Below are 56013 nucleotides of genomic sequence, written 5' to 3' on the forward strand. Positions count from 1 at the left end.
TTGACGGTCGGTGATGGTCACGATGGTGTTGTTAAAAGAAGCATGGATGTGGGCGATGCCATCAACCACTGTCTTTTTAACTTTTTTACGAGGACGAGCAGCAGGTTTTGCCATGATTAATTTCCTGTCGATTCGCGTGGGCGATTACTTGCGGATCGGCTTACGCGGACCTTTACGGGTACGCGCGTTAGTCTTGGTACGCTGACCGCGTACTGGAAGACCACGACGATGACGCAGACCACGGTAGCAACCGAGGTCCATCAAACGCTTGATTTTCATGTTGATTTCGCGACGCAGGTCACCTTCAGTGGTGAACTTCGCCACTTCGCCACGCAACTGCTCAATCTGCTCGTCGCTCAGATCTTTGATCTTTGCGGCTGGGTTTACCCCAGTCTCTGCGCAAATTTTCTGCGCAGTAGTGCGACCAACACCATAGATGTAGGTCAGCGAGATAACAGTATGCTTGTTATCTGGAATGTTAACGCCTGCAATACGGGCCATTCAGTGGGACTCCAATTGACAGCTACCTACGCCCCGGAAGCCAAGAAATAGGGCGCGAGATAATATCGCTGTAATAACAAATAATCAACCCGGTAGCGCACTAGCTACCGGGCTTGAAGCACAATCACACTCAGCCTTGGCGCTGTTTGTGACGCGGTTCCGCGCTGCAAATTACTCGAACAACACCTTCGCGGCGAATAATCTTGCAGTTACGGCACAGCTTTTTCACCGATGCACGAACTTTCATCACCAACTCCTCGAACCTTATGGGTACTCAGCGCAACATGCCGCTGCCGTAACCCTTCAGGTTGGCTTTCTTCATCAGGGATTCGTACTGGTGCGAAACGAGGTGCGATTGTACTTGGGACATGAAGTCCATCACAACCACGACCACGATCAGCAACGAGGTCCCGCCAAGGTAGAACGGAACGTTTGCTGCAACCACCAGGAACTGGGGCAACAAGCACACGGCCGTCATGTAAAGAGCACCGAACATGGTCAAGCGAGTCAGAACGCCATCAATGTAGCGCGCAGACTGCTCACCTGGACGGATGCCCGGAATAAAGGCACCGGACTTCTTCAGGTTTTCCGCTACGTCTTTCGGATTGAACATCAACGCCGTATAGAAGAAGCAGAAGAAAATAATCCCTGCACTAAACAGCAGAATATTCAACGGCTGACCAGGAGCGATCGACTGCGAGATGTCCTGCAACCAGCCCATACCTTCAGACTGACCGAACCAGGCACCCAACGAAGCCGGGAACAGCAAAATGCTGCTCGCGAAGATAGCCGGAATAACGCCGGCCATGTTCACCTTAAGCGGCAAGTGGCTTGTCTGTGCAGCAAAAACCTTACGGCCCTGCTGACGCTTGGCGTAGTGAACAGCAATACGACGCTGACCACGCTCAATGAACACCACGAAACCGATAATCGCTACTGCCAGCAAACCGATGGCAACCAAGGCGAAGATGTTGATATCACCCTGACGCGCAGACTCGAAAGACTGCCCGATTGCTCTCGGAAGACCGGCGACGATACCCGAAAAAATCAACATCGAGATACCGTTGCCTACACCACGCTCAGTAATCTGCTCACCCAGCCACATCATGAACATCGCACCAGCCACAAACGTGGATACCGCGACGAAATGGAAGCCAAAGTCACCAGTGAACGCAACGCCCTGCCCCGCCAGACCAATGGACATGCCAATAGCCTGAACGAGAGCAAGGACGACGGTGCCGTAGCGGGTGTACTGGCTAATCTTGCGACGGCCAGCTTCACCTTCCTTCTTCAACTGCTCCAACTGCGGGCTGACGGCGGTCATCAATTGCATGATGATCGATGCCGAAATGTACGGCATGATCCCCAGTGCAAAGATGCTCATCCGTTCCAGCGCGCCGCCGGAGAACATGTTGAACAAGCTAAGAATGGTCCCCTCATTCTGTCGAAACAGGTCTGCGAGTCGGTCCGGGTTGATACCTGGAACCGGGATGTGTGCGCCTATTCGGTAGACGATAATCGCCAGGAACAGAAAACGCAGACGAGCCCAGAGTTCAGACATACCGCCTTTGCCGAGCGCAGAGAGAGCACCTTGCTTAGCCATTTATTCCTCGAACTTGCCGCCAGCTGCTTCGATAGCCGCACGCGCACCTTTGGTGGCGCCGATTCCCTTGCCGATAGTGACAGCGCGAGTCACTTCACCGGACAGCATGATTTTCACACGCTGTACGTTGACGTTGATCACGTTGGCATCTTTCAGGGACTGCACGGTGACGATGTCGCCTTCCACTTTAGCCAGTTCGGAAAGACGCACTTCTGCGCGATCCATGGCTTTCAGGGAAACGAAACCGAACTTCGGCAGGCGACGATGCAGCGGCTGTTGACCGCCTTCAAAGCCTGGAGCAATGGTGCCACCGGAGCGGGAGGTCTGACCTTTGTGACCACGGCCACCAGTCTTACCCAAACCGCTACCGATACCACGGCCCGGACGATGCTTTTCGCGACGGGAACCCGGCGCTGGACTCAGATCATTGAGTTTCATCGATTAACCCTCGACACGCAGCATGTAGTAAGCCTTGTTGATCATCCCGCGATTCTCGGGAGTATCCTGGACTTCTACAGTGTGACCGATGCGACGCAGACCCAGACCCTTAACGCACAGTTTGTGGTTAGGGATGCGGCCGGTCATGCTTTTGATCAGCGTTACTTTAACGGTAGCCATGATCAGAAGATCTCCTTGACGCTTTTGCCACGCTTGGCGGCAATGGATTCAGGAGACTGCATAGCTTTCAAACCTTTGAAAGTGGCGTGAACCACGTTTACCGGGTTAGTCGAGCCGTAGCACTTGGCCAGAACGTTCTGAACGCCAGCAACTTCGAGGACAGCACGCATAGCGCCGCCAGCGATGATACCGGTACCTTCAGAAGCAGGCTGCATGTACACCTTCGAAGCGCCGTGAGCGGACTTCATTGCGTACTGCAGAGTGGTGCCGTTCAGATCAACTTGGATCATGTTGCGGCGAGCAGCTTCCATTGCCTTCTGGATCGCAGCAGGCACTTCACGCGACTTGCCACGGCCGAAGCCAACACGCCCTTTACCATCACCAACCACGGTCAACGCGGTGAAAGTGAAGATACGGCCGCCTTTAACGGTTTTGGCTACGCGGTTAACTTGAACCAGCTTCTCAATGTAGCCTTCGTCGCGCTTTTGGTCGTTATTTGACATAACTTAGAACTCCAGCCCAGCTTCACGAGCAGCATCAGCCAGCGCTTTAACGCGGCCGTGGTACTTGAAGCCAGAGCGGTCGAAAGCCACTTGCGAGACGCCCGCGGCCTTAGCACGCGTAGCGACCAGCTGGCCAACCTTTGTGGCCGCGTCGATGTTGCCAGTGGCGCCATCACGCAGTTCTTTATCCAAAGTCGAGGCGCTTGCCAGGACTTTGTTGCCGTCGGCCGAGATGACCTGGGCGTAGATGTGCTGCGACGAGCGGAACACGCAGAGACGCACGACTTCTAGTTCGTGCATTTTCAGGCGTGCTTTGCGAGCGCGACGCAGTCGAGTAACTTTTTTGTCGGTCATTTGCTATGCCCTACTTCTTCTTGGCTTCTTTACGACGGACGACTTCGTCCGCGTAGCGCACACCTTTGCCTTTGTACGGCTCTGGTGGACGGAAGTCGCGGATCTCAGCGGCCACTTGACCTACCAGCTGCTTGTCGATGCCCTTGATCAGGATATCGGTCTGGCTAGGAGTCTCAGCGGTGATGCCTTCCGGCAGTTCGTAATCCACTGGGTGCGAGAAGCCAAGGGCCAGGTTCAGAACCGTGCCTTTTGCTTGCGCCTTGTAACCAACACCGACCAGCTGGAGCTTGCGCTCGAAGCCTTGGCTTACGCCTTGGACCATGTTGTTTACCAACGCACGCGTGGTACCGGCCATTGCGCGAGTTTGTTGATCGCCATTGCGAGCAGCGAAACGCAGCTCACCAGCTTCTTCAACGATCTCAACGGACGAATGGATGTTCAGTTCAAGAGTACCCTTGGCACCCTTCACCGAAAGCTGTTGGCCTGCGAATTTTACTTCGACACCGGCTGGCAGCTTAACGGGGTTCTTAGCGACGCGAGACATGCTTATCCCCCCTTAGAACACAGTGCAAAGAACTTCGCCGCCGACACCGGCAGCGCGCGCAGCACGATCCGTCATCACACCTTTGTTGGTGGAGACGATAGACACGCCAAGACCGCCACGAACTTTCGGCAGATCTTCAACGGACTTGTACTGACGCAGGCCTGGACGACTAACGCGCTTCACTTCTTCGATAACCGGACGGCCTTCGAAGTACTTCAGCTCGATGGACAACGACGGCTTAGCGTCGGTGGTGATCTGAAAATCCGCGATGTAACCTTCGTCCTTCAGGACTTTTGCTACAGCCGCCTTCAACGTGGAAGATGGCATGCTTACGACAGACTTTTCAGCCATCTGGGCATTACGGATTCGAGTTAGCATGTCCGCTAACGGGTCCTGCATACTCATGGGCTAGACGCTCCTAATACAGAAAAATTAGCCTTGCGGCTACTACTTGTCGCCGAGAACTTCCGGGCATGAAAAACACGGGCTCAGGCGAGCCGGTCATTCTAGACATACCCCAGAAATGAATCAAGCCCCAAAAGGGGCTTGATTCAGATTCAAGGCCACCGATGGTCAGGTTCTCGCGAACCCGAACATCGAGACTTTGACAGCAATTACCAGCTGGCTTTAACCAGACCTGGTACGTCACCACGCATTGCAGCTTCACGCAACTTGTTACGGCCAAGGCCGAACTTGCGGTAAACGCCGTGCGGACGACCAGTCAGGCGGCAACGGTTACGCATGCGCGAAGCGCTTGCGTCACGTGGTTGCTTCTGCAGAGCTACGGTAGCTTCCCAACGTGCTTCTGGACTTGCGTTCAGATCAACGATGATAGCTTTCAGCGCTGCACGCTTGGTGGCGTACTTGGCAACGGTGAGCTGACGCTTCAGCTCACGGTTTTTCATGCTCTTCTTGGCCATTTTCCTACTCCAATCAGTTGCGGAACGGGAATTTGAAAGCACGCAGCAGAGCGCGGCCTTCATCATCGTTCTTGGCAGTGGTGGTCAGGGTAATGTCCAGACCGCGGAGAGCATCGATCTTGTCGTAGTCGATTTCCGGGAAAATGATCTGCTCTTTCACGCCCATGCTGTAGTTACCACGACCATCGAAGGACTTGGCATTCAGGCCGCGGAAGTCGCGAACCCGAGGCAGGGAGATCGACAGCAGACGATCCAGGAACTCATACATACGCTCACGGCGCAGAGTCACTTTGACGCCGATCGGCCATCCTTCACGGACTTTAAAGCCAGCGATGGATTTACGAGCGTAGGTCACAACGACTTTTTGGCCGGTGATCTTTTCCAGGTCAGCAACAGCATGCTCGATGACTTTCTTGTCACCAACAGCCTCGCCCAGACCCATGTTCAGGGTGATCTTTGTAACGCGTGGAACTTCCATCACGTTCGAAAGCTTAAGTTCTTCCTTAAGCTTCGGTGCGATTTCCTTCCAGTAAATCTCTTTTAGTCGTGCCATGGTCTTCTACCTAGCAGTGTTCAAGCATCAACCGCTTTTTGGGTCGACTTGAAGACACGAATTTTCTTGCCGTCTTCTACTTTGAAACCAACGCGGTCAGCCTTGTTGGTTTCGCCGTTGAAAATGGCGACGTTAGAAGCGTCCAGTGGAGCCTCTTTTTCGACGATACCGCCTTGTACGCCCGACATCGGGTTAGGCTTGGTATGACGCTTGACCAGGTTCAGACCGCTAATAACCAGACGGTTATTAGCAAGAACCTTAAGCACCTTACCGCGCTTACCTTTGTCTTTGCCGGCGATCACGATGATCTCGTCGTCACGACGAATCTTTTGCATGTCGGATCTCCTTACAGCACTTCTGGGGCGAGCGAGACGATCTTCATGAACTTCTCAGTACGAAGTTCACGGGTCACTGGCCCAAAGATACGGGTGCCGATCGGCTCTTGCTTGTTGTTCAGAAGAACAGCAGCGTTGCCATCAAAGCGGATAATGGAGCCATCAGCACGACGTACGCCGTGACGAGTGCGGACTACAACAGCAGTCATCACTTGGCCTTTTTTCACTTTACCGCGAGGAATTGCTTCCTTCACGGTAACTTTGATGATGTCACCGATACCAGCGTAACGACGATGGGAGCCACCCAGCACCTTGATGCACATAACACGGCGAGCGCCGCTGTTATCGGCCACATCGAGCATGGATTGAGTCTGAATCATATAATTTCTCCGACCCCTAGTCCTTAGACTTCCACAGCGCGTTCGAGAACATCAACCAGCGCCCAAGACTTGGTCTTGGCCATAGGACGAGTTTCACGAATAGTGACTTTGTCGCCGATGTGGCACTGGTTGGTTTCGTCGTGCGCGTGCAGCTTAGTCGAACGCTTAACGTATTTACCGTAGATCGGGTGCTTTACGCGACGCTCGATCAGTACGGTGATGGTTTTGTCCATCTTGTCGCTGACAACACGGCCAGTCAGCGTACGGACAGTTTTTTCGGCTTCAGCCATGATCACTTACCTGCCTGCTGGTTGAGCACAGTCTTCACGCGAGCGATGTCACGCTTAACTTGCGAGAGCAGATGAGACTGCCCCAACTGGCCAGTTGCTTTCTGCATGCGCAGATTGAACTGGTCGCGCAGCAAGCCGAGCAGTTGCTCGTTCAGCTGCTGTGCGGATTTTTCACGAAGTTCATTCGCTTTCATCACATCACCGTCCGTTTAACAAAGGCGGTGGCGAGCGGCAGCTTTGCAGCAGCCAGGGCAAAAGCCTCACGCGCCAGCTCTTCAGAAACACCCTCGATTTCATACAGGACTTTGCCTGGCTGAATCTGGGCAACCCAGTACTCCACACTACCCTTACCTTTACCCATACGAACTTCGAGGGGCTTTTTGGAAATAGGCTTGTCCGGGAATACACGGATCCAGATCTTGCCGCCACGTTTAACGTGACGGGTCAGAGCACGACGCGCTGACTCGATCTGACGAGCGGTGAGACGACCACGAGCTACAGACTTCAGCGCGAACTCGCCGAAGCTGACTTTGCTACCGCGCTGAGCCAGACCACGGTTGTGGCCTGTCATCTGCTTGCGGAACTTCGTACGCTTAGGTTGCAACATTTGGCGTACCCCTTACTTAGCAGCTTTTTTACGAGGCGCTGGTGCTTGTGGTTTCAGCTCTTCTTGGCGACCACCAATTACTTCGCCTTTGAAGATCCAAACCTTTACACCGATCACACCGTAAGTGGTGTGAGCTTCGTAGTTGGCATAGTCGATGTCGGCACGCAGGGTGTGCAATGGCACACGACCTTCGCGATACCATTCAGTACGTGCGATTTCAGCACCGCCGAGACGACCGCTCACTTGGATTTTGATGCCCTTGGCACCAATGCGCATGGCGTTCTGAACTGCGCGCTTCATAGCGCGACGGAACATTACACGGCGCTCCAGCTGCTGAGCTACGCTCTGCGCAACCAGCATACCGTCGAGCTCCGGCTTGCGGATCTCTTCGATATTGATGTGCACAGGCACACCCATTTGCTTGGTCAGGTCCTGACGCAGTTTCTCAACATCTTCACCTTTCTTCCCGATAACGATACCTGGACGAGCGGTGTGGATGGTGATACGTGCAGTTTGGGCCGGACGATGGATATCGATACGGCTTACGGACGCGCTTTTTAGTTTGTCTTGGAGATACTCACGCACTTTCAGATCTGCGAACAAGTAGTCCGCATAAGTCCGACCGTCTGCGTACCAGACGGAGGTGTGCTCCTTGACGATTCCCAGGCGAATGCCAATGGGATGTACTTTCTGACCCATCTCTTCGACTCCGTTACTTGTCAGCAACCTTGACAGTGATATGGCAAGACCGCTTGACGATGCGATCAGCACGGCCTTTGGCACGTGGCATGATGCGCTTCAGCGAACGCCCTTCGTTGACGAAAACGGTGCTGACCTTCAGGTCATCAACGTCTGCGCCTTCGTTATGCTCGGCGTTGGCTACGGCCGACTCCAGCACTTTCTTCATGATCTCGGCGGCTTTCTTACTGCTGAAAGCCAACAAGTTGAGCGCTTCGCCCACCTTCTTCCCGCGGATCTGGTCGGCGACCAAGCGGGCTTTCTGGGCGGAGATTCGAGCGCCCGACAACTTAGCGGCTACTTCCATTTCCTAACCCCTTAACGCTTGGCTTTCTTGTCAGCCACGTGCCCGCGATAGTTGCGGGTACCGGCGAACTCGCCCAGTTTGTGGCCGACCATGTCTTCGTTAACGAGAACTGGGACGTGCTGACGACCGTTGTGTACTGCGATGGTCAGACCGACCATTTGTGGCAGGATCATCGAACGACGCGACCAAGTCTTAATTGGTTTGCGATCGTTCTTTTCCGCCGCCACTTCGATCTTCTTCAGTAGGTGAAGATCAATAAAAGGACCTTTTTTCAGAGAACGTGGCACTGTCGTATCCCTCTATTTACTTGCGACGACGGACGATCATTTTGTCGGTACGCTTATTACCACGAGTCTTCGCGCCCTTAGTCGGGAAGCCCCATGGCGATACCGGATGACGACCACCAGAGGTACGACCTTCACCACCACCATGTGGGTGGTCAACCGGGTTCATGGCAACACCACGAACGGTTGGGCGAACGCCACGCCAGCGCTTGGCACCAGCTTTACCCAGCGAACGCAGGCTGTGCTCGGAGTTCGAGACTTCGCCCAGGGTCGCACGGCATTCAGCCAGGACTTTACGCATTTCACCGGAACGCAGACGCAGGGTAACGTAAACGCCTTCACGAGCGATCAGCTGAGCCGAAGCACCAGCGGAACGAGCGATCTGTGCGCCTTTACCTGGCTTCAGTTCGATGCCGTGTACGGTAGAACCGACTGGAATGTTGCGCAGTTGCAGAGCGTTGCCTGGCTTGATTGGAGCCAGAGCGCCTGCGATCAGCTGGTCGCCAGCACTCACGCCTTTAGGGGCGATGATGTAGCGGCGCTCGCCGTCTGCGTAGCAAAGCAGTGCGATGTGAGCAGTACGGTTTGGATCGTATTCGATACGCTCGACAGTGGCGACGATGCCATCTTTGTCGTTGCGACGGAAATCGACCATACGATAATGCTGCTTATGACCACCACCGATGTGACGCGTGGTAATACGGCCATTGTTGTTACGACCACCAGTCTTCGATTTTTTCTCGAGCAGCGGTGCGTGAGGAGCGCCTTTATGCAGCTCCTGGTTGACCACCTTGACCACAAAACGGCGGCCAGGGGAAGTCGGTTTGCATTTAACGATTGCCATGATGCACCCCTTCCTTACTCAGCACTGCTGCTGAAATCGAGATCTTGGCCTGGCTGAAGGGAGATAACTGCCTTCTTCCAGTCATTACGCTTGCCCAGACCGCGAGCAGTGCGCTTGCTCTTACCCAGAACATTCAGGGTAGTGACGCGCTCTACTTTCACGCTGAACAGGCTTTCGACGGCCTTCTTGATTTCCAGCTTGGTTGCGTCAGTAGCAACCTTGAAAACGAACTGGCCTTTCTTGTCTGCCAGAACCGTAGCCTTCTCGGAAACGTGCGGGCCAAGCAGAACTTTAAATACGCGTTCCTGGTTCATCCCAGCAGCTCCTCGAATTTCTTCACGGCCGACACGGTGATCAACACCTTGTCGTATGCGATCAGACTAACTGGATCGGAACCTTGAACGTCACGTACATCTACGTGCGGCAGGTTACGAGCAGCCAGGTACAGGTTCTGATCAACAGCGTCCGACACGATCAAAACGTCGGTCAGGCTCATGTTGTTCAGCTTGCCCAGCAGATCTTTGGTTTTCGGAGTTTCAACAGCGAAATCCTGAACCACGACCAGACGATCAGTACGCACCAGCTCAGCAAGGATGGAGCGCATTGCTGCGCGATACATCTTCTTGTTCAGCTTCTGGGAGTGATCCTGTGGACGTGCTGCAAAAGTGGTACCGCCGCCACGCCAGATTGGGCTACGGATAGTACCGGCACGAGCACGGCCAGTACCTTTCTGACGCCATGGGCGCTTACCGCCACCACGAACGTCGGAACGGGTCTTCTGCTGCTTGGTACCTTGACGGCCGCCAGCCATGTAGGCCACGACTGCTTGGTGAACCAGCGTCTCGTTGAATTCGCCGCCAAATGTCAGTTCGGAAACTTCGATCGCTTGAGCGTCATTTACATTTAATTGCATGTCAGCTTCCCCTTAACCGCGAGCCTTGGCTGCTGGACGTACAACCAGGTTGCCGCCAGTAGCGCCAGGAACAGCACCCTTGACCAACAACAGATTGCGTTCAGCGTCCACGCGCACTACTTCCAGGGACTGCACGGTCACGCGCTCAGCGCCCATATGACCGGACATTTTCTTGCCCTTGAATACACGACCAGGAGTCTGGCACTGGCCGATAGAGCCTGGGACGCGGTGGGATACGGAGTTACCGTGGGTGTTATCTTGCCCGCGGAAATTCCAACGCTTGATCGTACCCTGGAAGCCTTTACCCTTGGACTGACCGGTTACATCAACCAGTTGACCAGCGGCGAAGATTTCAGCGTTGATCAGATCGCCAGCCTGGTACTCGCCTTCTTCAAGGCGGAATTCCATGGTAGTGCGACCAGCGGCAACGTTCGCTTTAGCGAAGTGGCCAGCCTGAGCTGCTGTTACACGCGAAGCACGACGCTCGCCGACAGTGACTTGCACTGCACGATAGCCATCGGTCTCTTCAGTTTTGAACTGGGTGACGCGATTCGGCTCGATCTCAATGACCGTGACCGGAATGGAGACACCTTCTTCGGTGAAAATACGGGTCATACCGCATTTACGACCGACTACACCAATAGTCATGTTGTAAACCTCATGAGTGTACGGGGCTTTCACCCGCTATGGCCGCCCATTTCAGAGCGTTACACGACTAAGACCGAGTCTTAGCCGAGGCTGATCTGCACTTCCACACCGGCCGCAAGATCAAGCTTCATAAGTGCATCAACGGTTTTATCCGTTGGCTGGACGATGTCCAGAACGCGCTTATGAGTGCGGATCTCGTACTGGTCACGCGCGTCTTTGTTGACGTGCGGGGAAACCAGAACGGTGAACCGCTCTTTACGGGTAGGCAGTGGAATTGGACCACGCACTTGAGCACCAGTACGTTTCGCGGTTTCCACGATTTCCTGGGTTGATTGGTCGATCAGGCGATGGTCGAAAGCCTTCAACCTGATACGGATTTGCTGATTTTGCATTGGATTTCAGACTCCGGCTGCTATTCCCACCGAGCGCAATACGCCCGTTAAAAGGAGGCGCAATTCTATAGACGCCCCAGATAGGTGTCAACCCAATAAAAAAGCCCCCGCTGAGCGGGGGCTTTTTCAAATCATCAAGCAATCTCTACAAAAGAGAATTAAGCGATGATTTTGGCTACGACGCCAGCGCCGACGGTACGACCGCCTTCACGGATAGCGAAACGCAGACCGTCTTCCATTGCGATGGTTTTGATCAGGGTAACAGTCATCTGAATGTTGTCACCTGGCATTACCATTTCAACGCCTTCTGGCAGCTCGCAGTTACCAGTCACGTCAGTAGTACGGAAGTAGAACTGTGGACGGTAGCCTTTGAAGAACGGAGTATGACGGCCGCCTTCTTCCTTGCTCAGAACGTAAACTTCTGCGGTGAAAGTGGTGTGCGGCTTAACCGAACCCGGCTTAACCAGAACCTGACCACGCTCAACGTCGTCACGCTTGGTACCACGCAGCAGAACGCCGCAGTTCTCGCCAGCACGACCTTCGTCGAGCAGCTTGCGGAACATTTCAACACCGGTGCAAGTAGTAACGGTGGTGTCACGCAGACCAACGATTTCCAGCGGATCCTGAACGCGAACGATACCGCGCTCGATACGACCAGTCACAACAGTACCGCGACCGGAGATCGAGAATACGTCTTCGATTGGCATCAGGAACGGCTTGTCGGTCACACGAACTGGTTCTGGGATGTAGCTGTCCAGAGTCTCAACCAGTTTCTTGACGGCAGTGGTGCCCATCTCGTTGTCGTCTTTGCCTTCCAGCGCCATACGAGCCGAACCGATGATGATTGGAGTGTCATCGCCCGGGAAGTCGTAAGTCGACAGCAGGTCGCGAACTTCCATCTCAACCAGTTCCAGCAGCTCAGCGTCGTCTACCAGGTCAGCCTTGTTCAGGAAAACCACGATGTACGGAACGCCAACCTGACGGGACAGCAGGATGTGCTCACGGGTTTGTGGCATCGGACCATCAGCGGCCGAGCAAACCAGAATAGCGCCGTCCATTTGAGCAGCACCGGTGATCATGTTCTTCACATAGTCAGCGTGACCTGGGCAGTCAACGTGAGCGTAGTGACGGATCTTCGAGTTGTACTCAACGTGTGCGGTGTTGATGGTGATACCGCGAGCTTTCTCTTCCGGTGCGCTGTCGATCTTGTCGAAGTCAACGATTGCCGAACCGAAAACTTCGGAGCAAACGCGAGTCAGAGCAGCAGTCAGAGTGGTTTTACCGTGGTCAACGTGACCGATGGTGCCAACGTTGACGTGCGGTAGGGAACGATCAAATTTTTCTTTAGCCACGACAATTAACTCCTAGCCTAAAGGGGCTGAATCAGCCTTGTTTTTTGGTTACGGATTCGACGATGTGCGACGGAGCCGTATCGTATTTTTTGAATTCCATAGAGTAGCTTGCGCGACCCTGGGACATGGAACGAACGTCGGTCGCATAACCGAACATCTCACCCAGTGGAACCTCGGCACGGATAACCTTGCCGGACACTGTGTCTTCCATACCCTGGATCATGCCGCGACGACGGTTAAGGTCGCCCATCACATCACCCATATAGTCTTCAGGCGTAACAACCTCTACTGCCATGATCGGCTCAAGCAACTCACCACCGCCCTTCTGGGCCAGTTGCTTGGTCGCCATGGAGGCAGCCACTTTAAACGCCATCTCGTTGGAGTCGACGTCGTGGTAAGAACCATCGAACACGGTAGCCTTCAGGCCGATCAGCGGATAGCCGGCAACAACGCCGTTCTTCATCTGCTCTTCGATACCCTTCTGGATAGCCGGGATGTATTCCTTAGGAACCACACCACCTACAACTTCGTTCACGAATTGCAGACCTTCCTGACCTTCGTCAGCAGGAGCAAAACGAATCCAGCAGTGACCGAACTGGCCGCGACCACCGGACTGACGAACGAACTTGCCTTCGATTTCACAGTTCTTCGTGATGCGCTCACGATACGAAACCTGAGGCTTGCCGATGTTGGCTTCGACGTTGAACTCACGGCGCATCCGGTCAACCAGGATGTCCAGGTGCAGCTCGCCCATGCCGGAGATGATCGTTTGACCAGTCTCTTCATCAGTTTTAACGCGGAAAGACGGGTCTTCCTGAGCAAGCTTGCCCAGTGCGATACCCATTTTTTCCTGGTCATCCTTGGTCTTAGGCTCTACGGCAACCGAAATAACCGGCTCCGGGAAGTCCATGCGAACCAGGATGATTGGCTTGTCAGCGTTGCAGAGGGTTTCACCAGTGGTGACGTCCTTCATGCCGATCAGGGCCGCGATGTCACCAGCGCGCACTTCCTTGATCTCTTCACGGGCGTTTGCGTGCATTTGCACCATACGACCCACGCGCTCTTTTTTACCTTTAACCGAGTTGATCACGCCGTCGCCGGAGTTCAACACGCCCGAGTAAACGCGGACGAAGGTCAAGGTACCCACGAATGGGTCGGTAGCGATCTTGAACGCCAGAGCCGAGAACGGCTCCGCATCGTCTGCATGACGCTCCAGCTCGATTTCCTCGTTATCCGGGTCAGTACCCTTGATAGCAGGAATGTCGGTTGGCGCAGGCAGGAAGTCGATAACGGCGTCGAGAACCAGGGGAACGCCCTTGTTCTTGAACGAAGAACCGCAAACAGCCAGTACGATTTCGCCGGCGATAGTACGCTGACGCAAAGCAGCTTTGATCTCTACGATCGTCAGCTCTTCGCCTTCAAGGTACTTGTTCATCAGCTCTTCGTTGGCTTCGGCAGCAGCCTCAACCATGTTGTTGCGCCACTCTTCAGCCAGCTCTTGCAGCTCAGCAGGGATGTCCTTGCGAACAGGGACCATACCTTTGTCAGAGTCATTCCAGTAGACAGCTTGCATGTTGATCAGATCGATCTGACCCTGGAAGTTGTCTTCGGAACCGATGGCCAACTGGATTGGCACCGGAGTGTGACCCAGACGCTGCTTGATCTGACCGATCACGCGCAGGAAGTTGGCGCCAGCACGGTCCATCTTGTTTACGTAAACAAGACGTGGAACGCCGTACTTGTTGGCTTGACGCCATACGGTTTCCGACTGAGGCTCAACACCCGAAGTACCACAGAACACAACGACAGCGCCGTCGAGTACGCGCAGGGAGCGTTCAACTTCAATAGTGAAGTCAACGTGGCCCGGGGTATCGATTACGTTGAAGCGATGCTCGTCCTTGTACTGCTTCTCGGAACCTTTCCAGAAGGCGGTAATAGCAGCAGAAGTAATGGTAATACCACGCTCCTGCTCCTGAACCATCCAGTCTGTGGTCGCGGCGCCGTCATGCACCTCGCCCATTTTGTGACTTTTGCCGGTGTAAAAAAGGACGCGCTCGGTGGTGGTGGTTTTACCAGCATCCACGTGAGCGACGATACCGATGTTACGGTAGCGGCTAATCGGAGTAGTACGAGCCATAAAGCCCTCGCAAAATTAGTGAAGCTAAAATTAGAAGCGGTAGTGCGAGAAAGCTTTGTTAGCTTCAGCCATACGGTGCACGTCTTCACGCTTCTTAACAGCAGCACCTTTACCTTCAGCAGCATCCAGCAGTTCGCCAGCCAAACGCAGAGCCATAGACTTCTCGCCACGCTTACGGGCGAAGTCTACCAACCAGCGCATTGCCAGAGCGTTACGACGGGAAGGACGAACCTCGACCGGAACCTGGTAAGTAGCACCACCAACGCGGCGCGACTTCACTTCGACCAGCGGAGCGATGGCGTCGAGTGCTTTTTCGAAGAGTTCCAGGGGATCGGTGCCAGCCTTACGGGTCGCAACGGTTTCCAGGGCACCATAAACGATACGCTCGGCAACGGCTTTCTTGCCGCTTTCCATAACGTGGTTCATGAATTTGGCGAGGATCTGGCTTCCGTATTTCGGATCGTCCAGAATCTCACGCTTTGCTGCTACGCGACGTCTTGGCATGATAAGCCCTCAAGCGGTCTTCAGGTTAGCTCGGGACAGATCCAATGGATGCGTGCCCGACCTTACTCTTATCGACTCAATAAAATGAAAATCTGCAAAACGGCCGATTACTTCGGACGCTTGGTACCGTACTTCGAACGACCCTGGTTACGACCTTTAACGCCGGAAGTATCCAAGGAGCCGCGAACGGTGTGGTAACGAACACCTGGCAAGTCTTTTACACGACCGCCGCGGATCAGTACCACGCTGTGCTCTTGCAGGTTGTGACCTTCACCACCGATGTACGAGGAAACCTCGAAACCGTTGGTCAGGCGCACACGGCATACTTTACGCAGTGCCGAGTTAGGTTTTTTCGGCGTAGTGGTGTACACACGGGTGCACACGCCACGACGTTGCGGGCAGTTCTGCAGCGCAGGTACGTCGGATTTCTCGACGATACGCTTACGCGGCTGACGTACCAGCTGGTTGATAGTTGCCATCTACTAGCTCCACTGTTGTCTTGCGACGCTATTGTCTTGCAAGAAAAGCAAAATGGCAGGAACGAATTCCCGCCAAATTTAGGGGATCAAGAGTCTAAAGAGGATCTTGTCCCCAGTCAAGGCAAGGCCCCGACCTCCCCGCCCCTCGAACCTCGACAAATTGTCTCGATTCGATGAACGGAGCGATCAGGGCCTTACGCTCATTTATCGCAGAACTCAGTTACCGCTCGAGTTCAGCGCTTCGGTCAGTGCAGCTTCCACTTCACTGGCGCTTACGCGCAACGGCTTGTCTGCCTCACGGCGACGCTTGCGCTCGCTGTGATATGCCAGGCCGGTACCTGCCGGGATCAGACGACCCACGACAACGTTTTCTTTCAGGCCGCGCAGGTAATCGCGCTTGCCGGTGACTGCCGCTTCGGTCAGTACGCGAGTGGTTTCCTGGAAGGAAGCCGCCGAGATGAACGATTCGGTGGACAACGACGCCTTGGTGATACCCAACAGAACGCGAGTGTACTTGGAGACGAACTTGTCTTCGCCGCCCAGACGCTCGTTCTCTACCAGTACGTGAGTCAGTTCCATCTGGTCGCCCTTGATGAAACTCGAATCGCCGGATTCAGCGATTTCAACTTTACGCAGCATCTGACGCAGGATGGTCTCGATGTGCTTGTCGTTGATCTTCACGCCTTGCAGACGGTAAACGTCCTGGATCTCGTTAACGATGTACTTGGCCAGCGCGCTCACACCCAGCAGACGCAGGATGTCATGCGGATCGCTTGGACCGTCGGAGATAACTTCGCCGCGGTTTACCTGTTCGCCTTCGAACACGTTCAGGTGACGCCACTTCGGAATCAGCTCTTCGTACGGATCGGTACCGTCGTTCGGGGTAATAACCAGACGGCGCTTGCCTTTGGTTTCTTTACCGAACGCAATGGTGCCGCTGACTTCAGCCAGAATCGACGCTTCTTTCGGACGACGAGCTTCGAACAAGTCGGCAACACGCGGCAGACCACCGGTGATGTCACGGGTCTTCGAAGTTTCTTGCGGGATACGCGCGATAACATCACCGATCGCGATCTTCGCACCGTCCGCAACACCGACCAGGGCGTTGGCTGGCAGGAAGTACTGAGCGATAACGTCAGTGCCTGGCAGCAACAGATCCTTGCCGTTGTCATCGACCATCTTCACTGCTGGACGGATTTCTTTGCCCGCAGCTGGACGATCTTTCGCGTCGAGTACTTCAATGTTGGTCATACCGGTCAATTCGTCAGTCTGACGCTTGATCGTGATGCCTTCTTCCATGCCCACGTAGGTCACGGTACCTTTCATTTCGGTAACGATCGGGTGAGTGTGCGGATCCCACTTGGCCACGATTGCGCCAGCGTCGACCTTGTCACCCTCTTTAACCGAAATCACAGCACCGTACGGCAGCTTGTAACGCTCGCGCTCACGACCGAAGTCATCAGCGATGGCCAGCTCACCGGAACGGGACACAGCTACCAAGTGACCATCCACTCGCTCAACATGCTTCAGGTTATGCAGACGGACGGTACCGCCATTCTTCACCTGAACGCTGTCGGCTGCGGAAGTACGGCTTGCCGCACCACCGATGTGGAACGTACGCATCGTCAGCTGGGTACCCGGCTCACCGATGGACTGGGCAGCAATAACGCCGACCGCTTCACCGATGTTCACCTGGTGACCACGAGCCAGATCACGGCCGTAGCACTTGGCGCAAATGCCATAGCGGGTTTCGCAGCTGATCGGCGAACGCACGATCACTTCGTCGATGCTGTTCAGCTCGATGAACTCGACCCACTTCTCGTCTACCAGAGTGCCGGCAGGAACGATAACGTCCTCGGTACCTGGCTTGAATACGTCACGGGCAATAACACGACCCAATACGCGCTCACCCAACGGCTCTACAACGTCACCGCCTTCAATGTGCGGAGTCATCAGCAGACCGTGTTCGGTGCCGCAATCGATCTCGGTTACAACCAGATCCTGCGCCACGTCTACCAGACGACGAGTCAGGTAACCGGAGTTCGCAGTTTTCAACGCGGTATCCGCCAGACCTTTACGAGCACCGTGAGTGGAGATGAAGTACTGAAGTACGCTCAAACCTTCACGGAAGTTCGCAGTAATCGGCGTTTCAATGATGGAACCGTCCGGCTTGGCCATCAGACCACGCATACCGGCCAGCTGACGAATCTGTGCTGCGGAACCCCGCGCACCCGAGTCAGCCATCATGTACATCGAGTTGAAAGACTCTTGATCGACTTCAACGCCGTGACGGTCGATAACCTTCTCTTTCGAGAGGTTGGCCATCATTGCCTTGGAAACTTCGTCGTTCGCTTTCGACCAAAGGTCGATCACTTTGTTGTACTTCTCGCCCTGGGTTACCAGGCCGGAGGCGTACTGGCTCTCGATCTCTTTCACTTCGTCGGTGGCAGCACCGATGATGCGGGCTTTTTCATCCGGGATAACGAAGTCGTTAACACCGATGGAAACGCCGGAGATGGTCGAGTAAGCGAAACCGGTGTACATCAACTGGTCAGCAAAGATCACGGTCTCTTTCAAACCAACCACGCGGTAGCACTGGTTGATCAGCTTGGAGATCGCCTTTTTCTTCATCGGCAGGTTGACGACGTCGTACGACAGACCTTTTGGCACAACCTGGAACAGCAGCGCACGGCCGACAGTAGTGTCGACGATACGGGTACCGCTCACGCTGTTGCCGTCACGGTCGTTTACGGTTTCGTTGATACGAACCTTGACCTTGGCGTGCAGTGCGGCTTCGCCGGCACGGAACACACGGTCAACTTCCTGCAGATCCGCGAACACACGACCCTCGCCTTTGGCGTTGATCGCTTCACGAGTCATGTAGTACAGACCCAATACAACGTCCTGCGACGGAACGATGATTGGCTCACCGTTGGCTGGCGACAGAATGTTGTTGGTCGACATCATCAACGCGCGCGCTTCCAACTGGGCTTCCAGTGTCAGCGGTACGTGCACGGCCATTTGGTCGCCGTCGAAGTCGGCGTTGTACGCGGCGCAGACCAGCGGGTGCAGCTGGATAGCCTTACCTTCGATCAGTACCGGTTCAAACGCCTGGATACCCAGACGGTGAAGGGTCGGTGCACGGTTGAGAAGAACCGGGTGTTCGCGAATCACTTCAGCGAGAACGTCCCAAACCTCTGGCAGTTCGCGCTCGACCATTTTCTTGGCCGCTTTGATGGTGGTCGCGAGACCACGCATTTCCAGCTTGCCGAAAATGAACGGTTTGAACAGCTCGAGAGCCATTTTCTTCGGCAGACCGCACTGATGCAGACGCAGGGTCGGGCCTACGGTAATTACCGAACGACCGGAGTAGTCAACACGCTTACCGAGCAAGTTCTGACGGAAACGACCTTGCTTACCCTTGATCATGTCAGCCAGGGATTTCAGAGGACGCTTGTTCGAACCGGTGATAGCGCGGCCACGACGACCGTTGTCGAGCAGAGCATCGACAGCTTCCTGCAACATACGCTTTTCGTTACGCACGATGATGTCCGGAGCGGACAGATCCAGCAGGCGCTTCAAACGGTTGTTACGGTTGATCACTCGACGATACAGATCGTTGAGGTCGGAAGTCGCGAAACGACCGCCATCCAGCGGGACCAGTGGACGCAGATCTGGCGGCAGAACCGGCAGAACGGTCAGCACCATCCACTCTGGCAGGTTGCCGGAACCCTGGAAGGCTTCCATCAACTTCAGACGCTTGGACAGCTTCTTGATCTTGGTTTCGGAGTTGGTTTGCGGAATTTCTTCACGCAGACGGCCAATCTCGTGTTCCAGGTCGATAGCGTGCAGCAGTTCACGGACAGCTTCAGCACCCATACGGGCGTCGAAGTCGTCACCGAACTCTTCCAGCGCTTCGAAGTACTGCTCGTCGTTCAGCAGCTGACCTTTTTCAAGGGTGGTCATGCCTGGATCGATAACGACATAGCTCTCGAAGTAGAGAACGCGTTCGATATCACGCAGGGTCATGTCCATCAGCAAGCCGATACGGGACGGCAGCGATTTCAGGAACCAGATGTGGGCAACCGGCGAAGCCAGTTCGATGTGCGCCATGCGCTCACGACGAACCTTGGCCAATGCAACTTCAACGCCGCACTTCTCGCAGATCACACCACGGTGCTTCAAGCGCTTGTACTTACCGCACAGGCACTCGTAATCCTTTACCGGGCCAAAGATCTTGGCGCAGAACAGACCGTCACGCTCAGGTTTGAACGTACGGTAGTTGATGGTTTCCGGCTTTTTAACTTCACCGAACGACCATGAGCGGATCATCTCAGGCGAGGCCAATCCGATACGGATGGCGTCGAACTCTTCGACTTGACCCTGGTTTTTCAGCAAATTCAGTAGGTCTTTCAAGGCCTTTCCTCCTGGCGGAGCAGAGAGCGGGCAATCCTGCCCCGCTCTCGATTCGCGTCACGTGTTATTCGGTTTCCAGATCGATATCGATGCCGAGGGAACGAATTTCCTTGATCAACACGTTGAAGGACTCGGGCATGCCCGGCTCCATACGGTGATCGCCATCCACGATGTTTTTGTACATCTTGGTACGGCCGTTCACATCGTCCGACTTCACTGTGAGCATTTCTTGCAGAGTGTAAGCAGCACCGTATGCTTCCAGTGCCCAGACCTCCATCTCCCCGAAACGCTGACCACCGAACTGCGCCTTACCACCCAGCGGCTGCTGGGTAACCAGGCTGTACGAACCGGTAGAACGCGCGTGCATCTTGTCGTCTACCAAGTGGTTCAGCTTCAGCATGTACATGTAGCCAACGGTAACTGGACGCTCGAACTTGTTGCCGGTACGGCCGTCAGTCAGCTGCATCTGGCCGCTTTCCGGCAGGTCTGCCAGTTTCAGCATGGCCTTGATTTCGCTTTCCTTGGCGCCGTCGAACACTGGAGTGGCCATTGGAACGCCGCCACGCAGGTTCTTCGCCAGATCCAGGATTTCCTGATCGGAGAAGCTGTCCAGATCTTCGTTACGACCACCGATCTGGTTGTAGATCTCGTCCAGGAAGGTACGCAGCTCAGCGACTTTACGCTGCTCTTCGACCATCCGGTTGATCTTCTCACCCAGACCTTTGGCCGCGAGGCCCAGGTGGGTTTCAAGGATCTGACCAACGTTCATACGCGAAGGTACGCCCAGTGGGTTGAGGACGACGTCGACCGGGGTGCCATTGGCATCGTGCGGCATGTCTTCAACCGGCATGATCACAGAGACCACACCTTTGTTACCGTGACGACCGGCCATCTTGTCGCCCGGCTGGATGCGACGACGGATTGCCAGGTAAACCTTGACGATTTTCAGCACGCCTGGAGCCAGGTCATCGCCCTGCTGCAGTTTGCGCTTCTTGTCTTCGAACTTGTCGTCCAGCAGACGGCGGCGATCAACGATGTAGGCTTGAGCCTTCTCGAGCTGCTCGTTCAGAGCATCTTCAGCCATGCGCAGCTTGAACCACTGACCATGCTCAAGACCGTCGAGAACTTCGTCGGTGATGTCCTGACCTTTCTTCAGACCTGCGCCGCCTTCAGCCTTGTGGCCTACCAGAGCGGAACGCAGACGTTCGAAAGTCGCGCCTTCAACGATACGGAACTCTTCGTTCAGATCCTTGCGGATCTCGTCGAGCTGAGTCTTCTCGATCGACAGTGCACGAGCATCACGCTCAACGCCGTCGCGGGTGAAGACCTGTACGTCGATGACAGTACCTTTAGTACCGGTAGGTACGCGCAGGGAAGTGTCTTTAACGTCGCTGGCTTTCTCACCGAAGATTGCACGCAGCAGTTTTTCTTCCGGAGTCAGTTGGGTCTCGCCTTTCGGAGTGACCTTACCCACCAGGATGTCGCCTGCGCCAACTTCAGCACCTACGTAAACGATACCGGCTTCGTCCAGTTTGTTCAGTGCAGCTTCACCCACGTTCGGGATGTCTGCAGTGATTTCCTCAGGCCCAAGCTTGGTGTCACGGGCCACACAGGTCAGTTCCTGAATGTGGATCGTGGTGAAGCGGTCTTCCTGAACCACACGCTCGGACAGGCAGATGGAGTCTTCGAAGTTGAAGCCGTTCCATGCCATGAATGCGATGCGCATGTTCTGACCCAGTGCCAGTTCACCCATGTCGGTGGACGGGCCGTCGGCCATGATGTCGCTACGCTGAACGCGATCACCCTTGCTCACCAGCGGACGCTGGTTGATGCAGGTGTTCTGGTTCGAGCGGGTGTATTTGGTCAGGTTGTAGATGTCGACACCAGCTTCGCCGGTTTCAACTTCGTCATCAGCAACACGAACCACGATACGGCTGGCGTCGACGGAATCGATCACGCCACCACGACGAGCCACGACGCAAACGCCGGAGTCACGGGCTACGTTACGCTCCATGCCGGTACCTACCAGCGGCTTGTCAGCGCGCAAGGTTGGTACAGCTTGACGCTGCATGTTCGAACCCATCAACGCACGGTTGGCGTCGTCGTGCTCGAGGAACGGAATCAGCGACGCTGCAACCGAAACTACCTGCTTCGGCGAAACGTCCATCAAGGTGACTTCTTCAGGCGCCTTGACGGTGAATTCGTTCAGGTGACGTACGGCTACCAGTTCGTCGATCAGGACTTTCTGGTCGTTCATGGTCGCCGAAGCCTGCGCGATCACGTGATCGGCTTCTTCAATGGCGGACAGGAACACGATCTCGTCGGTGACCACACCCTCTTTCACCACGCGGTACGGGCTTTCCAGGAAGCCGTACTGGTTGGTGCGAGCGTAAGCAGCCAAGGAGTTGATCAGACCGATGTTCGGACCTTCCGGCGTTTCAATCGGGCATACGCGACCGTAGTGAGTCGGGTGTACGTCACGAACTTCAAAGCCTGCGCGCTCACGAGTCAGACCGCCAGGGCCGAGTGCAGAAACACGACGCTTGTGGGTGATCTCGGACAGCGGGTTGTTCTGGTCCATGAACTGCGAGAGCTGGCTGGAACCGAAGAACTCTTTCACCGCCGCAGCCACTGGCTTGGCGTTGATCAGGTCTTGCGGCATCAGGCCTTCGCTTTCAGCCATCGACAGACGCTCTTTGACCGCACGCTCAACACGTACCAGGCCAACGCGGAACTGGTTCTCGGCCATTTCGCCTACGCAGCGAACACGACGGTTACCCAGGTGGTCGATGTCATCGACGATGCCTTTACCATTACGGATGTCGACCAGAGTCTTCAGTACCGCGACGATGTCTTCCTTGCACAGCACGCCCGAACCTTCGATCTCGGTACGACCGATACGACGGTTGAACTTCATCCGGCCGACCGCAGACAGGTCATAGCGCTCAGGGCTGAAGAACAGGTTGTTGAACAGGGTTTCGGCAGCGTCTTTGGTTGGCGGCTCGCCTGGACGCATCATGCGATAGATCTCGACCAGGGCTTCCAATTGGTTGCTGGTGGAGTCGATCTTCAGCGTATCGGAGACGAACGGACCGCAGTCGATGTCGTTGGTGTACAGAGTTTCGATGCGAACAACGCCGGACTTGGCAATTTTTGCCAGGACCTCAGTGTTCAGCTCGGTGTTGCACTCTGCCAGGATTTCGCCGGTAGCCGGGTGCACGATGACCTTGGCGGTAGTGCGACCGAGGACGTAGTCCAGAGGCACTTCCAGGGTCTTGAGGCCGGCTTTTTCGATCTGGTTGATGTGGCGCGCAGTAATACGGCGACCCGCTTCAACAATGACCTTGCCCTTCTCGTCCTGAATATCCAGAACCGCAATTTCACCACGCAGACGCGAAGCAATCAGCTCCAGGCTGAGGGTTTCGCCGCTCAGGTGGAAAACGTTGGTGGTGTAGAAAGCGTCCAGCACTTCTTCAGTGGTATAGCCGAGCGCACGCAGCAGTACCGATGCCGGCAGCTTGCGACGACGGTCGATACGCACGAACACGCAGTCTTTCGGGTCGAACTCGAAGTCCAACCACGAACCGCGGTAAGGAATGATGCGCGCGGAGTACAGCAGTTTGCCGGAGCTATGCGTCTTGCCGCGGTCGTGGTCGAAGAACACGCCCGGGGAACGGTGCAGCTGGGAAACGATTACACGCTCGGTACCATTGATTACGAAGGTACCGTTCTCAGTCATCAGGGGGATTTCACCCATGTAGACTTCTTGCTCTTTGATGTCCTTGATCGCTTTGTTCGACGATTCTTTGTCGAAAATGATCAGGCGCACTTTTACCCGCAAAGGTACGGCGAAAGTTACACCGCGCAATACGCATTCTTTGACATCAAATGCCGGTTCGCCCAGGCGATAACCGACGTACTCCAGCGCAGCATTGCCGGAGTAGCTGATGATCGGGAAAACGGATTTGAAGGCCGCATGCAGGCCCACGTCGCGGAACTGATCTTTAGTCGCTCCCGCTTGCAAGAATTCACGATACGAATCCAGCTGGATGGCCAGGAGGTAAGGCACATCCATGACGTCCGGCAACTTGCTAAAGTCCTTGCGGATACGTTTTTTCTCAGTATATGAGTAAGCCATCAGCGTTCCCCAGCTTGGTCACCTGCTTGTTTGGCCCCTCCCGACGGGAGCAGCCAGAAAATCGTGCAAACCCCATGGTTTGCGCCACCGCATCGGGTGGCTACAGCGCCTTTATCAGCACCGACCCAGTCGGCTGCCAATAACGGAAAAAGGCCGGTGGCAAGAGCCACCAGCCATCAGCCTGTCGCTTGACGCTCGGGCTGGAGGTGCAAAGTCGAAAGTTACTTAACTTCGACTTCAGCGCCTGCTTCTTCCAGCTTCTTCTTCGCGTCTTCAGCAGCTTCTTTCGAAACGCCTTCAGCGATAACCTGAGGAGCGGTGTCAACCTTCTCCTTGGCTTCTTTCAGACCCAGACCGGTCAGTTCACGTACAGCCTTGATCACGTTGACTTTCTTCTCGCCAGCGCCTTTCAGGATAACGTTGAACTCGGTTTGCTCTTCAACAACAGCGGCAGCAGCAGCTGGACCAGCAGAAGCAGCGGCAGCGGATACGCCGAACTTCTCTTCCATTGCCTTGATCAGCTCAACGATTTCCAGAACCGATTTTTCGCCGATTGCGTCGATGATTTGTTCGTTAGTCAGAGACATGACTTATTTCCTGAATTGGGGGATAGCCTGGAGGCCATCGAAATAAACAAAAATACGCGAGAGAGGAAACGCTCAGCCTTAGGCTGCAGCAGCTTCTTTCTGGTCGCGAAGTGCCGCCAGAGTACGAGCCAATTTGCTGGTAGCGCCTTGAATCACGCTCATCAGCTGGGAAATTGCTTCGTCACGGGTCGGCAGGCTTGCCAGAACGTCGATCTGATTAGCTGCGAGGAACTTGCCCTCGAACGCAGCTGCCTTGATCTCGAACTTGTCCTGACCTTTAGCGAACTCTTTGAACAGACGAGCAGCAGCGCCCGGGTGTTCGTTGGAGAATGCGATCAAGGTCGGGCCGGTGAACACGTCGTTGAGAACACTGTATTCAGTGTCAGCAACAGCGCGCTTGAGCAGGGTGTTACGTACAACACGTACGTAAACGCCAGCTTCACGAGCCTCTTTACGGAGTCCGGTCATTGCGCCTACTGTTACGCCACGTGCATCAACCACGACAGCGGACAGAGCGACTTTGGCAGCCTCGTTGACTTCAGCGACGATGGCCTTCTTGTCTTCGAGATTAATTGCCACGGGTTTAACTCCTGCTTGTTACCGTTTCATTCGATCGAAACCGAATGTCGTTTTGGTGTCTGATTCGGTAAGGAACCGGGAGCACCATCTGCGTAGGCTTATGGTTTAAGACTCGCGTCGCCTACGGTCTTGGATAGCCCCCGCCAGGCAGGGACCCCAATCTTTCGATTGGCGCGAACAATCGCGCCAACCTTTGTCTTACGCGTCCAGCGAGCTCTGATCGATAACCAGACCTGGGCCCATAGTGGTGCTCAGGGTAACGCGCTTGACGTAAATGCCTTTCGAGGAAGCTGGCTTGATACGCTTCAGATCAGCGATCAGGGCTTCAACGTTTTCCTTCAGCTTGACGGCGTCGAAGCCCATCTTGCCAACGGAGGTGTGAATGATGCCGTTTTTGTCGGTGCGATAACGAACCTGGCCAGCTTTAGCGTTTTTAACCGCGGTAGCTACGTCTGGAGTTACAGTACCAACCTTAGGGTTAGGCATCAGACCACGTGGACCGAGGATCTGGCCCAGCTGACCTACAACGCGCATGGCATCCGGGGATGCGATTACTACGTCATAGTTCAGGTCGCCGCCTTTCATTTCGGCAGCCAGGTCGTCCATACCTACACGGTCAGCGCCGGCAGCCAAAGCGGCCTCAGCAGCTGGACCCTGGGTGAACACAGCAACGCGAACAGTCTTGCCAGTGCCGTGTGGCAGCACAGTAGCGCTGCGAACAACCTGGTCGGATTTACGCGGGTCTACACCCAGGTTTACAGCAACGTCGAACGACTCGCTGAACTTGACAGTCGACAGCTCAGCCAGCAGAGCGGCGGCGTCTACAATATTGTAGGCCTTGCCTGCTTCGATTTTGCCGGCGATAGCCTTTTGACGCTTGGTCAGCTTAGCCATTACACACCCTCCACGTTAAGGCCCATGCTACGAGCAGAACCGGCGATAGTACGCACGGCTGCATCCATATCAGCTGCAGTCAGATCCGCGTTTTTGGTTTTCGCGATTTCTTCCAGCTGAGCACGGGTAACGGTGCCAACCTTAACGGTGTTCGGACGAGCGGAACCGCTGGTCAGACCCGCCGCTTTCTTCAGCAGAACCGAAGCAGGGGTGGATTTTGTTTCGAAAGTGAAGCTACGGTCGCTGTAGACAGTGATGATCACTGGAGTCGGCAGACCAGCTTCCAGACCCTGAGTACGGGCGTTGAAAGCCTTGCAGAATTCCATGATGTTCACGCCGTGCTGACCCAGTGCAGGACCAACAGGTGGGCTTGGGTTAGCCTGAGCGGCCTTCACTTGCAGCTTGATGTAAGCGGTAATCTTCTTGGCCATGAGGCACTCCAATTACGGGTTCGAACGCCTCGAAAGGCTCCCCGGTTACTTGCGCGTTTATCCCAGTGACGACAAAACCCCACAGCCTATGGCTGTGGGGTTGGGATGCTTTTTTCAGCTAGACCTTTTCGACCTGACTGAACTCCAACTCTACCGGGGTAGAGCGACCGAAAATAAGCACAGCCACTTGAATCCGGCTCTTTTCGTAGTTGACTTCTTCAACAACGCCATTGAAATCAGCAAATGGACCGTCATTGACTCGCACCGTTTCACCTGGCTCAAACAGAGTCTTCGGCTTCGGCTTGTCGCTACCATCAGCGACGCGACGCAGAATTGCTTCCGCCTCTTTATCAGTGATTGGCGCAGGCTTATCAGCGGTACCGCCAATGAAACCCATCACCCGAGGAGTGTCCTTGACCAAGTGCCAAGTCCCCTCATTCATATCCATCTGAACCAGCACATAGCCTGGAAAGAACTTACGCTCGCTCTTGCGCTTCTGGCCGTTACGCATTTCAACCACTTCTTCAGTGGGAACCAGAATTTCGCCGAAGCCATCTTCCATGCCAGCCAGCTTTACGCGCTCGATCAGCGAGCGCATCACATGCTTCTCGTAACCCGAGTAAGCATGCACAACATACCAACGCTTAGCCACGGGACACCCTTAGCCGACGATCAAGGAAACAAGCCAGCCGAGCAGGGAATCAAGACCCCACAACAGCAACGCCATAACCAGAACAACAGCCACCACAATAAGGGTGGTCTGCGTGGTTTCTTGGCGAGTTGGCCACACGACTTTACGAATCTCGGTGCGAGCTTCCTTAACGAGTACAAAGAAAGACTTGCCCTTCGCAGTCTGCAGGCCTACAAAGGCAGCTACAGCAGCAATGACAAGCAAAGCGAGTACACGGTACAGGATCGGCGAAGCAGAGTAATACTGATTACCAACAACGCCAACAACCACCAAAGCGACAACTACAAGCCACTTGAGCAGATCGAAGCGAGAGCCTTGAGCTTCAGCTTTAGGAGTCATCTATGAAGATCCTGTGAAAAGAAAGCCAGACACACCAAGTGAATCTGGCAGGTCAGGAGGGAATCGAACCCCCAACCTACGGTTTTGGAGACCGTCGCTCTGCCAATTGAGCTACTGACCTAAAACAAAATCAGGCCGACCATTATGCCGGCCCGAAAAATACATTACAACTACTTACTCGATGATTTTAGCTACGACGCCAGCGCCGACGGTACGACCGCCTTCACGGATAGCGAAACGCAGACCGTCTTCCATTGCGATGGTTTTGATCAGGGTAACAGTCATCTGAATGTTGTCACCTGGCATTACCATTTCAACGCCTTCTGGCAGCTCGCAGTTACCAGTCACGTCAGTAGTACGGAAGTAGAACTGTGGACGGTAGCCTTTGAAGAACGGAGTATGACGACCGCCCTCTTCCTTGCTCAGAACGTAAACTTCTGCAGTGAACTTGGTGTGCGGCTTAACCGAACCCGGCTTAACCAGAACCTGACCACGCTCAACGTCGTCACGCTTGGTACCACGCAGCAGAACGCCGCAGTTCTCGCCAGCACGACCTTCGTCGAGCAGCTTGCGAAACATTTCAACACCGGTGCAAGTAGTAACGGTGGTGTCACGCAGACCAACGATTTCCAGCGGATCCTGAACGCGAACGATACCGCGCTCGATACGACCAGTCACAACAGTACCGCGACCGGAGATCGAGAATACGTCTTCGATTGGCATCAGGAACGGCTTGTCGGTCACACGAACTGGTTCTGGGATGTAGCTGTCCAGAGTCTCAACCAGTTTCTTGACGGCAGTGGTGCCCATCTCGTTGTCGTCTTTGCCTTCCAGCGCCATACGAGCCGAACCGATGATGATTGGAGTGTCATCGCCCGGGAAGTCGTAAGTCGACAGCAGGTCGCGAACTTCCATCTCAACCAGTTCCAGCAGCTCAGCGTCGTCTACCAGGTCAGCCTTGTTCAGGAAAACCACGATGTACGGAACGCCAACCTGACGGGACAGCAGGATGTGCTCACGGGTTTGTGGCATCGGACCATCAGCGGCCGAGCAAACCAGAATAGCGCCGTCCATTTGAGCAGCACCGGTGATCATGTTCTTCACATAGTCAGCGTGACCTGGGCAGTCAACGTGAGCGTAGTGACGGATCTTCGAGTTGTACTCAACGTGTGCGGTGTTGATGGTGATACCGCGAGCTTTTTCTTCTGGCGCACTGTCGATCTTGTCGAAGTCAACGATTGCCGAACCGAAAACTTCGGAGCAAACGCGAGTCAGAGCAGCAGTCAGAGTGGTTTTACCGTGGTCAACGTGACCAATGGTCCCAACGTTGACGTGGGGCAGGGAACGATCAAATTTTTCCTTAGCCATCGATATCACCCTCAACAGAAGAAATTAGACAAACAATATCAACCATTAAAACAAAGGCAGATATTTTCATATCTGCCTTGTTATATGGAGCTCTTGAGCGGATTTGAACCGCTGACCTCACCCTTACCAAGGGTGTGCTCTACCAACTGAGCTACAAGAGCAAAACACTTTGCACAACCTGCAAACTTGGAGCGGGTAGCGGGAATCGAACCCGCATCATCAGCTTGGAAGGCTGAGGTTCTACCACTAAACTATACCCGCGGAGCCTGCAGCTCACGCTTAAATCTGGTGGAGGGAGAAGGATTCGAACCTTCGAAGTCGTAGACGTCAGATTTACAGTCTGATCCCTTTGGCCGCTCGGGAACCCCTCCTAATCAGGCCGGCATTCTATACTATGCCAAACCTCTGTCAAGCATTTTCTCATTTAAAAACCTGAGGTTAGCTGCTTTGACATCGCCTCACTTTGAATTCCTGTTTAGGTCTTCGCTGTGGAGCGGGCGCCATTCTATGCAAACTATTCAGCAGGTGCAACCCCCTCACACAGCATTATTTTATGTTTTAACTCATTGAATTCGTTGGAAAGGTTTTGCAACTGTACATCCCCCAACAAACGCTGACCCTGAGGCGAAACAGACAACCAATAACCAGCCCCAGATGCATCCTTCGTCGAAGATTTTACATCAACCCCCATTTCAGCCAGACGCTGCTGGAGCGCTGAAATCGATTCCTGCCGAGAAAAACCGCCAAGGAAAAGACACTGTTGCCGACGCTCCCCCTGCCCCTCCCGAGCCTCACTCGTCGTTTCGCTGAGCAAGCGAATGTCTTGCTGGGAACCTCGATACAAACTAAGAGGCGTTACATCCTTCGCCCGCAAGGGCGCCTCCTGCTGATGCCAGACATAATAGAAAACATTAAGAACAAGAAGCAGGAGAAACAACCAACGCATACAAACCTCAGGAAAAAGGACACGCCATAGCCAACCCCACAAACACCAGATCAGGAACGACTCGAGCTTCGGGCGAGACACCCGCAACCAATTCAGCATCCCCGCCAGTGATAAAGACTATGAAGTCTTCCTCCCAGTAGGAACGCGCCATTTCCAACTGCGTCAATACGAAACCCTGCAACATCAATAAACACCCTCGCTCCACAGCCTCAACGGTGGTACGCCCAGGCGCACTACTGGACAGCGCGCGCTCAGCCGCAAGATCTCCATAGCGAATATTACGGGTATGCGTACGTAGCTGATTCCGCATCAACGGCATTCCAGGGCAAATAAAACCGCCCAGATGTTCACCATTCGCAGCAATAAAATCTGCAGTTACCGCCGTACCGAAATCAAGCACCAGGCAAGCACCACCCGACGCTAGATGAAACCCGCCAAGCATGGCCAGCCATCGATCCAGCCCTAGACGCTCGTAGTCTTCATAACCATTTTTGACACCGGCCATTTCACGAGCGGGCTTCGCGCGCACCACCGAAATACCAAACTCGCACTCGATAGCACGGATCAAGGCATCAGTCTCCTCTGCAGTCCTGACACTGACCAAGCGACCCTTACGAAGCGCAAGCCCATCGAGAGCTCTCAAACTGTCAAGCAACGCGAGATCAGAGTCGACAACCCCTTCGAAAAATACAGCGTCGAGCGCAGCCTTCAGCACTCGCCACTTAATAAAGCTGTTCCCACAGTCGAGCTCAAGAATCATCACGCAACCTCAGGCTGAGCTCGCCGCCACTAAAGACTTTTTCCACGCCATCCACCTTCAGCCGCAGCGCACCCTGACTGTCGATTCCGAGCACAACACCATCTATCTGACTGGAACCCGCAATCAATGACACAGAGCGATCTTGCCACAAATGATTTGCCTCCCATTCCGCCTGGAGAGCCGAAAAACCGATCATCTGATGGCGCTGGATATAATCATTTAACTGCTTACCAAGCTCAGCCACCAAGGCATTGCGATCAGTGTTTCCACCTGACTCAAGCCGAATCGACGTCCATTGCTGATCGACATCATCGGCCTCCTGCATGTTCACGTTGACGCCAATTCCCAGCACTACATGGCAAACGTCCGCCGGATCTCCAACAAGCTCAAGGAGAATGCCGGCAATTTTCTTGTTACCCACCAAGACATCGTTAGGCCATTTCAATCCCGCACCCGGCACTCCAAAATTTCTCAGAGCCTGCAAGACAGCCAACCCCACTACAAGACTCAAGCCCTCGAGCTGGCGCATTCCGCCGTCGATGCGAAGTACAAGGCTGTAATAGAGATTTTCTGCAAAGGGGCTCACCCATTTACGACCTCGTCGCCCACGCCCAGAGACTTGCCGCTCCGCGAGCACTAAAAAGGGCGCCAAACTTCCTTGGCCAACCGCGCGCAAGGCTTCAGCATTTGTCGAGTCGACCGAATGCAGAACAGTAACCGGCCAACCGGGCGCCATTGCCGACAATGTCCGAGAATCGAGCAACGTCAATGGCGCAGCCAATTGATACCCCCGTCCTCGAACTTTATGGATGGACAAGCCAAGCTCCGCCTCAAGCTGCTGAAGCTGCTTCCACACCGCACTTCGACTTATTCCCAGGGCGGCCCCAAGATCCTGACCAGAATGGAATCGACCATCTTTCAGGAGGTTCAACAACGTCAACATGCAGGTCTCGCCCTCACAATGAGGCCCGAATAATAGCCATGACCCGGGCTGTTGCATAGAAATCAAGCAGATGCTTTTCCTGCGGACAAAACAAAACCCCAACTGCTTTCGCAATTGGGGTTTCGGAATTTAATCTTGACGATGACCTACTCTCACATGGGGAAACCCCACACTACCATCGGCGATGCATCGTTTCACTGCTGAGTTCGGGATGGGATCAGGTGGTTCCAACGCTCTATGGTCGTCAAGAAATTCGGGTACTGAGTCGTGACCAGATGGCCTCGCTTCAGCAAATTGGGTATGTGATAGTTTTCGGTGTTTTGTGAGTCTTTCGAACTTTCGGTTCGTTTCGTCTTCACACACCGCAATCTGGTCTCGCTCGCTTTTCAGCTCGGAGCATGCAAATTGCTTGGGTGTTATATGGTCAAGCCTCACGGGCAATTAGTATTGGTTAGCTCAACGCCTCACAGCGCTTACACACCCAACCTATCAACGTCGTAGTCTTCGACGGCCCTTCAGGGAACTCAAGGTTCCAGTGAGATCTCATCTTGAGGCAAGTTTCCCGCTTAGATGCTTTCAGCGGTTATCTTTCCCGAACATAGCTACCCGGCAATGCCACTGGCGTGACAACCGGAACACCAGAGGTTCGTCCACTCCGGTCCTCTCGTACTAGGAGCAGCCCCTCTCAAATCTCAAACGTCCACGGCAGATAGGGACCGAACTGTCTCACGACGTTCTAAACCCAGCTCGCGTACCACTTTAAATGGCGAACAGCCATACCCTTGGGACCGGCTTCAGCCCCAGGATGTGATGAGCCGACATCGAGGTGCCAAACACCGCCGTCGATATGAACTCTTGGGCGGTATCAGCCTGTTATCCCCGGAGTACCTTTTATCCGTTGAGCGATGGCCCTTCCATACAGAACCACCGGATCACTAAGACCTACTTTCGTACCTGCTCGACGTGTCTGTCTCGCAGTCAAGCGCGCTTTTGCCTTTATACTCTACGACCGATTTCCGACCGGTCTGAGCGCACCTTCGTACTCCTCCGTTACTCTTTAGGAGGAGACCGCCCCAGTCAAACTACCCACCATACACTGTCCTCGATCCGGATAACGGACCTGAGTTAGAACCTCAAAGTTGCCAGGGTGGTATTTCAAGGATGGCTCCACGCGAACTGGCGTCCACGCTTCAAAGCCTCCCACCTATCCTACACAAGCAAATTCAAAGTCCAGTGCAAAGCTATAGTAAAGGTTCACGGGGTCTTTCCGTCTAGCCGCGGATACACTGCATCTTCACAGCGATTTCAATTTCACTGAGTCTCGGGTGGAGACAGCGCCGCCATCGTTACGCCATTCGTGCAGGTCGGAACTTACCCGACAAGGAATTTCGCTACCTTAGGACCGTTATAGTTACGGCCGCCGTTTACCGGGGCTTCGATCAAGAGCTTCGCGTTAGCTAACCCCATCAATTAACCTTCCGGCACCGGGCAGGCGTCACACCCTATACGTCCACTTTCGTGTTTGCAGAGTGCTGTGTTTTTAATAAACAGTCGCAGCGGCCTGGTATCTTCGACCGGCATGAGCTTACGGAGCAAGTCCTTCACCCTCACCGGCGCACCTTCTCCCGAAGTTACGGTGCCATTTTGCCTAGTTCCTTCACCCGAGTTCTCTCAAGCGCCTTGGTATTCTCTACCCAACCACCTGTGTCGGTTTGGGGTACGGTTCCTGGTTACCTGAAGCTTAGAAGCTTTTCTTGGAAGCATGGCATCAACCACTTCGTGTTCTAAAAGAACACTCGTCATCAGCTCTCGGCCTTAAGATCCCGGATTTACCTAAGATCTCAGCCTACCACCTTAAACTTGGACAACCAACGCCAAGCTGGCCTAGCCTTCTCCGTCCCTCCATCGCAATAACCAGAAGTACAGGAATATTAACCTGTTTTCCATCGACTACGCTTTTCAGCCTCGCCTTAGGGACCGACTAACCCTGCGTCGATTAACGTTGCGCAGGAAACCTTGGTCTTTCGGCGTGGGTGTTTTTCACACCCATTGTCGTTACTCATGTCAGCATTCGCACTTCTGATACCTCCAGCAAGCTTCTCAACTCACCTTCACAGGCTTACAGAACGCTCCTCTACCGCATCATCCGAAGATGATACCCGTAGCTTCGGTGTATGGTTTGAGCCCCGTTACATCTTCCGCGCAGGCCGACTCGACTAGTGAGCTATTACGCTTTCTTTAAAGGGTGGCTGCTTCTAAGCCAACCTCCTAGCTGTCTAAGCCTTCCCACATCGTTTCCCACTTAACCATAACTTTGGGACCTTAGCTGACGGTCTGGGTTGTTTCCCTTTTCACGACGGACGTTAGCACCCGCCGTGTGTCTCCCATGCTCGGCACTTGTAGGTATTCGGAGTTTGCATCGGTTTGGTAAGTCGGGATGACCCCCTAGCCGAAACAGTGCTCTACCCCCTACAGTGATACATGAGGCGCTACCTAAATAGCTTTCGAGGAGAACCAGCTATCTCCGAGCTTGATTAGCCTTTCACTCCGATCCACAGGTCATCCGCTAACTTTTCAACGGTAGTCGGTTCGGTCCTCCAGTTAGTGTTACCCAACCTTCAACCTGCCCATGGATAGATCGCCCGGTTTCGGGTCTATTCCCAGCGACTAGACGCCCTATTAAGACTCGCTTTCGCTACGCCTCCCCTATTCGGTTAAGCTCGCCACTGAAAATAAGTCGCTGACCCATTATACAAAAGGTACGCAGTCACAGAACAAAGTCTGCTCCCACTGCTTGTACGCATACGGTTTCAGGATCTATTTCACTCCCCTCTCCGGGGTTCTTTTCGCCTTTCCCTCACGGTACTAGTTCACTATCGGTCAGTCAGTAGTATTTAGCCTTGGAGGATGGTCCCCCCATATTCAGACAAAGTTTCTCGTGCTCCGTCCTACTCGATTTCATGACTAAGAGATTTTCGCGTACAGGGCTATCACCCACTATGGCCGCACTTTCCAGAGCGTTCCGCTAATCTCAAAGCCACTTAAGGGCTGGTCCCCGTTCGCTCGCCACTACTAAGGGAATCTCGGTTGATTTCTTTTCCTCAGGGTACTTAGATGTTTCAGTTCCCCTGGTTCGCCTCTTGCACCTATGTATTCAGTACAAGATAACCATCTTATGATGGCTGGGTTCCCCCATTCAGACATCTCCGGATCAAAGTCTGTTTGCCGACTCCCCGAAGCTTTTCGCAGGCTACCACGTCTTTCATCGCCTCTGACTGCCAAGGCATCCACCGTATGCGCTTCTTCACTTGACCATATAACCCCAAGCAATCTGGTTATACTGTGAAGACGACATTCGCCGAAAATTCGAATTTCTCAATTAAGAGAACTCACAAATTTTACCTTAGCCTGATCCGTTACCAGTGAAAGTAACGTTCAGTCTATCTTTCTATCACATACCCAAATTTTTAAAGAACGATCTAATCAAAAGACTAGAAATCAATATTCTCAAAGGAATACTCATTTCTAAACTTTTAGAAGCAGTTAAATGGTGGAGCCAAACGGGATCGAACCGTTGACCTCCTGCGTGCAAGGCAGGCGCTCTCCCAGCTGAGCTATGGCCCCATAACAAAATTGGTGGGTCTGGGCAGATTCGAACTGCCGACCTCACCCTTATCAGGGGTGCGCTCTAACCAACTGAGCTACAGACCCAATTTCGAGCGCGCAACTGTTAGCTTGGAGCTATCAGCTTGGAGCTTAAAGCTGCTTCTATCGTCTTCTTCAATGAATCAAGCAATTCGTGTGGGAACTTATGGAGCAGCTGATGTCGTCGATTAAGGAGGTGATCCAGCCGCAGGTTCCCCTACGGCTACCTTGTTACGACTTCACCCCAGTCATGAATCACACCGTGGTAACCGTCCTCCCGAAGGTTAGACTAGCTACTTCTGGTGCAACCCACTCCCATGGTGTGACGGGCGGTGTGTACAAGGCCCGGGAACGTATTCACCGTGACATTCTGATTCACGATTACTAGCGATTCCGACTTCACGCAGTCGAGTTGCAGACTGCGATCCGGACTACGATCGGTTTTATGGGATTAGCTCCACCTCGCGGCTTGGCAACCCTTTGTACCGACCATTGTAGCACGTGTGTAGCCCAGGCCGTAAGGGCCATGATGACTTGACGTCATCCCCACCTTCCTCCGGTTTGTCACCGGCAGTCTCCTTAGAGTGCCCACCATAACGTGCTGGTAACTAAGGACAAGGGTTGCGCTCGTTACGGGACTTAACCCAACATCTCACGACACGAGCTGACGACAGCCATGCAGCACCTGTCTCAATGTTCCCGAAGGCACCAATCCATCTCTGGAAAGTTCATTGGATGTCAAGGCCTGGTAAGGTTCTTCGCGTTGCTTCGAATTAAACCACATGCTCCACCGCTTGTGCGGGCCCCCGTCAATTCATTTGAGTTTTAACCTTGCGGCCGTACTCCCCAGGCGGTCAACTTAATGCGTTAGCTGCGCCACTAAGAGCTCAAGGCTCCCAACGGCTAGTTGACATCGTTTACGGCGTGGACTACCAGGGTATCTAATCCTGTTTGCTCCCCACGCTTTCGCACCTCAGTGTCAGTATCAGTCCAGGTGGTCGCCTTCGCCACTGGTGTTCCTTCCTATATCTACGCATTTCACCGCTACACAGGAAATTCCACCACCCTCTACCATACTCTAGCTCGACAGTTTTGAATGCAGTTCCCAGGTTGAGCCCGGGGATTTCACATCCAACTTAACGAACCACCTACGCGCGCTTTACGCCCAGTAATTCCGATTAACGCTTGCACCCTCTGTATTACCGCGGCTGCTGGCACAGAGTTAGCCGGTGCTTATTCTGTCGGTAACGTCAAAACAGCAACGTATTAAGTTACTGCCCTTCCTCCCAACTTAAAGTGCTTTACAATCCGAAGACCTTCTTCACACACGCGGCATGGCTGGATCAGGCTTTCGCCCATTGTCCAATATTCCCCACTGCTGCCTCCCGTAGGAGTCTGGACCGTGTCTCAGTTCCAGTGTGACTGATCATCCTCTCAGACCAGTTACGGATCGTCGCCTTGGTGAGCCATTACCTCACCAACTAGCTAATCCGACCTAGGCTCATCTGATAGCGCAAGGCCCGAAGGTCCCCTGCTTTCTCCCGTAGGACGTATGCGGTATTAGCGTTCCTTTCGAAACGTTGTCCCCCACTACCAGGCAGATTCCTAGGCATTACTCACCCGTCCGCCGCTGAATCCAGGAGCAAGCTCCTCTCATCCGCTCGACTTGCATGTGTTAGGCCTGCCGCCAGCGTTCAATCTGAGCCATGATCAAACTCTTCAGTTCAAACATCTTTGGGTTTTTAAGAAACCCTAAACTTGGCTCAGCAATCGTTGGTTACATCTTTGATTTCTCGCGGAGTAACTTGTGATGCTGATAATCTTGTTGACTATCAGTCTGACTCCACAAGCACCCACACGAATTGCTTGATTCAGTTGTTAAAGAGCGGTTGGTCAAGATCTTTCGTCTCAACCGAGGCGCGCATTCTACAGCAGCCTCATTTGCTGTCAAGTGATTATTTTCAGAAGTTTTCGAAGAATTCTTCAACAACTTCAACCACTTGCGCTTCCGATCTCTCGTCAGCGGGAGGCGAATTCTACAGCGTTACACGCTGCTGTCAACACCTCTTTTTCAACTTCCTTTTGGCTTCGATGAACTGAAGCGCCCCACTGTCGAAACCTACATAACTCTTTGAATCTCAAGGAGTTTTCCGTTTCGACTGCGCCGGAAGTGGGGCGAATTATAGACATCTGAAATTCGCCGTCAACACCTATTTTCAGTTTTACTCGGATTTCAGCGTAATACGTGCAAACGCCTTCTTGCCAGCCTGGCAAACGTGGGTAGCGCCCAGTACGTATATAAAGGAACGATCAACCACCTCACCATCAACGCGCACGCCACCGGATGCCAACAGGTCGCGCGCCGCCGCCGAGTTCTTCACCAGACCCGCCTTATTAAGGACAGCTGCAATCGGCATGTCTTCAGCGGAAGCCAGCTCGATCTCTGGCAGGTCATCGGGCAGCTCGCCGTCTTTCATGCGATTGCCCGCAGCGCGATGAGCATTGGCCGCAGCCTCCTCACCATGGAAGCGCGCAACGATCTCTTCGGCCAGCTTGATTTTGACGTCACGTGGATTGGCACCCGCTTCTACATCAGCACGCAGCGCATTGATCTCATCCATCGAGCGGAAGCTCAGCAGCTCGAAGTAACGCCACATCAACGCATCCGGAGTCGAAACCAGCTTGCTGTACATAACGCCCGGTGCTTCCTGAATGCCGACATAGTTGCCCAACGACTTGGACATCTTCTTCACGCCATCCAGACCTTCAAGCAGCGGCATCGTCAGAATGCACTGAGCCTCTTGACCATAACCACGCTGTAGCTCACGCCCCATCAGCAAATTGAACTTCTGATCGGTGCCGCCCAACTCGACATCAGCGCGCAGTGCAACCGAGTCATATCCCTGAACCAGCGGATAGAGGAATTCGTGGATAGCGATTGGCTGATTGGTGGTGTAGCGCTTATCGAAGTCATCACGCTCAAGCATGCGCGCAACGGTGTACTGCGAAGTCAGACGAATGAAGTCCGCCGGCCCCATCTGATCCATCCAGGTGGAGTTGAACGCCACTTCGGTTTTCGCCGGATCAAGAATCTTGAACACCTGAGTCTTGTAGGTCTCAGCGTTTTCCAAAACCTGCTCGCGAGTCAGCGGAGGACGCGTGGCGCTCTTGCCGCTCGGATCGCCAATCATCCCGGTGAAGTCACCTATAAGGAAGATGACTTGATGCCCCAGTTCCTGGAACTGACGCAGCTTATTAATAAGCACGGTATGACCCAGATGCAGATCCGGAGCGGTTGGATCAAAACCAGCCTTGATACGCAGCGGCTGGCCGCGCTTGAGCTTCTCGATCAGCTCGGACTCGACCAATAGTTCTTCCGCACCACGTTTAATCAGCGCTAGCTGCTCTTCAACCGACTTCATAACAGACCCGCAAGGCTCAGATTCAAAGGGAACCAACCATACAAGATCGCGCACCAATTACAAGTTTTGCCCGGCGCACGGACACCAATCCACAGACGTGGTGTCTGTAGACTTGCTTCAGAGATGATTTGGTTATATTTTATACAGTTATTTCATCTTCATCATGTCATTCATCTTTTCCAATTCATCATTTTTCAAAGTCAAAATTACTTATGACCACAGAACCGTCTAAAGCGCCTCCGCTTTACCCGAAGACCCACCTGCTCGCCGCAAGTGGAATCGCTGCCCTTCTCAGCCTGGCGCTACTGGTATTCCCTTCCAGTGATGTTGAAGCCAAAAAGACGACCCTGAGCCTTGAACTGGAAAGTCCTGCTGAACAACTGACACAAGATCAAGACGCTGCTGATGCCGCTCAAGCCACAAATGAGCCAGTAGCCTCACCGTTTGCCCAGATCGAAAACGCGGACGAAAACACCCCCGAAACGGCTGAAGCCGCGCCGACACCTGCTCTGGTTGCTGAAAAACCAAAAGCTCCCGGTCATCGCGAAGTCATCGTCTCGAAGGGCGATACGCTGTCTACCCTTTTCGAAAAGGTCGGTCTCCCGGCCGCTGCCGTGCATGAAGTATTGGCCAGCGACAAACAAGCCAAGCAGTTCAGCCAACTGAAGCACGGCCAGAAGCTCGAATTCGAACTCAATCCTGAAGGCCAGTTGACCAGCCTGCACAGCAAGGTCAGTGACGTCGAAACCATCACCCTGACCAAGAACGACAAGGGTTATGCGTTCAACCGGGTAACGGCCAAACCTACGGTCCGCACGGCTTATGTACACGGCGTAATCAACAGTTCGCTGTCGCAGTCCGCCGCCCGCGCAGGCCTCTCTCACAGCCTGACCATGGATATGGCCAGCGTTTTCGGCTACGACGTCGACTTCGCTCAGGACATCCGCCAAGGCGACGAATTCGATGTGATCTACGAGCAGAAAGTGGTTAACGGCAAAGCAGTCGGCAATGGTCCTATCCTCTCCGCCCGCTTCACCAATCGCGGCAAGACGTACACCGCCGTGCGTTACACCAATAAACAAGGCAACAGCAGCTACTACACCGCTGACGGTAACAGCATGCGAAAGGCGTTCATCCGTACACCAGTGGACTTCGCCCGCATCAGCTCGAAATTCTCCATGGGCCGCAAACACCCGATCCTCAACAAAATCCGCGCCCACAAAGGCGTTGATTACGCTGCGCCACGCGGCACGCCAATCAAGGCTGCCGGTGACGGTAAAGTGCTGCTCGCCGGGCGTCGTGGTGGCTACGGCAACACCGTGATCATCCAGCACGGCAATACCTACCGCACGCTGTATGGCCACATGCAAGGCTTTGCCAAGGGCGTGAAGACTGGCGGTACCGTGAAACAGGGCCAGGTGATTGGTTACATCGGCACCACCGGGCTGTCCACCGGGCCGCACTTGCACTATGAGTTCCAGGTCAACGGTGTTCACGTCGACCCGCTGGGCCAAAAGCTGCCAATGGCTGATCCGATTGCCAAGGCCGAGCGCGCTCGCTTCCTCGCACAGAGCCAACCGCTGATGGCGCGCATGGATCAAGAGAAGGCCACCATGCTGGCTTCGAGCAAGCGTTAAGTCATGGCTCTTTATATCGGTGTGATGTCCGGAACCAGTCTCGACGGTCTGGACATTGCTCTGATCGAACAGACCTCGGCGATCAAACTGATCGCCACGCACTACATTCCCATGCCTGAATCCCTGCGCGCCGAGCTGCTTGGCTTGTGCGCCAGCGGCCCTGACGAAATCGCCCGATCGGCGATTGCCCAGCAACACTGGGTGAAGCTCGCCGCGCAGGGTATTCATACTCTCCTCGACCGACAGCAACTCAAACCTGAAGCCATTCGTGCGATCGGCAGCCACGGCCAGACCATTCGCCACGAACCGGCGCGCGGCTTTACTGTGCAAATCGGCAACCCTGCCCTGCTCACCGAATTGACTGGCATTACCGTGGTCAGCGACTTCCGCAGCCGCGATGTCGCTGCCGGCGGCCAAGGCGCTCCTCTGGTTCCGGCCTTCCATGAAGCTTTGTTCGAAGAGCGTACCGGTAATCAGGCAGTACTGAATGTCGGCGGTTTCAGCAATCTGAGTCTGATAGAGCCGACCAAGCCTGTAGCCGGTTTCGACTGTGGCCCTGGGAATGTGCTGATGGACGCCTGGATTCAGCAGCAGCGCGGCGAAAACTACGACCGCAATGGCGACTGGGCGAAATCAGGCGCTATTGAGCCAACCCTGTTGCAGTCACTGCTCAGCGATCCGTTCTTCGTCACCAAAGGACCAAAAAGCACCGGCCGCGAAGTGTTCAACCTGCCATGGCTGGAACAACACCTTTCACGCCTGCCAACCTTTGCTGCTGAGAATGTGCAGGCCACGTTGCTTGAACTGACCGCATTGACCATCATCGAGTCGCTGCAAAGCGCTCAATCCGACACTCAGGAACTCCTGGTCTGCGGCGGCGGCGCACACAACGCTACACTGATGAAGCGTCTGGCCGACCTGCTGCCAAACGCAACAGTCGCAAGCACTGCCACTCATGGCGTTGATCCGGACTGGGTTGAAGCCATGGCCTTCGCCTGGCTCGCCCATTGCTGCCTCGAAGGCATCGCCGCCAACCGCCCAAGCGTTACCGGCGCACGCGGCCTTCGGGTACTCGGCGCCATCTACCCGGCCTGATTAAATCGCACACAGCAAAACGCCGCAGAATCGTAAGGCTCTGCGGCGTTTTGTTATCTGAAGCGCGGCGCGATCAGATCGAGAACGAAGACCCGCAACCACACGTCGTGGTGGCGTTCGGGTTCTTGATCACGAAGCGCGAACCTTCCAGACCTTCCTGGTAGTCCACCTCAGCACCGGCCAGGTACTGGAAGCTCATCGGATCCACCACCAGACTCACGCCTTCGCGCTCGACGATGGTGTCGTCCTCGGCCACATCCTCATCGAAGGTGAAACCGTACTGAAACCCTGAACAACCGCCGCCCGTAACGAATACGCGCAGCTTCAAGCGATCATTCCCCTCTTCATCGACCAGGCTCTTCACCTTGTGCGCGGCACCGTGGGTGAATTGCAAAGCCGTGGGGGTGAAGGATTCGACGCTCATGCTGACTATCTCCCGGCGTTACGCCGCCATAATGCGTGATGACGCGCATTATCCGCTTCTCCGAGAAAATCGGTCAACTATTGTTACGGTATATCAATAAAGCCGACGAGCTGTTCACAATGCGAAAAGGCCCGTCTAACGGGCCTTTTTGCTATGCAGCTTAAAGTGTTACGGCAGCATACCCGCGTGGGACAGACCGAAGCGCTCGTCCAGCCCGAACAGGATGTTCATGTTCTGTACCGCCTGGCCCGACGCGCCCTTGACCAGATTGTCGATCACCGACAGCACCACCACCAGATCGCCATCCTGCGGACGGTGAACGGCGATACGGCAAACGTTGGCGCCGCGCACGCTACGGGTTTCCGGATGGCTGCCGGCCGGCATCACGTCGACGAACGGTTCGTTGGCATAACGCTTCTCGAACAACGCTTGCAGATCCACTGAGCGATCAACCACCGTCGCGTAGAGCGTGGAATGTATGCCACGGATCATCGGGGTCAGGTGCGGAACGAAGGTCAGACCAACGTCCTTACCCGCTGCACGACGCAGCCCCTGACGAATTTCCGGCAGGTGGCGGTGACCTTTCACCGCATAGGCCTTCATGCTTTCCGACGTTTCGGAGTACAACGAACCTACAGCCGCACCACGACCGGCACCGCTGACACCGGATTTGCAATCGGCGATCAGGCGCGAAGCATCGGCCAGACCGGCTTCAAGCAGCGGCAGGAAACCCAGCTGCGTTGCAGTTGGATAGCAACCCGGCACCGCAATCAGACGGGCCTTCTTGATCTGCTCGCGATTGACTTCCGGCAGACCGTAAACCGCTTCATCCAGCAGTTCAGGTGCGCCGTGCGGCTGACCGTACCATTTGGCCCACTCTTCAGCGTCTTGTAGGCGGAAGTCCGCCGACAGATCGATCACCTTGGTGCCCGCTGCCAGCAATTCGCCCGCCAATGCGTGCGCGACACCGTGCGGCGTGGCGAAGAACACCACGTCGCAAGCCCCGAGGGTCTTGATGTCCGGCACGCTGAAGGCCAGGCCGTCGTAGTGGCCGCGCAGGTTCGGGTACATGTCAGCCACGGCCAGACCGGCCTCGGATCGGGAAGTGATGACAACCACTTCTGCCTGCGGATGCTGCGCCAACAGACGCAGCAGTTCGACACCGGTGTAACCCGTGCCGCCGACGATACCGACCTTGACCATAACCTGCCCTCAAAGAACCCACTGGAAAGCCGTCGATAATAGGGGCCGCGCGCGCCTGCGACAACCGTCAAGGTGACGCGCGGACGCTCAAGCCTCTACTATCCGGCTTACCGTGAACCTGGAATAACTAAAAATGCTCTATCTATGGATCAAAGCTTTTCACATTGTCAGCATCGTTTGCTGGTTTGCCGGGCTGTTCTACTTGCCGCGTCTGTTCGTGTATCACGCGCAAAGCGAAGACACGCTCAGCAAAGAACGCTTCAGCATCATGGAACGCAAGCTGTATCGCGGCATCATGGGCCCGGCGATGATCGCGACACTGATCTTCGGTGGCTGGTTGATCTATCTAAACCCGAGCATCTTCAGCATGGGTGGCTGGATTCACGCCAAACTGACCCTCGTCGTCTTGCTGATCGGCTACCACCACATGTGCGGCGCTCAAGTAAAACGTTTTGCCCGTGGCGAAAACACCCGCAGCCATGTCTTTTATCGCTGGTTCAATGAAGTGCCGGTTCTGATATTGCTGGCTATCGTAATTCTGGTCGTGGTCAAGCCGTTCTAACTTCAACAACTACAGTTCTTTGGGGTATCCATAATGTCGCTGCCCGCTTTGCTCGAACAACGCCTGCGTCTGCCTGTAGTAGCAGCGCCGATGTTTCTGATTTCCAACCCTGAGCTGGTGCTCGCCTGCTGCCGCAATGGCGTGGTCGGCAGTTTTCCAGCCTTGAACCAGCGCGAAAGCAGCGGGTTCAAAGCCTGGCTGGAACAGATCGAAGCGGGTCTGGCGACACTGGACAACCCGGCGCCGTATGCGGTGAACCTGATCGTGCACAACAGCAACCCGCGCTTGCAGGCGGATCTGAATATCTGCGTCGAGCACAAAGTGCCGATCGTCATCACCAGCCTCGGCGCGGTAAAGGAGTTGGTCGACGCGGTGCACAGCTATGGCGGCCTGGTGTTCCATGACGTCACCACTCGCCGACATGCAGAGAAAGCGGCCGAGGCGGGTGTCGACGGTTTGATCGCCGTAGCGGCCGGCGCCGGGGGGCATGCCGGAACCTGGAGTCCGTTTGCGCTGATCGCCGAGATCCGCCAGTTCTTCGATAAAACCCTGCTGCTTGCAGGATGTCTTAACCACGGTCATGAGATTCTCGCCGCGCAGCTGCTCGGCGCGGATTTGGCCTACTTCGGTACGCGATTTATCGGCACTACAGAAAGTCATGCGCCCGACGCCTACAAGGAGATGCTGCTGACAGCCAAGGCGTCCGACATCATCCATACTCCAGCAGTCTCGGGAGTGCCTGCGAGCTTTATGCGCCAGAGCCTGGAGGCGGCCGGTTTCGATATGGCCGCTCTGCAAGGCAAAGGCGAAGTGAATTTCGGTGACAAGCTCAAGCCGATCAGCGATGAAGCCAAAGCCTGGAAAACCGTGTGGTCGGCCGGCCAGGGCGTAGGGCAGATCGATGACCTGCCGAGTGTGGATCAATTGATCGCACGGCTGGATGCCGAGTATCGCCAGGCACAGGAACGCGCAGCCCAGCTACCACAACGCTGGCCACGCTAAGAAAAATCAGGCCAGCCCCAGCGGACTGGCCTTACACTGCTGAACTTTTGATTTTTTCGCGACAAGGATGCCTCGGCCATGAGCGAACCCCGTTACAAGATCGTGTTCGACGGTGCTCTACAGCCCGGTGTCGATATCACCACAGCCAAACTCAATCTGGCGGATCTGTTCAAAAGCGATGTGGCCGCCATTGAACGGCTTTTCAATGGCAGCGTCGTCGCACTCAAGCGCGATCTCTCCCACAGTGATGCTCAAACGTACCTGCAGGCACTTAACAAAACCGGGATCGCAGCGCGGATCGAAACGGAAACAGCCATCGAGCTGAATCTGGCCGATGTTCATGAGCATGTTCCGGTTGTCGCGGAACCTGACTCGCCTTACGCGCCACCTCGTGCCAGCGTCGGCGAGAGTCTGCCGGCGTTCGCCACGCTCAAGCCGTTCAGCGTCGAAGGCCGAATCGGGCGCTTGCGTTTTCTCGCGTGGACAATGGTCCTGAGCCTGGTGACCTTGCCCATTGTCGGCGTGTTCGCCCTGCTGGCTTTGGGGCTGGTCGCGGGCGACTCCACCACCGGCCTGATCATCGGCGGGATCTTCGCGTTCTTCCTGTTTATCGCTTTCCTGATTGTCAGCATTCTGTTCAGCGTTCAGCGGCTGCACGACATCGGTTGGTCGGGCTGGCTCTGGCTACTGAACCTGGTGCCATTCGTGGGCAGCTTCTTCCCGCTCGTGATCATGGTCGTACCGGGCAATACCGGCGCCAATCGCTATGGCCCTCCTCCGCCGCCCAACAGTACCGCCGTGAAAGTGCTGTGCTCCCTGTGGATCGTGTTCTTCGCGCTGGTGTTCGCCGGCGGCATGCTCGGCGGAATTTCCGCCATCCAGCAGGAATACGAAAGCAATCTGGAAAGCAGCTACGAAAGTGGCTCGGTGACCACTGATGAAGTCGAAGTAGAGGTCGAAGCGCCTGCGGATTCCGCCGACGAGGCAGCCGAAGCGGCGCAGGCCCCTGTAGACTCTGCGAAAGAATGAACAGCGCTCCCCGCCGTGACACCCGCGTCGCCGGCGCGGAGCTGTTGCGATGGAGAATTGCATGACCCGTTACGCACTGATCACCGGCGCCTCCAGCGGCATCGGCCTGGCGATGGCCGAAGCACTGGCCCGGCGTGGCCGCAGCCTGATACTGGTGGCAAGACAGCGTGATCAGCTGGAAAGTATTGCAATAGAGCTGACTCAACGCTTTGGCGTAGAAGTGCTGTTCCGCGCCTGCGATCTGGGCGAGCCATTGCGTCTGTCCGGCTTCCTGCTGGAACTGGAAGAAGGTGACCGGCAGATCGACTTGCTGGTCAATTGCGCCGGCATCGGCACCTGCGGCCCGTTTCTCGCGCAGGACTGGATGACCGAGCAGGATCTGATCGAAGTGAACATCCTCGCCCTCACCCGTCTCTGCCACGCCATTGGCAACAGCATGGCGTTGCAGGGTGGCGGGCAGATTCTCAATGTCGCCTCGGTGGCCGCGTTCAATCCCGGCCCATGGATGAGCACTTACTACGCCAGCAAGGCGTATGTGCTGCACTTCTCCGAAGCCTTGCGAGTTGAGCTAAAACAGAGTGCTGTGAAGGTTTCGGTGCTCTGCCCCGGCCCGACACGCACGGCATTTTTCCGTACGGCGCAACTGAACAGCGACAAACTCAAAGACAGCAAATTGCTGATGAGCCCCGAGGAAGTCGCGCTGTACACCGTGCGCGCCCTCGATAATAACCGGGCGATCATCATTCCGGGACGCCGCAACCGCTGGTTCGCCTTTTTGCCGCGACTCGGTTCGCGCTGGCTTAATCGCACCATTGTCGGCATGGTCAACAAGGCTTACTGCCCGCGCTGAAATGCCCTACAGGTAAAACACTGGGCGGGATAAGCCGCCCTGCGTACACTCAGACCAGCCCAAACAACGGAGAAAACAGCAGTGGATACTCTGTTCACCAAGATCATCAACCGGGAAATCCCGGCCAAGATCATTTACGAGGACGACCAGGTTCTGGCGTTCCACGACATCGCCCCTCAGGCACCGGTGCATTTCCTGGTGATCCCGAAAAAACCGGTGCGCACCCTCAATGACCTGACCGAAGACGACAAGGCTTTGGCCGGGCATATCCTCTTCACTGCGCAGCGTCTGGCGCTGGAACTGGGCTGCGAGGAAGGTTTCCGCGTGGTGATGAACTGCAATGAGAAGGGTGGGCAAACTGTCTACCACATTCATATGCACGTACTCGGTCAACGCCAGATGAACTGGCCACCGGGTTGAGCCAAGCCCCCTGTGGGAGCGAGCCTGCTCGCGAAGACGTCGGCACGCTCAACATTTCAGTGCCTGACACCACTCTTTCGCGAGCAGGCTCGCTCCCACAAAAAAGCATGACCGCGCAGCAAATGACCCAGCGCAAACCTTCCCCGGCCGATTCGGTTAAACTGGCCGCCGAGATTCTTCCCGGAGGTCAGCATGACTACCCAACGTCACTACTCGCCGATTGACCGTCTTCTGCTGCAAGCCGATGCCGCGATGCGTACCCTGCTGCCCTTCAGTGGCCAGCCGTACCGTCCGTCGCCGGCGATTCTGCAACCGGAAACGCAAATGAGCGACGAGGACACCCGCCACGTTGCCGGTCTGATGCGCATCAACCATACCGGTGAAGTCTGCGCCCAGGCGCTGTATCAGGGGCAGGCGTTGACTGCCAAGCTACCTCAGGTACGCGAGGCCATGGAGCACGCTGCCGAAGAAGAAATTGATCATCTGGTTTGGTGCGAGCAACGCATTCACCAGTTGGGCAGCCATACCAGCGTTTTGAATCCGCTGTTTTACGGGATGTCGTTCGGGATTGGCGCGGTGGCCGGATTGATCAGCGACAAGGTCAGCCTCGGGTTTGTCGCGGCGACCGAGCATCAGGTGTGCAAGCATCTGAACGAGCATCTGGAACAGTTGCCGGCCGAGGACGAAAAGTCCCGGGCGATTCTCGAGCAGATGCGCATTGATGAGGAACATCATGCGGAGAGTGCGCTGGAGGCTGGGGGGTTTCGTTTTCCGGCACCGGTGAAGTTCGGGATGAGTATTCTGGCTAAGGTGATGACCAAGAGTACTTATCGGATTTGAGAGTTGTATTGCCAGAAAGGGCCCCATCGCTGGCAAGCCAGCTCCCACAGGGGTCTTTGTTTCAGGCATGAAAAAGGCGACCGTCGTGAGACAGTCGCCTTTTTTTGTACCCGGGAATCTTAGGTCGGCATATTGCGCGCGTAGAAGATTTCGAGCATTTCGTGTTTCACCCGATCGGTCACCTGAGCACGCTGCTCGGGGGACAGGTTGCTGGTGGCGTCGCCGAACAGGTAGTTATCCAGTTCGAAGTTCTTCAGCAGCATTTTGGTGTGGAACAGGTTTTCCTGGTACACGTTCACGTCGGTCATCTGATACGCGTCGCGAGTGTCTTCGGAGAGGTAGTTCTGGATCGAATTGATCTCGTGGTCGATGAAGTGCTTGTTGCCTTCAACGTCACGAGTGAAGCCACGCACACGATAATCCACAGTCACGATGTCCGAATCGAACTGGTGAATGAGGAAATTGAGCGCTTTCAGCGGTGAGATGACACCACAAGTCGACACGTCGATGTCCACACGGAACGTTGCAATACCGTCGTCCGGATGGATTTCCGGGTAGGTGTGCACCGTGATGTGGCTCTTGTCGAGGTGGGCCAGGATAATTTCGGGCAACGGGCCCGGCGATTCTTCGATCTGGCTTTCAGTCGGGGTTACCGGCTCTTCAGAAATCAGAATCGTGACGCTGGCGCCCTGAGGTTCATAGTCCTGACTGGCAATGTTCAGGATGTTGGCACCAATGATCTCGACAACTTCTGTGAGAATCTGCGTCAGGCGTTTCGCGTTGTACTCTTGATTGATGTACTCGACGTAAGCCTGCTGGTCTTGCGGGGTTTCCGCGTAGCAGATGTCATAGATGTTGAAGCTCAAGGTCTTTGTCAGGTTATTGAACCCGTGGAGCTTGAGTTTGCTTTTCACCGTTAAAAACTCTCTATGTATGCGGCGCAGCCGCGTGATCAAGCATGCCCGTCAAGTGCGAACAACGCACCTGCGTAGGACGGTTAACACCTCTTCGCGATGGCGATTTTGGTTATCTGTTCAGGCGGCTGACCCATCGATTGACCGATCACTGCCCTGAAAAAAGTGGCGCATTATGCAGACGTCAGCGGGGGATCGCCAGAGTCTGCACTGCTTTTATGATAGTTGAATGTCGGTTCAACCGAGTTCGACGATTTCGTAGTCGTGGGTGATTGCGACGCCGGCCGCGCCGAGCATGATCGAGGCCGAGCAATACTTCTCGGCGGACAACTCGATGGCGCGCTTGACCTGGGCTTCTTTCAAGCCACGGCCCTTGACCACAAAGTGCATATGAATCTTGGTGAACACCTTCGGATCTTCGGTCGCGCGCTCTGCTTCAAGGAAGGCTTCGCAGCTTTCAACAGCCTGGCGGGACTTCTTCAGAATGCTGACCACGTCGAAATTGCTGCAACCGCCAACGCCCAGCAGGAGCATTTCCATCGGGCGAACACCCAGATTACGACCACCGGCGTCCGGTGGACCGTCCATCACCACGACATGACCGCTGCCGGATTCGCCGAGGAACATGGCTTCGCCAGCCCATTGGATGCGTGCCTTCATCGCCAAGACTCCACTGTAGAAAAAAGGGTCGCCAGCTTAGCACAGCGTCCCGGCCTGACAGCGAGCGCAGATCCTAGGACGGATGCCTTCGCGACGTAGGTAATTTCTCGAATTTTCGACGAAGTGTCTGTTAAGCTGGCGCCAATTCGCTGGCGCCCATGTCAGCTGTGCAGCGACCGCCTTCAGCGCCTCATAAAAAAATCAAACATCACCGTGCAGTCTTTTCGGGATACAACCATGGTTGCTATTACCCCCACACCCAAAATCAAGAATCTCGACAAGCTGTTGATGCATTGCCAGCGCCGTCGCCATGCGGCCAAGAGCAACATCATCTGTGCCGGCGATCGCTCGGACACGCTGTACTTCATCATCAAAGGCTCGGTCACGATCCTGATCGAGGATGACGATGGTCGCGAGATGATCATCGCTTACCTCAACGCTGGAGATTTCTTTGGTGAGCTGGGCCTGTTCGAGCAAGCGGGTCAAGAACAGGAACGCAGCGCCTGGGTGCGCGCCAAGGTCGAATGCGAAACGGCGGAAATCAGCTACGCCAAGTTCCGCGAGTTGTCGCAGCAGGACCCAGACATTCTTTACGTGCTCAGCGGACAAATCGCACAACGTCTGCGCAATACCACGCGCAAGGTTGGCGATCTGGCGTTCTTCGATGTCACCGGTCGAGTTGCGCGTTGTCTGCTGGAACTGTGCAAACAACCCGATGCGATGACCCACCCTGACGGTATGCAGATCAAGGTGACCCGTCAGGAAATCGGCCGGATTGTCGGTTGCTCGCGGGAGATGGTCGGTCGCGTGCTCAAGGATCTTGAGGAACGCAACCTGGTCGATGTGAAAGGCAAGACCATGGTGGTCTTCGGTACGCGCTAAGCCCGAATATCAGGCGCTGTACATCTGCGCCAGCATCAGACGAAACAGCTCATCGAGACGCGCCAAAGCCTGTGGCGCGTTGAATTTCTCATGCAGGGCGATGTGGCTTTGCGCCCTCACCCGCTGCTCCAGGCCACACGCTTCGTTGAAGCGATTGACCGCGGCGACCATCGATTCGCGCTCGTTATCCATCAGCATCGCACCGTGCACCAGACCGACCGGGCGCTGTCCGCCCTGACTCTGGCGCCAGCGCTGGGCGGTGCCGACCATTTTGCGGCCGTCGAGATTGACGTTGAAACGACCGTCGCAGAATGCTCCGTCGATTTCGCCTAACGATGATGTGCCACCCAATTCATCCAGTAACTGACAGATCGGATCGCAGAGACGGTGGTAGCCGGTTTCGATACGGTTCAGATCGCCTTCGCTGCGCGGTGGTGCGTAGACCAAAGCGATGTTGACGGTGGCGGCGGATTGCGGGACGGGCTCGCCGCCGGTTTCACGCAGCAGGACTGGCCAGCCGGCGGCAGCGGAGACTTCGCAGGCGTGGTCGAATGCGGGGAGACGATTGAGGCGGCGTGGCATAACCAGGGCGCGATCGCTGGGTTGCCAGAACAGCAGGCCGAATTCAGAGTCGCCGGCGCAGACCGAGGCCAGCAAATCCTGTTCGGCTTGCAGGCCGGCTTCGATGGTCAGGGGGGTGGGCAGCGACATTGAGGGCTCCGGCAGATCTGGAATCTTTAGGGATTTTGAGGGCCTCTTCGCGAGCAGGCTCGCTCCCACAGGGGAAGTGCATTCCAATGTGGGAGCGAGCCTGCTCGCGAATGAGGCCAACTCGGTCAGTCGAGGGTCGAACCGCTGATGGAAGTGCCACGCTCCGGGAAAAACAGACGCTGCAATTCAGTGCCAGGGTTCTCGGCGCGCATAAACGCTTCACCGACCAGGAACGAATACACGTCGCTGATTTCCATCAGCTCGACATCGGCACGGTTGAGAATGCCGCTCTCGGTGATCACCAGACGATCGCGCGGAATACGCGGCAACAGATCGAGCGTCACTTCGAGGCTGACGTCGAAGGTGTGCAGGTTACGGTTGTTGACACCGACCAAAGGCGTGTCGAGGGTTTTCAACGCGCGCTCCAGTTCATCGCCGTCGTGCACTTCAACCAACACATCGAGACCGACGCTTTTGGCGACAGCGGCCAGCTCGGCCATTTTCACGTCATCCAGGGCGGAAACGATCAACAGCACACAGTCGGCGCCCAGCGCACGGGCTTCGACGATCTGATACGGATCGATCATGAAGTCCTTGCGAATCACCGGCAGGCTGCACGCGGCACGGGCCTGTTGCAGATAAGCATCGGCGCCCTGGAAATAATCGATATCGGTCAGTACGGACAGACAGGTCGCCCCGCCCTTCTCGTAGCTTTTGGCGATGTCGGCCGGAACAAAGTTCTCGCGGATCACGCCTTTGCTCGGCGAAGCCTTTTTGATTTCGGCAATCACCGCAGGCTGTTTTTTCTTCGCCTGCGCCAGCAATGCCTGGGCAAAACCACGGGGTGCATCGGCCGCCTTGGCCAGACTTTCCAGCTCGCTCAGGCTGACGCGAGCGCTACGCTCGGCGACTTCCTGAACCTTGCGAGCCAGAATGTTTTCCAGAACCGTCGGTACACTCATCCCTCATTCTCCACTTTGAATACCGCGGTAAAGGCACCCAGCTCCTCGAGTTTTTCCCGAGCGAGACCGGTGTGCAGCGCGTCGTGCGCAAGCTCGACACCCTGTTTCAAACTGCTGGCCACGTCAGCGGCATACAGCGCAGCGCCAGCGTTAAGCACAATCATTTCGGCGGCTTTCTGGCCGTTTTCGGTTTTGCGCTTGCCGAGAGCATCGCGGATCAGCGCCAGCGATGCTTCCGGGCCATCGACCGACAGACCGTGCAGGCTCTGGCTCTTCATGCCCAGATCTTCGGGCTCGACCCAATATTCAGTGATTTCGTTGTTCTTCAGCTCGGCGACAAAGGTCGGTGCGGCGAGACTGAACTCGTCCAGGCCGTCCTTCGAGTGCACCACCAGCACATGCTTGCTGCCCAAACGCTGCAACACTTCAGCCAATGGCCGGCACAGTGCCTGAGTGAACACGCCCACTACCTGATGCTTCACACCGGCCGGATTCGTAAGCGGGCCGAGCATGTTGAACAGCGTACGCAGGCCGAGGTCGCGGCGTGGGCCGGCGGCATACTTCATGGCTTTGTGGTGGGTCTGGGCGAACATGAAACCGATGCCGACGTTGTCGATGCAACGGGCGACCTGCACCGGCGTCAGGTTCAGATAGATGCCGGCAGCTTCCAGCAGGTCGGCGCTGCCGCTCTTGCCCGAGACTGCGCGGTTGCCGTGCTTGGCCACGGTGCAACCGGCTGCCGCGACGACGAACGAAGAAGCCGTCGACACGTTGAAGATGTTTGCGCCATCACCGCCGGTGCCAACCACATCGACCACGCCGTCGAGGGTTTTCAGTTCGACTTGATCGGCCAGCTCACGCATCACCGACACGGCACCGACGATCTCGTCGATGCTCTCGCTCTTCATGCGCATGGCCATCATGAACGCGCCGATCTGCGCATCGGTGCATTGGCCAGTCATGATTTCGCGCATCACATCGCGCATTTCTTCGGTGCTGAGATCGAGGTGCTCGACGATACGGCTCAGGGCTGTCTTGATATTCATGGGAAGTCCTTAGCGCGTGCCGCCGGTTTGTTTGAGGAAGTTGGCAAACAGTTCATGGCCCTGCTCAGTCAGGATCGACTCGGGATGGAACTGTACGCCCTCAATGTTCAGGGTCTTGTGACGCAGGCCCATGATTTCGTCGACCGAACCGTCATCGTGCTGGGTCCATGCGGTCAGCTCCAGGCAATCGGGCAAAGTGTCGTGCTTGACGATCAGCGAGTGGTAACGGGTAACGGTCAGCGGATGATTCAGGCCAGCGAAAACGCCCTTGTCCTCATGGAATACCGGACTAGTCTTACCGTGCATCACTTGCCGGGCGCGCACTACGTCGCCGCCGAAGGCCTGGCCGATGGACTGGTGGCCGAGGCAGACGCCGAGGATTGGCAGTTTGCCGGCAAAGTGCTTGATGGCTTCGATGGAGATGCCGGCTTCGGTCGGCGTGCACGGACCAGGGGAAACCACGATGCGCTCAGGCTTGAGGGCTTCGATTTCGGCGATGGTCAGCTCGTCGTTGCGCACAACCTTGACTTCGGCACCCAGCTCGCCGAGGTACTGCACAACGTTGTAAGTAAAGGAGTCGTAGTTGTCGATCATCAGCAACATGGCGTGTCGAACCTCTTGAATTCTGATTTGAAAACAGCCTTCAGATCACTTGCCCGCAGGGCGCTGCACGATGTCGGACGCAGGAAGACGCGTCGGCACAGCGGCATTTCAAACAGGCAAGGAAGGCAAAGCGATACAGATCCGGCGGGGCCGGCAGAAAAGATTCAGGCGCGCCAACGCCAGCGGGCGTGTGCCTTGATGACTTGATCCAGGAGTTTGCTGGTGATCAACACGGGGAAGGTCTCGTTCATACGTTCCGGCACAGTAACTTAGCTGGGCGGAGCGTGCAATATGGCCGGGGCTGCGGGAGATAAAACCGGGGGAGGATTCGCGACCGATGGCAAAACGCCGGGAGTTTTTGGTACTGTCGTTTCGTTCACCTACAACAATAAATAAACGGACTTGCTCATGATCAAACAGACGTTGTTTGTACCGCTGGCTGGCTGCCTGCTCGCACTGGCTTTTGCTCAGGCCAATGCTGCACCCAATCCCTATTCGAGTTTTATTGTTTTCGGCGACAGCCTGAACGATGCCGGGACTTTTACCGACACTGGCGGCCCGGCCGGCGCCACTCAACGCTACACCAACCGGACGGGACCGGTGTATCTGGATGGCAGCGGTGAGCTGCGCTCGCTGAACTCCACGCAATTGCTCGGCAGGCGCCTGGGCTACACAGCGGATCAGACCGCTTCTTCCAGCTCGGCGGTGCGCGCCAACGAAGGTTTGCCGGACGGCAACAACTGGGCGGTAGGCGGTTATCGCACCGACCAGATCCTCGACTCGATCACCACGCAATCCGCCACCGGTGAACGCACCCGTGCCGGTTACCTGCCCTCGAACGGCTTCCGCGCCGACCCGAATGCACTGTATTACATCTCCGGCGGCGGTAACGACTTCCTGCAAGGCCGTATTCTCAGCCTGCCGCAAGCCAACGCCGCCGCGGATCGACTGGCCGACAGTGTGCAGACCCTGCAAACCGCCGGCGCCAAATACGTGATGGTCTGGCTGTTGCCTGACGTCGGCCTGACGCCCGCCATCAACGGTACGCCGCTGCAAGCCTTCAGCAGCCAACTCGCCACGCAGTTCAACAGCCAGTTGGTCACTCGTCTGCAAGGCATCAACGCCGAAATCATTCCGCTGAACATTCCGGTGCTGCTGTCGGAAGTGTTTGCCGACCCGGGACGCTTTGGCCTCGCGACCGATCAGAACCTGACCGCGACCTGCTTCAGTGGCAGCGGTTGCACCGCAAACGCTCGTTACGGGATCAACAGTGCAACGCCGGATCCGACCAAGCTGATTTACAACGACGGCGTGCACCCGACCGAAGCGGGGCAAAAGCTGATCTCCGACTATGCCTATTCCCTGCTCGCCGCACCGTGGGAACTGACGCTGCTACCGGAAATGGCCCACGCCACGCTGCGCGCGCATCAGGATGAACTGCGCAACCAATGGCAAGCGGACTGGGAAAACTGGCAAGCGGTCGGCCAATGGCGCGCCATTGTTTCGGCGGGTGGCCAGCATCTGGATGTCGACAGCCAGAGCAGCGGCGTCAGCGCCGATGGCAGCGGTTACAACCTCAACGTTGGCGGCAGCTATCGCTTGAATGAAGCCTGGCGCATCGGTGTGGCAGGCGGTTTCTACCGGCAGAATCTGGAAGCGGGCCATAACGACTCGGACTACAAACTCAACAGCTACATGGCCACTGCATTTGCCCAGTACCAGCAAAACCGCTGGTGGGCTGATGCGGCGTTGACCGGCGGCAAACTCGACTACGACAACCTCAAGCGCAAGTTCGATCTGGGCGTCAGCGAAGGGGCTGAAAAAGGCGACACCGACGGTAGCCTCTGGGCCTTCAGCGCCCGTGTCGGTTATGACATTGCCCAACCGGGCAGCGAGTGGCACCTGTCGCCATTCGTCAGCGCTGACTACGCCAGCGTCGATGTCGATGGTTATTCAGAGAAGAGCAACCGAGCTACTGCGCTGACCTTCGATGATCAGACTCGCGATTCGAAACGCCTGGGGTTGGGCTTGCAGGGCAAATACAACATCACCCCGCAAACGCAGGTGTTCGGCGAATATGCTCATGAGCGTGAGTACGAAGATGACGTGCAGAAGGTCAACATCGCGCTCAATACCTTGCCGGCGAATGACTTCAAACTTGAAGGCTATACGCCACAGAGTCATTTGAATCGCTTGAGTCTGGGCGTC

At 55.4% G+C, this 56013-nt stretch carries 60 protein-coding genes, 6 tRNA genes and 3 rRNA genes (2 of these 69 only partly in view); 10 read left to right on the plus strand and 59 right to left on the minus strand.

The annotated features are described in order from the left end of the window. The 51 genes from rpsK to tyrS all read right to left on the minus strand — a co-directional run. Positions 1 to 114, minus strand: the 5' portion of a protein-coding gene (gene rpsK / locus ACZ0A4_RS20865) for a 30S ribosomal protein S11 (protein ID WP_002555466.1). The gene continues 276 nt to the left of window position 1, outside the view; only the first 114 of its 390 coding nucleotides appear in the window; the start codon lies at positions 112 to 114; the stop codon falls past the left edge of the window. A 30-nt stretch (positions 115 to 144) separates the two neighbouring features. Then, positions 145 to 501, minus strand: coding sequence for a 30S ribosomal protein S13 (rpsM, locus tag ACZ0A4_RS20870; RefSeq protein WP_009045849.1), 357 nt, complete (start codon positions 499 to 501; stop codon positions 145 to 147). 130 nt (positions 502 to 631) lie between these two features. Continuing rightward, entirely contained in the window at positions 632 to 748 is a 117-nt protein-coding gene (rpmJ, locus tag ACZ0A4_RS20875; protein ID WP_002555468.1) for a 50S ribosomal protein L36, read from the minus strand. Between the two features lie 27 nt (positions 749 to 775). Beyond that, on the minus strand, positions 776 to 2104 hold the full coding sequence (gene secY / locus ACZ0A4_RS20880; RefSeq protein WP_003228718.1) for a preprotein translocase subunit SecY: 1329 nt from the start codon (positions 2102 to 2104) through the stop codon (positions 776 to 778). Next, positions 2105 to 2542 carry a 50S ribosomal protein L15 gene (gene rplO, locus ACZ0A4_RS20885; RefSeq protein WP_003228720.1) on the minus strand — a complete coding sequence of 146 codons (438 nt, stop codon included), beginning with the start codon at positions 2540 to 2542 and terminating at the stop codon, positions 2105 to 2107. Positions 2543 to 2545: 3 nt separating this feature from the next. Continuing rightward, positions 2546 to 2722, minus strand: a complete 177-nt coding sequence (rpmD, locus tag ACZ0A4_RS20890) for a 50S ribosomal protein L30 (RefSeq protein ID WP_003176408.1) — start codon at positions 2720 to 2722, stop codon at positions 2546 to 2548. A 2-nt stretch (positions 2723 to 2724) separates the two neighbouring features. Next, positions 2725 to 3225, minus strand: coding sequence for a 30S ribosomal protein S5 (gene rpsE / locus ACZ0A4_RS20895; protein WP_003186035.1), 501 nt, complete (start codon positions 3223 to 3225; stop codon positions 2725 to 2727). A gap of 3 nt (positions 3226 to 3228) precedes the next feature. Next, a complete protein-coding gene (gene rplR, locus ACZ0A4_RS20900; protein WP_003186037.1) occupies positions 3229 to 3579 on the minus strand; it encodes a 50S ribosomal protein L18 in 351 nt (116 codons plus the stop codon). A 10-nt stretch (positions 3580 to 3589) separates the two neighbouring features. After that, a complete protein-coding gene (rplF, locus tag ACZ0A4_RS20905; protein ID WP_003176412.1) occupies positions 3590 to 4123 on the minus strand; it encodes a 50S ribosomal protein L6 in 534 nt (177 codons plus the stop codon). Positions 4124 to 4135: 12 nt separating this feature from the next. Then, positions 4136 to 4528 carry a 30S ribosomal protein S8 gene (gene rpsH / locus ACZ0A4_RS20910; RefSeq protein WP_077574736.1) on the minus strand — a complete coding sequence of 131 codons (393 nt, stop codon included), beginning with the start codon at positions 4526 to 4528 and terminating at the stop codon, positions 4136 to 4138. A gap of 209 nt (positions 4529 to 4737) precedes the next feature. Beyond that, on the minus strand, positions 4738 to 5043 hold the full coding sequence (gene rpsN / locus ACZ0A4_RS20915; RefSeq protein WP_003228726.1) for a 30S ribosomal protein S14: 306 nt from the start codon (positions 5041 to 5043) through the stop codon (positions 4738 to 4740). A gap of 13 nt (positions 5044 to 5056) precedes the next feature. Then, positions 5057 to 5596, minus strand: coding sequence for a 50S ribosomal protein L5 (gene rplE, locus ACZ0A4_RS20920; RefSeq protein ID WP_003176415.1), 540 nt, complete (start codon positions 5594 to 5596; stop codon positions 5057 to 5059). 20 nt (positions 5597 to 5616) lie between these two features. After that, on the minus strand, positions 5617 to 5931 hold the full coding sequence (gene rplX / locus ACZ0A4_RS20925) for a 50S ribosomal protein L24 (RefSeq protein ID WP_008081905.1): 315 nt from the start codon (positions 5929 to 5931) through the stop codon (positions 5617 to 5619). Between the two features lie 11 nt (positions 5932 to 5942). Then, positions 5943 to 6311: a 50S ribosomal protein L14 gene (gene rplN / locus ACZ0A4_RS20930; protein WP_002555479.1), complete on the minus strand. Its 369-nt coding sequence runs from the start codon at positions 6309 to 6311 to the stop codon at positions 5943 to 5945. 23 nt (positions 6312 to 6334) lie between these two features. Next, positions 6335 to 6601 (minus strand): 30S ribosomal protein S17, encoded by a 267-nt coding sequence (rpsQ, locus tag ACZ0A4_RS20935; protein ID WP_003194644.1) that lies wholly within the window; start codon positions 6599 to 6601, stop codon positions 6335 to 6337. A 2-nt stretch (positions 6602 to 6603) separates the two neighbouring features. Then, on the minus strand, positions 6604 to 6795 hold the full coding sequence (gene rpmC / locus ACZ0A4_RS20940; RefSeq protein WP_002555481.1) for a 50S ribosomal protein L29: 192 nt from the start codon (positions 6793 to 6795) through the stop codon (positions 6604 to 6606). Then, positions 6795 to 7208 (minus strand): 50S ribosomal protein L16, encoded by a 414-nt coding sequence (rplP, locus tag ACZ0A4_RS20945; protein ID WP_007896757.1) that lies wholly within the window; start codon positions 7206 to 7208, stop codon positions 6795 to 6797. The genes rpmC and rplP overlap by 1 nt, the downstream gene beginning before the upstream one ends. Before the next feature lie 12 nt (positions 7209 to 7220). After that, a complete protein-coding gene (rpsC, locus tag ACZ0A4_RS20950) occupies positions 7221 to 7907 on the minus strand; it encodes a 30S ribosomal protein S3 (protein ID WP_003176422.1) in 687 nt (228 codons plus the stop codon). 13 nt (positions 7908 to 7920) lie between these two features. Then, a complete protein-coding gene (rplV, locus tag ACZ0A4_RS20955) occupies positions 7921 to 8253 on the minus strand; it encodes a 50S ribosomal protein L22 (RefSeq protein ID WP_003103908.1) in 333 nt (110 codons plus the stop codon). Positions 8254 to 8264: 11 nt separating this feature from the next. After that, complete coding sequence (gene rpsS, locus ACZ0A4_RS20960; protein WP_011336172.1) at positions 8265 to 8540, minus strand: 30S ribosomal protein S19; 276 nt, start codon at positions 8538 to 8540, stop codon at positions 8265 to 8267. Between the two features lie 16 nt (positions 8541 to 8556). Beyond that, positions 8557 to 9381 carry a 50S ribosomal protein L2 gene (gene rplB / locus ACZ0A4_RS20965; RefSeq protein WP_003228734.1) on the minus strand — a complete coding sequence of 275 codons (825 nt, stop codon included), beginning with the start codon at positions 9379 to 9381 and terminating at the stop codon, positions 8557 to 8559. Positions 9382 to 9395: 14 nt separating this feature from the next. Then, the gene (gene rplW / locus ACZ0A4_RS20970) at positions 9396 to 9695 is read right to left on the minus strand and encodes a 50S ribosomal protein L23 (RefSeq protein WP_002555488.1); all 300 of its coding nucleotides are present in this window, start codon (positions 9693 to 9695) and stop codon (positions 9396 to 9398) included. Beyond that, positions 9692 to 10294: a 50S ribosomal protein L4 gene (gene rplD / locus ACZ0A4_RS20975; RefSeq protein ID WP_007918468.1), complete on the minus strand. Its 603-nt coding sequence runs from the start codon at positions 10292 to 10294 to the stop codon at positions 9692 to 9694. The genes rplW and rplD overlap by 4 nt, the downstream gene beginning before the upstream one ends. A gap of 12 nt (positions 10295 to 10306) precedes the next feature. After that, on the minus strand, positions 10307 to 10942 hold the full coding sequence (gene rplC / locus ACZ0A4_RS20980; RefSeq protein ID WP_003228738.1) for a 50S ribosomal protein L3: 636 nt from the start codon (positions 10940 to 10942) through the stop codon (positions 10307 to 10309). 80 nt (positions 10943 to 11022) lie between these two features. Further along, positions 11023 to 11334 carry a 30S ribosomal protein S10 gene (gene rpsJ, locus ACZ0A4_RS20985; protein ID WP_003186070.1) on the minus strand — a complete coding sequence of 104 codons (312 nt, stop codon included), beginning with the start codon at positions 11332 to 11334 and terminating at the stop codon, positions 11023 to 11025. A gap of 158 nt (positions 11335 to 11492) precedes the next feature. Continuing rightward, positions 11493 to 12686 (minus strand): elongation factor Tu, encoded by a 1194-nt coding sequence (gene tuf / locus ACZ0A4_RS20990; protein WP_007918472.1) that lies wholly within the window; start codon positions 12684 to 12686, stop codon positions 11493 to 11495. Between the two features lie 31 nt (positions 12687 to 12717). After that, positions 12718 to 14823, minus strand: a complete 2106-nt coding sequence (fusA, locus tag ACZ0A4_RS20995; RefSeq protein WP_463576245.1) for an elongation factor G — start codon at positions 14821 to 14823, stop codon at positions 12718 to 12720. A gap of 30 nt (positions 14824 to 14853) precedes the next feature. Continuing rightward, complete coding sequence (gene rpsG, locus ACZ0A4_RS21000) at positions 14854 to 15327, minus strand: 30S ribosomal protein S7 (protein ID WP_007916467.1); 474 nt, start codon at positions 15325 to 15327, stop codon at positions 14854 to 14856. Between the two features lie 107 nt (positions 15328 to 15434). After that, complete coding sequence (rpsL, locus tag ACZ0A4_RS21005) at positions 15435 to 15806, minus strand: 30S ribosomal protein S12 (protein WP_003186084.1); 372 nt, start codon at positions 15804 to 15806, stop codon at positions 15435 to 15437. Between the two features lie 216 nt (positions 15807 to 16022). Continuing rightward, positions 16023 to 20222, minus strand: coding sequence for a DNA-directed RNA polymerase subunit beta' (gene rpoC, locus ACZ0A4_RS21010; RefSeq protein ID WP_007916472.1), 4200 nt, complete (start codon positions 20220 to 20222; stop codon positions 16023 to 16025). Positions 20223 to 20286: 64 nt separating this feature from the next. Beyond that, positions 20287 to 24360, minus strand: a complete 4074-nt coding sequence (gene rpoB / locus ACZ0A4_RS21015; protein ID WP_463576246.1) for a DNA-directed RNA polymerase subunit beta — start codon at positions 24358 to 24360, stop codon at positions 20287 to 20289. A 221-nt stretch (positions 24361 to 24581) separates the two neighbouring features. Further along, entirely contained in the window at positions 24582 to 24947 is a 366-nt protein-coding gene (gene rplL, locus ACZ0A4_RS21020) for a 50S ribosomal protein L7/L12 (RefSeq protein ID WP_053124318.1), read from the minus strand. Between the two features lie 78 nt (positions 24948 to 25025). After that, the gene (gene rplJ, locus ACZ0A4_RS21025; RefSeq protein ID WP_007916479.1) at positions 25026 to 25526 is read right to left on the minus strand and encodes a 50S ribosomal protein L10; all 501 of its coding nucleotides are present in this window, start codon (positions 25524 to 25526) and stop codon (positions 25026 to 25028) included. 198 nt (positions 25527 to 25724) lie between these two features. Then, entirely contained in the window at positions 25725 to 26420 is a 696-nt protein-coding gene (gene rplA, locus ACZ0A4_RS21030; RefSeq protein ID WP_007916481.1) for a 50S ribosomal protein L1, read from the minus strand. Then, the gene (gene rplK / locus ACZ0A4_RS21035; protein WP_003228756.1) at positions 26420 to 26851 is read right to left on the minus strand and encodes a 50S ribosomal protein L11; all 432 of its coding nucleotides are present in this window, start codon (positions 26849 to 26851) and stop codon (positions 26420 to 26422) included. Before rplK ends, rplA begins: the two co-directional genes overlap by 1 nt. A gap of 118 nt (positions 26852 to 26969) precedes the next feature. Further along, the gene (nusG, locus tag ACZ0A4_RS21040; RefSeq protein ID WP_007957598.1) at positions 26970 to 27503 is read right to left on the minus strand and encodes a transcription termination/antitermination protein NusG; all 534 of its coding nucleotides are present in this window, start codon (positions 27501 to 27503) and stop codon (positions 26970 to 26972) included. Between the two features lie 9 nt (positions 27504 to 27512). After that, positions 27513 to 27881 carry a preprotein translocase subunit SecE gene (secE, locus tag ACZ0A4_RS21045; protein WP_007916493.1) on the minus strand — a complete coding sequence of 123 codons (369 nt, stop codon included), beginning with the start codon at positions 27879 to 27881 and terminating at the stop codon, positions 27513 to 27515. A 45-nt stretch (positions 27882 to 27926) separates the two neighbouring features. Then, positions 27927 to 28002, minus strand: a tRNA-Trp gene (locus tag ACZ0A4_RS21050). A gap of 53 nt (positions 28003 to 28055) precedes the next feature. Continuing rightward, positions 28056 to 29249, minus strand: a complete 1194-nt coding sequence (tuf, locus tag ACZ0A4_RS21055) for an elongation factor Tu (RefSeq protein WP_053124324.1) — start codon at positions 29247 to 29249, stop codon at positions 28056 to 28058. Positions 29250 to 29334: 85 nt separating this feature from the next. Continuing rightward, positions 29335 to 29410 (minus strand) — tRNA-Thr (locus ACZ0A4_RS21060). A 26-nt stretch (positions 29411 to 29436) separates the two neighbouring features. Then, a tRNA-Gly gene (locus ACZ0A4_RS21065) sits at positions 29437 to 29510 on the minus strand. Between the two features lie 25 nt (positions 29511 to 29535). Continuing rightward, positions 29536 to 29620, minus strand: a tRNA-Tyr gene (locus tag ACZ0A4_RS21070). Between the two features lie 143 nt (positions 29621 to 29763). Then, entirely contained in the window at positions 29764 to 30195 is a 432-nt protein-coding gene (locus ACZ0A4_RS21075; RefSeq protein ID WP_463576247.1) for a hypothetical protein, read from the minus strand. Between the two features lie 7 nt (positions 30196 to 30202). Next, positions 30203 to 30955, minus strand: a complete 753-nt coding sequence (locus tag ACZ0A4_RS21080; protein WP_463576248.1) for a pantothenate kinase — start codon at positions 30953 to 30955, stop codon at positions 30203 to 30205. Next, positions 30945 to 31898: a bifunctional biotin--[acetyl-CoA-carboxylase] ligase/biotin operon repressor BirA gene (birA, locus tag ACZ0A4_RS21085; protein WP_463576249.1), complete on the minus strand. Its 954-nt coding sequence runs from the start codon at positions 31896 to 31898 to the stop codon at positions 30945 to 30947. Before birA ends, ACZ0A4_RS21080 begins: the two co-directional genes overlap by 11 nt. A gap of 133 nt (positions 31899 to 32031) precedes the next feature. Then, positions 32032 to 32147, minus strand: a 5S ribosomal RNA gene (gene rrf / locus ACZ0A4_RS21090). 171 nt (positions 32148 to 32318) lie between these two features. Further along, positions 32319 to 35212: ribosomal RNA gene (locus ACZ0A4_RS21095) — 23S ribosomal RNA — on the minus strand. Positions 35213 to 35446: 234 nt separating this feature from the next. Then, positions 35447 to 35522: transfer RNA gene (locus tag ACZ0A4_RS21100), tRNA-Ala, on the minus strand. A 10-nt stretch (positions 35523 to 35532) separates the two neighbouring features. Further along, positions 35533 to 35609 (minus strand) — tRNA-Ile (locus tag ACZ0A4_RS21105). Positions 35610 to 35732: 123 nt separating this feature from the next. Further along, a 16S ribosomal RNA gene (locus ACZ0A4_RS21110) occupies positions 35733 to 37269 on the minus strand. Together the 16S, 23S and 5S rRNA genes with 2 tRNA genes alongside form the textbook arrangement of a ribosomal RNA operon. A gap of 496 nt (positions 37270 to 37765) precedes the next feature. Continuing rightward, positions 37766 to 38965 (minus strand): tyrosine--tRNA ligase, encoded by a 1200-nt coding sequence (gene tyrS / locus ACZ0A4_RS21115; protein WP_463576250.1) that lies wholly within the window; start codon positions 38963 to 38965, stop codon positions 37766 to 37768. A gap of 212 nt (positions 38966 to 39177) precedes the next feature. Here tyrS and ACZ0A4_RS21120 point away from each other — a divergent pair, with 212 nt between their 5' ends. Together ACZ0A4_RS21120 and ACZ0A4_RS21125 are read left to right on the plus strand one after the other, a co-directional pair. Further along, on the plus strand, positions 39178 to 40602 hold the full coding sequence (locus ACZ0A4_RS21120) for a peptidoglycan DD-metalloendopeptidase family protein (RefSeq protein ID WP_463576251.1): 1425 nt from the start codon (positions 39178 to 39180) through the stop codon (positions 40600 to 40602). Positions 40603 to 40605: 3 nt separating this feature from the next. Continuing rightward, complete coding sequence (locus tag ACZ0A4_RS21125; protein ID WP_463576252.1) at positions 40606 to 41697, plus strand: anhydro-N-acetylmuramic acid kinase; 1092 nt, start codon at positions 40606 to 40608, stop codon at positions 41695 to 41697. Positions 41698 to 41770: 73 nt separating this feature from the next. Here ACZ0A4_RS21125 and erpA read toward each other — a convergent pair whose 3' ends face one another. Both erpA and argC read right to left on the minus strand, forming a co-directional pair. Next, positions 41771 to 42121, minus strand: coding sequence for an iron-sulfur cluster insertion protein ErpA (gene erpA / locus ACZ0A4_RS21130; protein ID WP_008077999.1), 351 nt, complete (start codon positions 42119 to 42121; stop codon positions 41771 to 41773). Between the two features lie 168 nt (positions 42122 to 42289). Next, positions 42290 to 43324 carry an N-acetyl-gamma-glutamyl-phosphate reductase gene (gene argC / locus ACZ0A4_RS21135; RefSeq protein WP_016983465.1) on the minus strand — a complete coding sequence of 345 codons (1035 nt, stop codon included), beginning with the start codon at positions 43322 to 43324 and terminating at the stop codon, positions 42290 to 42292. Between the two features lie 133 nt (positions 43325 to 43457). Between argC and hemJ the strand changes: the two genes are divergently transcribed. From hemJ to coq7, 6 genes are all read left to right on the plus strand, one after another. Then, entirely contained in the window at positions 43458 to 43886 is a 429-nt protein-coding gene (hemJ, locus tag ACZ0A4_RS21140) for a protoporphyrinogen oxidase HemJ (RefSeq protein WP_141129718.1), read from the plus strand. A gap of 33 nt (positions 43887 to 43919) precedes the next feature. Further along, positions 43920 to 44888 (plus strand): NAD(P)H-dependent flavin oxidoreductase, encoded by a 969-nt coding sequence (locus tag ACZ0A4_RS21145; protein ID WP_137217343.1) that lies wholly within the window; start codon positions 43920 to 43922, stop codon positions 44886 to 44888. Between the two features lie 78 nt (positions 44889 to 44966). Then, the gene (locus tag ACZ0A4_RS21150; protein WP_463576253.1) at positions 44967 to 45917 is read left to right on the plus strand and encodes a DUF805 domain-containing protein; all 951 of its coding nucleotides are present in this window, start codon (positions 44967 to 44969) and stop codon (positions 45915 to 45917) included. Positions 45918 to 45978: 61 nt separating this feature from the next. After that, entirely contained in the window at positions 45979 to 46767 is a 789-nt protein-coding gene (locus ACZ0A4_RS21155; RefSeq protein ID WP_463576254.1) for an SDR family NAD(P)-dependent oxidoreductase, read from the plus strand. An 81-nt stretch (positions 46768 to 46848) separates the two neighbouring features. Continuing rightward, the gene (locus ACZ0A4_RS21160) at positions 46849 to 47187 is read left to right on the plus strand and encodes a histidine triad nucleotide-binding protein (RefSeq protein WP_003228789.1); all 339 of its coding nucleotides are present in this window, start codon (positions 46849 to 46851) and stop codon (positions 47185 to 47187) included. A 192-nt stretch (positions 47188 to 47379) separates the two neighbouring features. Continuing rightward, positions 47380 to 48027: a 2-polyprenyl-3-methyl-6-methoxy-1,4-benzoquinone monooxygenase gene (coq7, locus tag ACZ0A4_RS21165; protein WP_034155106.1), complete on the plus strand. Its 648-nt coding sequence runs from the start codon at positions 47380 to 47382 to the stop codon at positions 48025 to 48027. Between the two features lie 119 nt (positions 48028 to 48146). Here the strand turns inward: coq7 and speD are convergent, their stop codons facing one another. Next, the gene (speD, locus tag ACZ0A4_RS21170) at positions 48147 to 48941 is read right to left on the minus strand and encodes an adenosylmethionine decarboxylase (RefSeq protein ID WP_016983471.1); all 795 of its coding nucleotides are present in this window, start codon (positions 48939 to 48941) and stop codon (positions 48147 to 48149) included. Between the two features lie 237 nt (positions 48942 to 49178). Further along, positions 49179 to 49601 (minus strand): OsmC family protein, encoded by a 423-nt coding sequence (locus tag ACZ0A4_RS21175; RefSeq protein ID WP_003228794.1) that lies wholly within the window; start codon positions 49599 to 49601, stop codon positions 49179 to 49181. A 237-nt stretch (positions 49602 to 49838) separates the two neighbouring features. On the opposite strand from ACZ0A4_RS21175, the gene crp reads away from it, so the two are divergent. Then, positions 49839 to 50483: a cAMP-activated global transcriptional regulator CRP gene (gene crp, locus ACZ0A4_RS21180; protein ID WP_008088598.1), complete on the plus strand. Its 645-nt coding sequence runs from the start codon at positions 49839 to 49841 to the stop codon at positions 50481 to 50483. A gap of 9 nt (positions 50484 to 50492) precedes the next feature. Here crp and ACZ0A4_RS21185 read toward each other — a convergent pair whose 3' ends face one another. The 4 genes from ACZ0A4_RS21185 to ACZ0A4_RS21200 all read right to left on the minus strand — a co-directional run bounded on the left by ACZ0A4_RS21185 (position 50493) and on the right by ACZ0A4_RS21200 (position 53805). After that, positions 50493 to 51194 carry a lipoate--protein ligase family protein gene (locus ACZ0A4_RS21185; protein WP_463576255.1) on the minus strand — a complete coding sequence of 234 codons (702 nt, stop codon included), beginning with the start codon at positions 51192 to 51194 and terminating at the stop codon, positions 50493 to 50495. A gap of 125 nt (positions 51195 to 51319) precedes the next feature. Next, positions 51320 to 52156, minus strand: a complete 837-nt coding sequence (gene trpC, locus ACZ0A4_RS21190) for an indole-3-glycerol phosphate synthase TrpC (RefSeq protein ID WP_463576256.1) — start codon at positions 52154 to 52156, stop codon at positions 51320 to 51322. After that, positions 52153 to 53202, minus strand: a complete 1050-nt coding sequence (trpD, locus tag ACZ0A4_RS21195; protein WP_463576257.1) for an anthranilate phosphoribosyltransferase — start codon at positions 53200 to 53202, stop codon at positions 52153 to 52155. The genes trpC and trpD overlap by 4 nt, the downstream gene beginning before the upstream one ends. Before the next feature lie 9 nt (positions 53203 to 53211). Next, on the minus strand, positions 53212 to 53805 hold the full coding sequence (locus ACZ0A4_RS21200; protein ID WP_095050324.1) for an aminodeoxychorismate/anthranilate synthase component II: 594 nt from the start codon (positions 53803 to 53805) through the stop codon (positions 53212 to 53214). Between the two features lie 408 nt (positions 53806 to 54213). Between ACZ0A4_RS21200 and estP the strand changes: the two genes are divergently transcribed. Continuing rightward, positions 54214 to 56013 carry the 5' portion of an esterase EstP gene (gene estP, locus ACZ0A4_RS21205; RefSeq protein ID WP_463576258.1) on the plus strand. It continues 108 nt past the right edge of the window, so 1800 of the gene's 1908 nt are visible here — the first part of the coding sequence; the start codon lies at positions 54214 to 54216; the stop codon falls past the right edge of the window.

It is taken from the genome of Pseudomonas sp. AC172, from assembly GCF_979258595.1.

Excerpts from the sequence above, each read along its gene's own strand:
- rpsM (WP_009045849.1), bottom strand. The coding sequence starts at position 501 with ATGGCCCGTATTGCAGGCGTTAACATTCCAGATAACAAGCATACTGTT.
- rpmJ (WP_002555468.1), bottom strand. The coding sequence starts at position 748 with ATGAAAGTTCGTGCATCGGTGAAAAAGCTGTGCCGTAACTGCAAGATT.
- secY (WP_003228718.1), bottom strand. The coding sequence starts at position 2,104 with ATGGCTAAGCAAGGTGCTCTCTCTGCGCTCGGCAAAGGCGGTATGTCT.
- rplO (WP_003228720.1), bottom strand. The coding sequence starts at position 2,542 with ATGAAACTCAATGATCTGAGTCCAGCGCCGGGTTCCCGTCGCGAAAAG.
- rpmD (WP_003176408.1), bottom strand. The coding sequence starts at position 2,722 with ATGGCTACCGTTAAAGTAACGCTGATCAAAAGCATGACCGGCCGCATC.
- rpsE (WP_003186035.1), bottom strand. The coding sequence starts at position 3,225 with ATGTCAAATAACGACCAAAAGCGCGACGAAGGCTACATTGAGAAGCTG.
- rplR (WP_003186037.1), bottom strand. The coding sequence starts at position 3,579 with ATGACCGACAAAAAAGTTACTCGACTGCGTCGCGCTCGCAAAGCACGC.
- rplF (WP_003176412.1), bottom strand. The coding sequence starts at position 4,123 with ATGTCTCGCGTCGCTAAGAACCCCGTTAAGCTGCCAGCCGGTGTCGAA.
- rpsH (WP_077574736.1), bottom strand. The coding sequence starts at position 4,528 with ATGAGTATGCAGGACCCGTTAGCGGACATGCTAACTCGAATCCGTAAT.
- rpsN (WP_003228726.1), bottom strand. The coding sequence starts at position 5,043 with ATGGCCAAGAAGAGCATGAAAAACCGTGAGCTGAAGCGTCAGCTCACC.
- rplE (WP_003176415.1), bottom strand. The coding sequence starts at position 5,596 with ATGGCACGACTAAAAGAGATTTACTGGAAGGAAATCGCACCGAAGCTT.
- rplX (WP_008081905.1), bottom strand. The coding sequence starts at position 5,931 with ATGCAAAAGATTCGTCGTGACGACGAGATCATCGTGATCGCCGGCAAA.
- rplN (WP_002555479.1), bottom strand. The coding sequence starts at position 6,311 with ATGATTCAGACTCAATCCATGCTCGATGTGGCCGATAACAGCGGCGCT.
- rpsQ (WP_003194644.1), bottom strand. The coding sequence starts at position 6,601 with ATGGCTGAAGCCGAAAAAACTGTCCGTACGCTGACTGGCCGTGTTGTC.
- rpmC (WP_002555481.1), bottom strand. The coding sequence starts at position 6,795 with ATGAAAGCGAATGAACTTCGTGAAAAATCCGCACAGCAGCTGAACGAG.
- rplP (WP_007896757.1), bottom strand. The coding sequence starts at position 7,208 with ATGTTGCAACCTAAGCGTACGAAGTTCCGCAAGCAGATGACAGGCCAC.
- rpsC (WP_003176422.1), bottom strand. The coding sequence starts at position 7,907 with ATGGGTCAGAAAGTACATCCCATTGGCATTCGCCTGGGAATCGTCAAG.
- rplV (WP_003103908.1), bottom strand. The coding sequence starts at position 8,253 with ATGGAAGTAGCCGCTAAGTTGTCGGGCGCTCGAATCTCCGCCCAGAAA.
- rplB (WP_003228734.1), bottom strand. The coding sequence starts at position 9,381 with ATGGCAATCGTTAAATGCAAACCGACTTCCCCTGGCCGCCGTTTTGTG.
- rplW (WP_002555488.1), bottom strand. The coding sequence starts at position 9,695 with ATGAACCAGGAACGCGTATTTAAAGTTCTGCTTGGCCCGCACGTTTCC.
- rplD (WP_007918468.1), bottom strand. The coding sequence starts at position 10,294 with ATGCAATTAAATGTAAATGACGCTCAAGCGATCGAAGTTTCCGAACTG.
- rplC (WP_003228738.1), bottom strand. The coding sequence starts at position 10,942 with ATGACTATTGGTGTAGTCGGTCGTAAATGCGGTATGACCCGTATTTTC.
- rpsJ (WP_003186070.1), bottom strand. The coding sequence starts at position 11,334 with ATGCAAAATCAGCAAATCCGTATCAGGTTGAAGGCTTTCGACCATCGC.
- fusA (WP_463576245.1), bottom strand. The coding sequence starts at position 14,823 with ATGGCTCGTACTACTCCGATTAGCCGCTACCGTAACATCGGTATCGTC.
- rpsG (WP_007916467.1), bottom strand. The coding sequence starts at position 15,327 with ATGCCAAGACGTCGCGTAGCAGCAAAGCGTGAGATTCTGGACGATCCG.
- rpsL (WP_003186084.1), bottom strand. The coding sequence starts at position 15,806 with ATGGCAACTATCAACCAGCTGGTACGTCAGCCGCGTAAGCGTATCGTC.
- rpoB (WP_463576246.1), bottom strand. The coding sequence starts at position 24,360 with ATGGCTTACTCATATACTGAGAAAAAACGTATCCGCAAGGACTTTAGC.
- rplL (WP_053124318.1), bottom strand. The coding sequence starts at position 24,947 with ATGTCTCTGACTAACGAACAAATCATCGACGCAATCGGCGAAAAATCG.
- rplA (WP_007916481.1), bottom strand. The coding sequence starts at position 26,420 with ATGGCTAAGCTGACCAAGCGTCAAAAGGCTATCGCCGGCAAAATCGAA.
- rplK (WP_003228756.1), bottom strand. The coding sequence starts at position 26,851 with ATGGCCAAGAAGATTACCGCTTACATCAAGCTGCAAGTGAAGGCCGCT.
- secE (WP_007916493.1), bottom strand. The coding sequence starts at position 27,881 with ATGACTCCTAAAGCTGAAGCTCAAGGCTCTCGCTTCGATCTGCTCAAG.
- tuf (WP_053124324.1), bottom strand. The coding sequence starts at position 29,249 with ATGGCTAAGGAAAAATTTGATCGTTCCCTGCCCCACGTCAACGTTGGG.
- ACZ0A4_RS21075 (WP_463576247.1), bottom strand. The coding sequence starts at position 30,195 with ATGCGTTGGTTGTTTCTCCTGCTTCTTGTTCTTAATGTTTTCTATTAT.
- ACZ0A4_RS21080 (WP_463576248.1), bottom strand. The coding sequence starts at position 30,955 with ATGATTCTTGAGCTCGACTGTGGGAACAGCTTTATTAAGTGGCGAGTG.
- birA (WP_463576249.1), bottom strand. The coding sequence starts at position 31,898 with ATGTTGACGTTGTTGAACCTCCTGAAAGATGGTCGATTCCATTCTGGT.
- tyrS (WP_463576250.1), bottom strand. The coding sequence starts at position 38,965 with ATGAAGTCGGTTGAAGAGCAGCTAGCGCTGATTAAACGTGGTGCGGAA.
- ACZ0A4_RS21120 (WP_463576251.1), top strand. The coding sequence starts at position 39,178 with ATGACCACAGAACCGTCTAAAGCGCCTCCGCTTTACCCGAAGACCCAC.
- ACZ0A4_RS21125 (WP_463576252.1), top strand. The coding sequence starts at position 40,606 with ATGGCTCTTTATATCGGTGTGATGTCCGGAACCAGTCTCGACGGTCTG.
- erpA (WP_008077999.1), bottom strand. The coding sequence starts at position 42,121 with ATGAGCGTCGAATCCTTCACCCCCACGGCTTTGCAATTCACCCACGGT.
- argC (WP_016983465.1), bottom strand. The coding sequence starts at position 43,324 with ATGGTCAAGGTCGGTATCGTCGGCGGCACGGGTTACACCGGTGTCGAA.
- hemJ (WP_141129718.1), top strand. The coding sequence starts at position 43,458 with ATGCTCTATCTATGGATCAAAGCTTTTCACATTGTCAGCATCGTTTGC.
- ACZ0A4_RS21145 (WP_137217343.1), top strand. The coding sequence starts at position 43,920 with ATGTCGCTGCCCGCTTTGCTCGAACAACGCCTGCGTCTGCCTGTAGTA.
- ACZ0A4_RS21150 (WP_463576253.1), top strand. The coding sequence starts at position 44,967 with ATGAGCGAACCCCGTTACAAGATCGTGTTCGACGGTGCTCTACAGCCC.
- ACZ0A4_RS21155 (WP_463576254.1), top strand. The coding sequence starts at position 45,979 with ATGACCCGTTACGCACTGATCACCGGCGCCTCCAGCGGCATCGGCCTG.
- coq7 (WP_034155106.1), top strand. The coding sequence starts at position 47,380 with ATGACTACCCAACGTCACTACTCGCCGATTGACCGTCTTCTGCTGCAA.
- ACZ0A4_RS21175 (WP_003228794.1), bottom strand. The coding sequence starts at position 49,601 with ATGAAGGCACGCATCCAATGGGCTGGCGAAGCCATGTTCCTCGGCGAA.
- crp (WP_008088598.1), top strand. The coding sequence starts at position 49,839 with ATGGTTGCTATTACCCCCACACCCAAAATCAAGAATCTCGACAAGCTG.
- ACZ0A4_RS21185 (WP_463576255.1), bottom strand. The coding sequence starts at position 51,194 with ATGTCGCTGCCCACCCCCCTGACCATCGAAGCCGGCCTGCAAGCCGAA.
- trpC (WP_463576256.1), bottom strand. The coding sequence starts at position 52,156 with ATGAGTGTACCGACGGTTCTGGAAAACATTCTGGCTCGCAAGGTTCAG.
- trpD (WP_463576257.1), bottom strand. The coding sequence starts at position 53,202 with ATGAATATCAAGACAGCCCTGAGCCGTATCGTCGAGCACCTCGATCTC.
- ACZ0A4_RS21200 (WP_095050324.1), bottom strand. The coding sequence starts at position 53,805 with ATGTTGCTGATGATCGACAACTACGACTCCTTTACTTACAACGTTGTG.